The sequence below is a fragment of the Novipirellula rosea genome (genome assembly GCF_039541335.1).
Taxonomy (GTDB): domain Bacteria; phylum Planctomycetota; class Planctomycetia; order Pirellulales; family Pirellulaceae; genus Novipirellula; species Novipirellula rosea.
In genome coordinates this window covers 1-47,415 of sequence record NZ_BAABGA010000109.1, presented here as the reverse complement: position 1 = coordinate 47,415, position 47,415 = coordinate 1, and the positions used below count along the sequence as shown (strand labels likewise).

The 47,415-nt window shown below is 56.0% G+C and carries 25 protein-coding genes and 1 riboswitch; of the genes, 11 read left to right on the top strand and 14 right to left on the bottom strand.

Going from position 1 to position 47,415, the window contains the following annotated elements; genetic code table 11:
• Nucleotides 1-72: 72 nt before the first annotated feature.
• The 3 genes from ABD971_RS31620 to ABD971_RS31610 form a co-directional block, all read right to left on the bottom strand.
• Entirely contained in the window at nucleotides 73-279 is a 207-nt protein-coding gene (locus tag ABD971_RS31620; RefSeq protein WP_339936792.1) for a DUF1289 domain-containing protein, read from the bottom strand.
• A gap of 6 nt (nucleotides 280-285) precedes the next feature.
• A complete protein-coding gene (locus ABD971_RS31615) occupies nucleotides 286-6,324 on the bottom strand; it encodes a DUF4465 domain-containing protein (protein WP_345327720.1) in 6,039 nt (2,012 codons plus the stop codon).
• Between the two features lie 82 nt (nucleotides 6,325-6,406).
• Nucleotides 6,407-7,288, bottom strand: a complete 882-nt coding sequence (locus ABD971_RS31610) for a DUF1559 family PulG-like putative transporter (protein ID WP_345327719.1) — start codon at nucleotides 7,286-7,288, stop codon at nucleotides 6,407-6,409.
• 233 nt (nucleotides 7,289-7,521) lie between these two features.
• A riboswitch (cobalamin riboswitch) is annotated at nucleotides 7,522-7,809 on the bottom strand.
• A gap of 137 nt (nucleotides 7,810-7,946) precedes the next feature.
• Here ABD971_RS31610 and ABD971_RS31605 point away from each other — a divergent pair.
• From ABD971_RS31605 to ABD971_RS31595, 3 genes are all read left to right on the top strand, one after another.
• The gene (locus ABD971_RS31605; RefSeq protein ID WP_345327718.1) at nucleotides 7,947-8,783 is read left to right on the top strand and encodes a 3-deoxy-manno-octulosonate cytidylyltransferase; all 837 of its coding nucleotides are present in this window, start codon (nucleotides 7,947-7,949) and stop codon (nucleotides 8,781-8,783) included.
• A 62-nt stretch (nucleotides 8,784-8,845) separates the two neighbouring features.
• Nucleotides 8,846-10,486, top strand: a complete 1,641-nt coding sequence (gene pyrG, locus ABD971_RS31600; protein WP_339936787.1) for a CTP synthase — start codon at nucleotides 8,846-8,848, stop codon at nucleotides 10,484-10,486.
• A 51-nt stretch (nucleotides 10,487-10,537) separates the two neighbouring features.
• Nucleotides 10,538-11,044: a DUF1844 domain-containing protein gene (locus ABD971_RS31595; protein WP_345327717.1), complete on the top strand. Its 507-nt coding sequence runs from the start codon at nucleotides 10,538-10,540 to the stop codon at nucleotides 11,042-11,044.
• A gap of 300 nt (nucleotides 11,045-11,344) precedes the next feature.
• Here the strand turns inward: ABD971_RS31595 and ABD971_RS31590 are convergent, their stop codons facing one another.
• Nucleotides 11,345-12,463, bottom strand: coding sequence for a DUF1559 family PulG-like putative transporter (locus ABD971_RS31590; RefSeq protein WP_425571402.1), 1,119 nt, complete (start codon nucleotides 12,461-12,463; stop codon nucleotides 11,345-11,347).
• A 958-nt stretch (nucleotides 12,464-13,421) separates the two neighbouring features.
• Between ABD971_RS31590 and ABD971_RS31585 the strand changes: the two genes are divergently transcribed.
• Nucleotides 13,422-14,750: a tetratricopeptide repeat protein gene (locus tag ABD971_RS31585; RefSeq protein WP_345327716.1), complete on the top strand. Its 1,329-nt coding sequence runs from the start codon at nucleotides 13,422-13,424 to the stop codon at nucleotides 14,748-14,750.
• A gap of 31 nt (nucleotides 14,751-14,781) precedes the next feature.
• Nucleotides 14,782-16,587 (top strand): CRTAC1 family protein, encoded by a 1,806-nt coding sequence (locus ABD971_RS31580; RefSeq protein ID WP_345327715.1) that lies wholly within the window; start codon nucleotides 14,782-14,784, stop codon nucleotides 16,585-16,587.
• 182 nt (nucleotides 16,588-16,769) lie between these two features.
• On the opposite strand, the gene ABD971_RS31575 is transcribed toward ABD971_RS31580, so the two are convergent.
• The 6 genes from ABD971_RS31575 to ABD971_RS31550 all read right to left on the bottom strand — a co-directional run bounded on the left by ABD971_RS31575 (nucleotide 16,770) and on the right by ABD971_RS31550 (nucleotide 31,254).
• Nucleotides 16,770-17,879, bottom strand: a complete 1,110-nt coding sequence (locus ABD971_RS31575) for a DUF1559 family PulG-like putative transporter (RefSeq protein ID WP_345327714.1) — start codon at nucleotides 17,877-17,879, stop codon at nucleotides 16,770-16,772.
• Nucleotides 17,880-18,057: 178 nt separating this feature from the next.
• Nucleotides 18,058-18,273, bottom strand: a complete 216-nt coding sequence (locus ABD971_RS31570; protein WP_339936758.1) for a hypothetical protein — start codon at nucleotides 18,271-18,273, stop codon at nucleotides 18,058-18,060.
• A gap of 438 nt (nucleotides 18,274-18,711) precedes the next feature.
• Complete coding sequence (locus ABD971_RS31565; RefSeq protein WP_345327713.1) at nucleotides 18,712-21,738, bottom strand: FG-GAP-like repeat-containing protein; 3,027 nt, start codon at nucleotides 21,736-21,738, stop codon at nucleotides 18,712-18,714.
• A gap of 371 nt (nucleotides 21,739-22,109) precedes the next feature.
• Nucleotides 22,110-25,172, bottom strand: coding sequence for a CRTAC1 family protein (locus tag ABD971_RS31560; RefSeq protein WP_345327712.1), 3,063 nt, complete (start codon nucleotides 25,170-25,172; stop codon nucleotides 22,110-22,112).
• 166 nt (nucleotides 25,173-25,338) lie between these two features.
• Entirely contained in the window at nucleotides 25,339-30,114 is a 4,776-nt protein-coding gene (locus ABD971_RS31555) for a PVC-type heme-binding CxxCH protein (RefSeq protein WP_345327711.1), read from the bottom strand.
• Nucleotides 30,115-30,267: 153 nt separating this feature from the next.
• Nucleotides 30,268-31,254: an NAD-dependent epimerase/dehydratase family protein gene (locus tag ABD971_RS31550; protein ID WP_339936750.1), complete on the bottom strand. Its 987-nt coding sequence runs from the start codon at nucleotides 31,252-31,254 to the stop codon at nucleotides 30,268-30,270.
• 565 nt (nucleotides 31,255-31,819) lie between these two features.
• Here ABD971_RS31550 and ABD971_RS31545 point away from each other — a divergent pair.
• From ABD971_RS31545 to ABD971_RS31525, 5 genes are all read left to right on the top strand, one after another.
• Entirely contained in the window at nucleotides 31,820-35,149 is a 3,330-nt protein-coding gene (locus ABD971_RS31545) for a tetratricopeptide repeat protein (protein ID WP_345327710.1), read from the top strand.
• Nucleotides 35,149-36,099, top strand: coding sequence for a MotA/TolQ/ExbB proton channel family protein (locus tag ABD971_RS31540; protein WP_339936747.1), 951 nt, complete (start codon nucleotides 35,149-35,151; stop codon nucleotides 36,097-36,099). The genes ABD971_RS31545 and ABD971_RS31540 overlap by 1 nt, the downstream gene beginning before the upstream one ends.
• 8 nt (nucleotides 36,100-36,107) lie before the next feature.
• A complete protein-coding gene (locus ABD971_RS31535; RefSeq protein ID WP_339936745.1) occupies nucleotides 36,108-36,530 on the top strand; it encodes an ExbD/TolR family protein in 423 nt (140 codons plus the stop codon).
• 153 nt (nucleotides 36,531-36,683) lie between these two features.
• Nucleotides 36,684-39,365, top strand: coding sequence for a hypothetical protein (locus ABD971_RS31530; protein WP_425571403.1), 2,682 nt, complete (start codon nucleotides 36,684-36,686; stop codon nucleotides 39,363-39,365).
• A 71-nt stretch (nucleotides 39,366-39,436) separates the two neighbouring features.
• Nucleotides 39,437-40,639 carry an FG-GAP repeat domain-containing protein gene (locus ABD971_RS31525; RefSeq protein WP_345327708.1) on the top strand — a complete coding sequence of 401 codons (1,203 nt, stop codon included), beginning with the start codon at nucleotides 39,437-39,439 and terminating at the stop codon, nucleotides 40,637-40,639.
• Between the two features lie 135 nt (nucleotides 40,640-40,774).
• Here ABD971_RS31525 and ABD971_RS31520 read toward each other — a convergent pair whose 3' ends face one another.
• From ABD971_RS31520 to ABD971_RS31505, 4 genes are all read right to left on the bottom strand, one after another.
• The gene (locus tag ABD971_RS31520) at nucleotides 40,775-41,557 is read right to left on the bottom strand and encodes a carboxylesterase family protein (RefSeq protein WP_345327707.1); all 783 of its coding nucleotides are present in this window, start codon (nucleotides 41,555-41,557) and stop codon (nucleotides 40,775-40,777) included.
• 63 nt (nucleotides 41,558-41,620) lie between these two features.
• Nucleotides 41,621-43,327 (bottom strand): alpha/beta fold hydrolase, encoded by a 1,707-nt coding sequence (locus ABD971_RS31515; protein WP_345327706.1) that lies wholly within the window; start codon nucleotides 43,325-43,327, stop codon nucleotides 41,621-41,623.
• Nucleotides 43,328-43,522: 195 nt separating this feature from the next.
• Entirely contained in the window at nucleotides 43,523-44,287 is a 765-nt protein-coding gene (locus ABD971_RS31510) for a 3-keto-disaccharide hydrolase (RefSeq protein WP_345327705.1), read from the bottom strand.
• 206 nt (nucleotides 44,288-44,493) lie between these two features.
• Nucleotides 44,494-45,792, bottom strand: a complete 1,299-nt coding sequence (locus ABD971_RS31505) for a M14 family metallopeptidase (RefSeq protein WP_345327704.1) — start codon at nucleotides 45,790-45,792, stop codon at nucleotides 44,494-44,496.
• A gap of 257 nt (nucleotides 45,793-46,049) precedes the next feature.
• Here ABD971_RS31505 and ABD971_RS31500 point away from each other — a divergent pair, with 257 nt between their 5' ends.
• Nucleotides 46,050-47,219 (top strand): DUF1559 family PulG-like putative transporter, encoded by a 1,170-nt coding sequence (locus tag ABD971_RS31500; RefSeq protein ID WP_339936731.1) that lies wholly within the window; start codon nucleotides 46,050-46,052, stop codon nucleotides 47,217-47,219.
• Nucleotides 47,220-47,415 lie beyond the last annotated feature (196 nt).

Below are 47,415 nucleotides of genomic sequence, written 5' to 3'. Positions count from 1 at the left end.
CGAAGCTGCTAGGATTAACCTAGCAACATACCCTTACAGCCCTGGGCTGGAAGCCTATCCTACATTTGCACACTACTGTGCCGATTGATCGTGTGCTTGGCGACGTCGCAGACTCTGCTGCACAATCGCCTGCTGTTCTGCTGCGGAAGCACTCGACCAACGAGTGATCTCCATGCGACTGCGAAAACAGCCGACACAAAGATCACTTGAATCAAGCGAACACGTTCCGATGCATGGCGATGCCACACTATCACCGCCATTCGCAGTGGAATCACTCATCGCAAATTACCCTAGCAATTGCCAATCGAACGCGTCCAACGGCGAATCAGATTCGTCGTCGACCTCCGAAACATCACCGCTGAATTCTCGCATCACCTGATCGATGATCTCGGCGCTGTGCTGCGACGATGTCGCAGCGGACGAAAACGAAAGGCCATTAGGGGAATCGACCACCGACTCGCTCTCAGCCTGTATCCTCCGGCTTGTCGAGGTCGTCGCAGGCAAAGTTACCGCTGACGGTTCCACTTCAGACTGCGTTGCAGCGGGGAAGGGCAGGGCGGTCGCCATTTCGGGTTCTGCCGGCGGCGTGTCGATGGTGCTGTTCAGACGATTAATCACATTCAGTGCATCCAGCGCGGTGACCTTGCCGTCGCCCGAAACGTCATAATACATCCCGGTAAAATCAGCGAGCGATTCGATCACCGGCAGACGTGATTCTCCTTGCAGCGGCAATCGGTTGATGATCGTCAGCGCGTCCGACGCAGTCACCGACCCGCTATTATTAACGTCCCATCGGTCTCGCGAATTTCGCCACGGCGAATCGCTGACGACCAAGATCTCAACCCCTTCGAACCGAAGCACTTGGGCGAACACGCCGGAAACGAAGGTCGGGTCCGCGAGCGTCCAATCGGCATTCGCGGTCAGTTGCGACACGCCGATATGAAGCACCATCGAAGTCCCAGGACCGAACGCCTGAGCAATTGCGTTGGCATCCAAACTTAGTACTTTCGCTTCCGTCGTCGTGATCACGACCTCTTCGAAACCGCTGATCTGGTTGGCCAGAAACGCGGCAAGATCGATTTCACTTTCCGATAGCGTCACGGTCAAGCGATCAAACCCATCGCCGCCATTGATTTTCAAGGTCGACAAACCGGTCAACGTGACGGTGTCGTTTCCACCGGCCAAATCGAGCGTAACGGCTTGATCCCCCACGACGTCAGCATCCACACTCAGGTGCTGAGTACGATCGTCGCCGACCCACTGCAATCCGCCTTCCACATTCGTCAAGGCAAAGGTGTTTGCGGAATCGAGATCACGAATGGCCAACACGTCATCTTGGCTGACCAATTCGATATTCTCGATCGCGACTTCTTCGATTGACAAGGTCAGCGTAGCCGATTCGGCAGCGGCAAACCCAGCGTCGGATTCCTCGGGAACCACGGACACGACGATCGAGTGGGACTCGTTTTCTTCGACGACGAAATCGGCGACACCAGTCACGGTCACGGTTTGTGGAACATTCCAGTTTTCGCTCGTGAACACCAAACGCGTGTTATCGAGTGCGTAATCACCCGAGGCGGATTCGGCGACCGTAAGCACGACATCGGTCGTCGGTTGTGCCGTCAAGCGAACTTCAAACGTGTCGGTTGTCCCCGATTCACTGACTTGCGTCGCATCACCGCTGGGTACAACTTCGATCCCAGCGACCTCATCGTCACTGATTTGAATTGTCGCCACCCCGTCGGCGAAACCGTCGGCGGCAACCGTCACCTCTTCGTCACGGTCACCGTCAAGCCGCACGTTGTTGATCAAATCGATCGTGATCGATGCCGAACGTTCGTTTGCAGGAATGGTGATTGTGGAGGGCAGATCAAGACGCGAATCGACAACGCCGCTAAGCGAAACCAGCAGCGATTCCGAAACGTCCAACATATTTCGCGATACGGTCAATTCAACAGCGGCTTGACCGCCATCTTCGCTGACCGCTGCAGCCGAAAACTCGATCGACAAGCCCGGCTGGTCCACTTCGGTCAGCTCGATTGTGGCGGTCGAAGCCAAATAGCCAGCCGCCTGGACTGTGATCGTCACGGTTTGATCCTCTCCCACCAATCCGTCCGAAACGACGTCACCCGCGAAAGCGACCGAGCGGCTGCCCGCAGGAATCGTCACGGTCGTGGGCAACACGATCCCGCTGGCGGTACCGACATCGAGCGACACTTCGATAGCCGAGTCAAGATTGGCATCATTTCGTGAAATCACGCCCGTCACTGCACCGACGCCAGCGTCTTCGGCGAAGGTCAATTGATCAAGCCACAATCCGACCTGTTTTTCGTCGTCATCGACCACACTGATTTGCCCTGGCACTGACGTGTAACCGTCTACCGCAGCGGAGACGGCAATCGTCCTATCGCCACCGGCGACGCCATCGTTAATCACATCAAACGAGAACGTCGCGACCGCACTGCCGGCAGGAATCGTCACCGTGGTGGGCAATAACAAATTGCCCGAGGGGTCGGCGTTGATCGTCACCACAAGCGGGCTCGACAAATCATCATCGTTGCGATGAACAATGCCTTGCCCGGCAAGCTCGGCCGCGGGTTGGACACGCACATCATCGACCGCAAAATACGCGGGAGTATTCATCCCAAACGCTCCGACGTCCGTCGAGGCGACAGACAGTTCGAGTCGATCCGCCGCGGCGATTCGCGTCAAATCGACCTGGGTCCAATCTTGGACGATGTAGTCCAGTGAATTATCGATAAAGCGATAATCGGCAAGATAGAATGTGACCGTTCCGATCGACTGGTCGCTCGCATCCAATCCTTCGATCGTCAACAACAAGTAATCGGGATCGTCGCCCGATTCGCCGCCAAACTTCTTGGCGAACGCGTCTCCTTGGGTCATCGACAACGCCGCATACGTTGTATTGGTGACCATCAACGATTCGAACAATCCGTCACTATTTTTCTGAATGACTGCCGCCGAGCTTCCGGTTGCCCCGGTGCCCACCGCGTAGGTTGACGATCCATTCGCTCCGCTTCCTGCAAACGCACTGAACTGGTTTGCGTAACCCGCCGTCGTTTGGTCGGTTGTGTTTGAGAACGCCCAACCGGACCATGCCCCCCAGGCCGGATTGTAATCATTGGCGAAGACGAGGTCTCCCGACTGGAAGCTTCCCGCACCGTCTTGGCCTTTGTAAAACGAATTGTCGACCAGTCGTTGTCCCGCGTCTTCAAAGTCCGCGTTGGCATTGCCAAGCGACTCATCCAGCTCGTTCGCCCCGAGCGTGACCGTGAGCGTCGACTGATCGTTGTCTTGGACGGTCACCGTCGTTTCACTTGATAGCGAATCGGCGGTAGCCGCGATCGTAACGACCGCATCGCCATCGACCACAATGTCATCAACGATGCTCAGCGGCACCTCGACGGAGGCTTGTCCGGCGGGAATCGTCACCCACATCGGAACTCGCAATTGGCTCGCATCACTGCTGGTCAATCTGACGTCGAGCGGCTCGGACAAGTCCATTTTTTGCCGCGACACGGTGATGGAAGGAACCGGGTTGGCGGGATCAATCGGCTGGGCGATCACGATATCGTCGACCGCAAAGTAGGCAGGCGTGTTCATCCCGAACGAGCCGACGTCGGACGAGCTCAACGCAAACTCGAGCTTCACGGCGCTGCCGAGTGACGACACATCGACCACCGTCCACTCGTCAACGATGTAATCGAGCGAGTGATCGTCGAACCGAAAGTCAGCCAAATAGAACTCGACCGTTCCTACCGAATCACCGGCTTCGTCCACCCCCTCGATGGTTAACAAGAACCAATCGGGATCAGAGCCATCGGCGCCACCGAACTGTTTGGCAAACGTGTCGCCGTTGGCCATCGACAACGCGGCATAAGTCGTGTTGGTGATCGACAACTGCTGGAACCCGACACCGTTATCGCTGTCGCGAGTGATGCTAGGCAAGTCGGCGGCGTAGCCCGACGACACGGCGTACGTCCGTGAACCGTACGCGCCGCCGCCCGCAATTGCACTGTACTGATTTAAATAGCCGGGCGTCGTTGTATCGGTCGTGTTAGAGATCGCCCAACCGGACCATGAACCGTAGGTGGCGTTATAGGCGTTGTTCAGCGTCAAACCATCGCTGACGAATTGTCCGTTTCCGGATGCACCATTGTCGAAGGATTCGGGGCCGAGCCCGACGCCTAAATCTTCAAATCGAGTGGTCGCAGCGGCATCGGATTCGCTGTAGGTGCTTGCGTTTGTGGTCACCCGAATCGCGGGTTGGTCGTTGTCAATCACCTCCGCCGAACTTGGCAGTGAAAGGAACCCAACCGCCGTCGCAGTGAACTGAACCGTGGTCGTTCCATGATCGATATCATCATCGATCGCCGCGATCGCGAAGGTCGCCGAGGCGGCACCCGCTGGAATCGTGACCGTCGAAGCAACCGAAGCGATCGTTGGCGAAGAACTCGATAGCTGGATCGTCAATGCTTGGGTTGTATCCGCATTGACTCGCGTCAGCGTTCCAGAGACCGTGGTTCCTTCATCGATCGTTTCGGCGGCCACCGACACTGTCAAGGTGGGAACCTCGTCGTCGATGATCGTGATCTCGCGAACCGCTTGCAAGTCGCCTGAGGTTGCCGTGATCGATGCCGCAATATCGCCATTGCCTTGGTCGTTGTCGGTCACCCCGATTGCGAAATCGACAAACGCTTGGCCTGCGGGAATCGTCACGGTCGCCGGAATGATCAATCCGGCCGTGTCGCTCGAAAGGGATACCGTCATCGCGGCGGACAAGTCATCTTCGCCACGTGTCACTCGTCCGGTCGTCGCAGCGGCACCGGCGTTTTCGACAATCGCATGGTCCAACACATCGACTGCGATTCCTGGGGTCAAAAAGGACAGTTCGTCCATCGCGAAATAAGCGGGGGTATTCATCCCGAACGCGCCCACGTCGGACGAGGTCACCCAAAACTCGAGCGAGTTCGCATTGGACAACGAACTTAAATCGACTTCGGTCCAAGCATCCACGATGTAATCCAGCGACGAATCGTCACTGCGATAATCGGCCAGATAAAAATCGACAGTTCCAACACTCGCACCCGAGTCGTCTTTTCCTTGGATCGTCAACAGGAACCAATCAGGATCCGTCCCCGACGCACCGCCGAACTTCTTCGCAAACGAGTCGCCGTTCTGCATCGACAAGGCGGCGTACGTCGTATTGGTGATCTGGATCGACCGCAACGCCCCCGCATCCTCGGGCAACGTAACCTTCGCAACATCGTCACCGGTCGATGAGGCAAAGGAGACGCCGTAGGTGGCTGAATCATTCGCACCGCTGCCGGTGATAGCACTGAATTGGTTAGTGAACCCCGCGGTCGAAGTGTTGGTTTCGTTGGAGTACGCCCAACCCGACCAGGAACCATAATCAAGCGAGTATGCGTTATTCAGCTGAGCCTCGTCGCTCGTGAATTCCCCCTTGGTGACTTGGTCACCAAAAGGGCCCTCGCTGGTTGTGCCACCGGAAACGGGCCCGTTCCAGTGCGACTCGGGTGTCAGCGACTGACCTACATCCTCAAATCCAACCGACGAAACCACATAAGGTGCTTGGTTGATCACGCCGATGGCATCGAGATCAAACCCGGCGCTGCCAACCGTCGGATAAGGATCGTAAACGGTATCGCCACTGGAATCGGTTTGCGATCCGTCGCCAACGATATCAATCAGCCGAACATGGCTGATTGCACTGACGTCCAAATCCGCACTGACGCCCGCAAGGTCATTCAAATCGAAGGGGGTTCCAAATCCTTGCCGATACTTTCCAGCAAAACCATCGATGTTCGTTGGGTCAACGCTGCCAAAACCACCAACGGACGACGCTGTCAACGAATCGGTATCAAAACGAAAGAAGTCGGTACCGTTCGAGGAAACTTCGACGAAAGCGAGTTCGAGAAACGTGTCGGTCACACTGTTTTCGAAGACGGCAAAATCGGGTCCAAGCCCATCGCGAATCGGAATATCAAACTGCAACGTGATTTCGCCGCCACGGCCGAGCGAGACAATATCGAAACTGGTTCCCACCGCGGGCCCCAACGCCTTTTCGGGGGTCTGGAACGTCGCGCTAACTTCGGTACCGGGGGTGTATTGCTTCCAATCGGTTGCCCAGGCGATGATCGCGGGATCGTCCATCGCGATCGCCGTACTGCCGAATTGGCCCGCCGCAGGTGCGTACGGCCCGGCGGCCAGCAAACGTCGATCCTCGAGTAGTTCGGTAGTGAGTCGGCGGCGACGGCGAAGTTGGTTTGTACGTTGACGCATATTAGGTGTTTATCGTGTGGAGTTTATCCGTGTGCGGAAGCTCAATCTCGAGCGACACAGGACGTTACAAACAGTATGAAAATCAAAAATCGGAGACCACTTCGTGACCCGCACGCGTGCAAATTGCCGCTAACACAGTCAGATCCATGCTCTCGTTGAGGAAACGAACCGATCCATCGGCAAAGGCAGCATTGACACCCTGCGGATGAAAACTTCGCATGTCGTTTTCAAAACTGGGTGCCTTGTTGATCGGGAAGGCTTGATCAAACAAGTTCTTTCCGTTGATCCATTGGCCATCCGGAAAATCAGCGTCCTCGGATACCACGACCGTCGTCGACGTGCCGTCCAAGATGTCACGAAAACGCATCGCTCGGTCGTAAATCATCACGCCCGAGGGTGGATTGTTGGTGGTCAGAATTCGTTCACCGTAGATGCCGCCGTAATCGGTCACGCCGCGACCTTTTTTCAAATTGTCACTGCGAGGTGTCGAGGGACAAATGAATGTCGAAATGACCGATGCTGCGGCCGCGGCGTTTTTCGGATCGTCGTAGGGAACGTCGAAATTAATCTGCTGCCAAACGGCGGTCTGTTCGATCTGCGGCAACATCATTGCCGACCAAGCGAACTCTTTGCCGTTAAGCCACAGCGGGCGAGGCTGGATTACGCCGATGGGAAACTGGTTGAACGCGGCGTGATAGTTCTGCAGCCCCAGCCCGATCTGATGCAAACGACTGTGACACTGCATCCGACGTGCGGCCTCGCGAGCCGCCTGAACCGCCGGCAATAGCAATCCGACGAGGGTTCCGATGATCGCAATCACGACCAACAACTCGATCAGCGTGAAGCCGCGTTGCTGACCGCAGGTTCGTGATCGATGGAGGTGTGAGCGCGAAACCGACTGCGGATGACAGACTGGAAGCCTATCCCACAGCGGGTTTGTTCGTTCACAATCGAGGAACCTCATCGACGTACCGCCAACGATTTAAAGGGGAAAGACCGAGTGGATGTTGCCGGATGTCCACCGCTGGGTTCGCAAACGCGAAGGGCAGGGGAGGGTAGCCGACAGCATTCATGCCTAGGAAAATCAACAACAACGGCTCACTGCAAAACGCCTTTTGCACAGCGAGACGGTCCGATCGTGACGCTAACCTCACCCAAGAAGGTTTTTCGAGAATCGCGGCGTGGGCAGCGAGTTCCAAAGCATCCGGTGACGCGGTAGGTCTTCTGACTTAGGATGCATGCCAGCTTCTTCCGCCTTCTCATTCCCAAATTGGCCGACGCCCGATGGCGACAAACGCGATTTGAAGAACAATGGCACGAAAGAGTGAGAAGTTGGCGGTTCGCGAAAACGTCACTAGAAGCGACATTCCTCTGCGAACAACATCCGTTACAGCGGCCGGGCCGTCTCGGAATTTCACCGAAGTTCCCTGTTTCCGCAAAATCCAAGATCCGTTGACTTTGCGGCACCGCTCACCGTTAATTGACGACTCTATCGGCTTGCCAAATCATTGTCAAACGCCCAAGTTGCAAGGTCGCCCCCGTTTTACCTTGACCCACTTTTGACGGAATCATGAGGGGCGTGAGCATGAATTTTCTCAAAACACGAGGACTTCGGAATCCTGATGAACAATCGCTGCATGATCGTCATTCCCGCTCGCTTGGCTTCGACTCGGCTCCCCGAAAAACTGCTTCGCAGCGCAGGGGGCAAGTCGATACTCCGTCATACCTGGGAAGCCGCATCGAAAGCCAGCGTTGCCGACGCCGTGGTGGTTGCGGTCGACGATCCTAAACTTGCGGACGAAGTGAACTCGTTCGGCGGCCGATGCGTGATGACCCGCGTCGACTGCCCCAGTGGGACCGATCGGATTGCCGAAGTCGCCGCCCAATTCCCTGATTTTGATGTGTTCATCAACGTCCAAGGGGACGAGCCTGAAATTGACCCCGCGACGGTGGACCTTGTCGGGACAGTGCTGATCAACGATGACCAGGCCGATATCGCCACGATCGGAACCCCCATCCGAAGCGAGTCACTGCTGCACGACCCGGCCTGCGTCAAAATTGTCGTCGCGGCGAGTGGGTGTGAAACGGGGGGTGGGTGCGAAACGGGGCAGAGCAGGGCAGGGCAGGCCAGCGGATCGCCCGCCCACCCACAATTCGCTGGTAACGCGATTTATTTCAGCCGCGAGGCGGTGCCACATTGTCGCGGCGGAATTACCCCCAAAACGCTGGCGATGGAACCGCCGCTGTTTTGGCACCACGTCGGCTTGTACGCTTATCGCCGCGATTTTCTAGAGTGGTTTTCCAAGCAACCGCCCAGCCCGCTGGAGCAATCCGAGCGTCTCGAGCAACTGCGAGCGATCGAAGCGGGCAAGCGAATCGTCGTCGCACGCGTCCAATCGGCCGCACCGGGCATCGATACCGAAGCCGATTTCCAAGCGTTTGCCGAGCGGATTCGCTAAAAGCAATTACGCAGCTTTGCGACGACTTCCGTCTTTTTCCCATTTGGGTATGATTTCGTTCCATGACGAAACACATTTTTGTAACCGGTGGCGTTGTTAGTTCGCTTGGCAAAGGCTTAACCAGCGCCTCGATGGGGATGCTGCTCGAGCAGCGAGGGTTGCGGGTCCGCATGCAAAAGCTGGATCCCTACATCAACGTCGACCCAGGGACGATGAGTCCCTACCAGCATGGCGAGGTCTACGTCCTGGATGACGGTAGCGAAACCGACCTCGACCTGGGGCATTACGAGCGGTTCACCTCGGGCCGACTCTCCCGCGACTGCAACTACACGACGGGCCAGATCTATCTGTCGGTCATCGAAAAAGAACGCAAAGGCCAATTCTTAGGCAAAACCGTTCAGGTCATCCCGCACATCACCAACGAGATCAAGTCGGTGATCAAGCGGATGGGTGGCGACGACGTCGACGTGGTGATCACCGAAATCGGTGGCACCGTTGGGGATATCGAAAGTCTGCCATTCCTCGAAGCGATCCGTCAATTTTCGCTCGACGTGGGACGCGAAAACTGCCTGTACATGCACCTGACGTTGGTGCCGTACCTAAAGGCCGCCGACGAACTGAAAACGAAACCGACCCAGCACTCGGTTGGCCAATTGCGTGAAATTGGGATCCAGCCAGACGTGCTCGTTTGCCGCTGTGAACATTCGATCAGTCGCGATGATCGCGAAAAAATCGCGTTGTTCTGCAACGTCCCGGTCGAAGCCGTGATCGAAGAAAAAGACAAAGATTTTTCGATCTACGAGGTTCCACTGTCGCTGGTCGACAACAAACTCGATGAATTGGTCGTCAAGAAACTCGGACTGCCGGCATCGACTCTCGACATCTCGCCTTGGACCGACCTGCTACACCGACTTCGCAACCCTCATCACGAAGTCTCGATCGCCGTGGTCGGCAAATACGCCGAGCACAAAGATGCCTACAAATCGATCTATGAAGCGATCGATCACGCGGGCATCCACAACCACGCACAGATCCGCGTGGGACGAATCCAAAGTGCCGACATTGAACGCGAGGGCGCCGAGCGACTACTAAGCGGCTATCACGGCATCCTGGTTCCCGGCGGATTCGGCGAACGCGGTGTCGAAGGCAAAGTCCAAGCGATCCAATTTGCTCGCCAGCGCGGCATTCCATTCTTGGGCATCTGTCTTGGCATGCAGTGCGCCGTAATCGAATACGGCCGCAACGTGGTCGGACTCGAAGCCGCGCACTCCAGCGAATTCGACAAAGACACACCGTACCCCGTAATCTGCTTGCTCGACGAACAGCAAAACGTCACACAAATGGGCGGCACGATGCGACTGGGCAGCCAACCCACCAAATTGGACCGGCACAGCATCTCGGGCAAAGCCTATGAAAGCGACCAAGTCGACGAACGCCATCGCCACCGCTACGAATTCAACAACCAATATCGCCAGCAGTTTGAAGCCAGCGGAATGCGTTTTGCGGGAACAAGCCCCGATGGCGGATTGGTCGAAGTCGTCGAACTGCCTGATCACCCATGGTTTGTGGCCGTTCAGTACCACCCTGAATTCAAGAGCAAACCACTGAAGGCACATCCGTTGTTCGCAGGATTCGTCCAAGCCGCAGTCGACCGACGTCTGCAGCGTGAAAACAAAGAAGCGCCCAGCGTCAGCCAACGATAGAAACAACTGGAATCAACGTCCCGACACGTCACCGATTTCAAAGGTATTGCCATGAGCGACCCCAACGACGAAAACCAATCCGAAGAACCCAAAATCATTGTCGACAGCGACTGGAAAGAGCAGGTCGCTAAAGAAAAAGAGGCCGCCAGTGCGAAAGCGGCGGCCGAGTCCGACAGCGACAACAGCGAACCGTCAAAGCAGAACACCGACGACAAACCGGTGACGGCCGAGAAAACCGCACCTCCCGCCGACGCCCCCGCAATCAATGAAGCGGAACAGGGGGGTGAAAACGCGGCGATGCAAGCACCGCCTCCGGCGTCGTTCGAAGTGCTGATCTCGATGCTGTTCACTCAAGCAATGGCGACGCTGGGCCAGATCCCTGACCCCGCCAGCGGCGAAGCCAAGGTCAACAAACCGTTTGCCAAACATTACATCGATACGATCGACATGCTTGGCGAAAAGACCAAAGGCAATCTCAGCGACGACGAATCCAAAATGCTCTCCGAAGCCCTTCACGCATTGCGGATGATGTACGTCAACACCAAAGCGTCGTCGTAATCGGACTCGCCCCCAGACGCCTCGTGAAAACCATCCGTCTGCTTTAAGTAACGCTCGCGGCGCCAGCCCATTGCCATCAACTTTAGTAGCGGCGCGGGGCCCGCCCGGTTGCGGCGAGCAAAACGTTCGATATTTACCGGGCGAGTCCCTGCGCCGCTCCGCTACAAAACATCACGCGTTTGGCGTCAACGTGGATGACGGCTTAACTTTCGCTGCATCACCATTTAATCACGCAATAAAAAAAGCGGGTCGACTCATCGGAGCCGCCCCGCTTCTTGCTTGAACGAAAAACCAGCACGGCTACTCGAGCGTTTGTGTTTCCTTGCCCATCGCCGTGCCTAGCGCTCCCCACAAACCATAGGGACTCGCCATTCCGGGAACGGTGATCCCTACCGTCTGATTCCCGGCTTCAATCGAATCGGTGATGAACTTCACCGCGCCGTCTCCCATCAACACATGGGCTCCGCCTTGGTGCCGGCTGGACACCGTATAGGTTCCTTCGCGGCCATCGCTATTCCAAGACATACAACTTTCTTTGTTCGGAGGCCGAATGGTGTTGATCGCGGTATACATCGGCAACCCGCACATCCAGCGATGCCCCTTTCTCCATTCATCAGCCTTGCTGTACTGAAGCTCTGCCGACGCGACATAGAACTGAGGACGAGCCGGATCAATCGCATTGGTCGTACACTTCGGGTGCGTCGGATTGAAATGGTTATCACCGTTGTCGATATAGACCGGCTGAGCGATGATCTCGCGGCGACCTGCATCACACACAATCTCGCCACCCATGATCGTGTTGGACAATCCGTCGAGCGTGTCGCGGAAACCGGTCACGCGGCGCGTCTTGAACATCCCTCGCAAATGCATGTCAGCAGCCGCGTTGACCGAGGTATTGGCATCATCCACACCGCCACGATCGGTCCACGGGATACCGTCGCCGATACAGCAGGCGTAGTTGTTGCTGCCAAACTGACCTGGCGCCGAAACATAGGGATCACTCGGGCAACGATAGGTCCCGATGGTGGTTCGCCATGGGTCATAACCTGTATTCCATGTCTCCGGCCCCATCGCGGGCCAATTCCCGTTTACCGTTGACGGGTTGCTGATCTGTTCCCACATCGATTGCTGCTCGACAAAGGGCAAGATCCCCACCAAGAAGCTAAGAAAATTGACATTCGAGCGTGTCCCCGGCGGCGTTGTCCCTCCAGCCTGCTTGGGCAATTGGTTGTACGCAGCATGGTAATTGTGCAGCCCTAGACCGATCTGCTTGACGTTGTTACTGCACTGCATGCGGCGAGCCGCCTCGCGAGCCGCCTGCACCGCAGGCAATAAGAGCCCAACCAAAACGCCGATAATGGCGATCACGACCAGCAATTCAACCAAGGTAAATCCTTGGCGTTTGACGCACATTCTCATAAGAACCCTCAATAAAAAAGTGAAAGGCAGAAGCACTCCACAAATCCACCTGAAAACCTGCGACTGGACAAGGAGCCACCAGAATAACACATCTTGTCACCCCCAAAACACCGCATCACGCCAGCTTCGACACACACCAACGCGTGAAATACGCCACAGAACACGAACAACACGGGTTCCAAACAGGAAAACGCTTAAAGGATACCGAATTCGCGATCAAAAACAAATGAGTTTTCACGCATAACCTCTGATACATTTTACCACCCAAAATCCTTCGCCCAAGCAGGATGAGGGGCAGAGAGGCACAACGCAGGGCTGACTTAGATTCGCCAAACTCCCTTTCGCGTCGCAGCATGCAGGAGACGAAAGAAACTCACTAAGCAGTGACAATCAAAAGCCAAAGAGAGAAACCATTTACTGATGCCGCCGATCCAGTCCTCGAACTGAACCCGAAAGTCAGATCTCGAACGCCAGATATCAAGCGCCAAGGCGAATCGCAATCACTCACACTGAAACCAGCGGATCGATTGACCATGGCGACAAAAACGTCCGCATGCGATGCGAACATGCACACGCCTTATCGACGATCCTGCGCAGAGGGAGCGGCATAGTGCTCAGCCTGAGCCTTGAGTTCTTCGGGGGTCGGCGGCGGTGGAGGAGCGGTCGTCATATTCGGTGTCTCCTGGTTACACCCGACCACACACATTGAAAATAACATCACACCTACGGGCAACAAAAACGCTCTTTTTTTCATCGATTCCTACACCAGAAAAGGGACATAAGGGCATAATGAGAGAGATCACGACAAACTTCATTGAAATTGTTTGCGCACAAAACTCCCACAGCAATGAGTGTCTGCGCAAAACAGATGAGATATTTTACCACACGAACCCGTTTCCCCCTCTTTCGTAATAGCGGTTGCCCTTCTTCTCGCTCGCCGTTTTAGGAAACCGAATTCATGGCCCGCAACGAACGCAAACCGAGGATTGCGGCCCTTGCCCAACGACAGCCTGCTGCGCCCCAAGCCAACCGCAAAGAAACCGTTGCAATCGGATTAAAACCCACGTCAAAACACAACCGGCTGAAGATCGCTGCACTTCTCGCAATCTTCGTCGTGGTCATCGTTGCCGCCATGCTCGTTCGCCAGTACCAGCTATTCCAGTTTCATACGATGGCACAATCGGCTCGCGCGGTCCAAGACTGGGATCGAGTCGCCACGGTGACCCATCTTTGGCTCGACCGAGACCCCGACTCGCCCGCCGCTAACCTGTTCGCGGCGGAAGCGGCCCAGCACCGCGGCTCATTCGAGCAAGCCGCCGAACTTTACTCTCGCATTACGGCTACTGACCCCGCCGCAGCACACGCCAAGACGCAGCAAGCGCTGCTATACCTGGGCCCACTGAACCGACCCGCGCTCGGGGAAGCGGCGCTCGAGCAAGCGATTCGCATCAATCCGCAATCCATCGAAGCGCAGCGCGAACTGCTTCGCCACTACGGGATCACCGCCCAGCGAGCCAAAGCCTTCGCGCAAGCACGCGAAGCGGTCAAAAACGGAAGCGATTCGCCCGCGACTTACATCTACTTGATCAGCTTTGATTCGATCGTGTTCAGCAATGGAAAAGACACCAATGCGCGGTGGCTGCAAAGCGGCACCAACAACGAACGATTCGAAGTCGCGATGCTAATCAACGCTGCTCGCGCCGCCGGGCTCGGCGAATCTTCGGACGCCCTCGTCGACACGAGCCAGCGGCGAGCAGAACTAGCACAACAAGAATCCACACTCCTCACTGCACTCGAGAAATACCCCGAGAACCTCGAACTGCTTGCGATATTACTTAACACCTACTCGGATCGCGGAGACGTCGAACGTGTCACCCAGCTGCTTTCGCAAGTCCCGGCAACCGCCGCAAATGACGCACGCTTCTTTCGCTACAAGGGCTGGTTACACTGGATGCGAGATGAATTCGCAGCCGCAGAAGAGGCGTTTCGACAGGCGATCGCCAAGGATCCTTATGACTGGAAAAGCCAAACACAACTTGCCGAGACGCTGCGACTGCAACACCGCACGAGTGAAGCAGAAATCGCGTTAAATTCGGCATCTATCGGAACCCAGCTGCGAAAATCGATTCTCGGACTCTCTACGATCGAAACCATACCGATCGATGTGCTCGAGCAATTGCACCGTTATGCAACGACGATGGGCGACGAAGTGGTGGCGAAGCGATTGGTAATCCGAATGGACCAAATTCGAGATTCGGCGACAGCCATCACCTCCAATGCCGAGTAACCCTTTTCACCTTTTTATCGAGGCCCCTCGATTGATCCGCCCATCTCTTCTGCTATTGCTTACTGCGACAATCGCCACACTCGGGTGCAAGAACGAACACACCGACATCTCCCTTGAAAAACCACACCACTCGAACACCGCGGCGGCGGATCGCCCTACTGTCAACAGCAAGCTTTTCGGCGAAGAATTGAAACCGGCCGAAGCCGATCTCAAAACAAAACATTCTCTCGAGTCAACGACTGCTTCTCTGTCAAATCGCATCCATTTCACCGATGTCGCAAAGCCTTTAGGCCTGAACTTCATTTACCAAAATGGCGAAGTGGGAGAATCCTTGATGGTCGAAGCGGTCGGCGGCGGTGTGGGGGCACTGGACTTTGACCGCGACGGGCACCCCGACCTGATATTCAGCCAAGGCGGGGACCCGACGGCGGCAACCAGCCCACGCCAACCAGCGGTTTCGCTGTTTCGCAATACATTCCATTCAGGCGGTTCCAACGACAGCTTTCGCGACGTCGCCCAAGCCGCTCGCCTTGGCCGATACGGCTACGGACAAGGCGTTTCGATCGGCGATTTCAATGCGGATGGATTCGAAGACGTCTACCTCACATGCGTCGGAAAAAACACGCTGCTTGCCAACCAAGGCGATGGCACGTTTCGCGACATCACACCAATGAGCGAGACCGACGATGGCAATCGCTGGAGCACCTCGGCAGCCTTTGCGGACCTTGACCGCGACGGATTGCTCGATTTGTACGTTTGCAATTACGTAACCTACGATCCGAAACACCCGCTGAATTGCCGCAATTCCAAGGGCGAAAATCGCATCTGCCACCCACGCGAAATTCCACCGTGGTCAAACGCCTGCTACATCAACCAAGGCGACGGCAGTTTTGCAGAGCAAACGGACGTTCGCGGGCTCGCTGCAGCAGGCGGCAAATCTCTGGGCGTTGCGGTCGCCGATTTCAATGTCGATGGCGACCCCGACATCTACGTCGCCAACGACACCACCGCCAATTTCCTGTTCGACAACCGAGGCGATGGACATTTTGATGAACGCGGTTTACTGCTTGGATGCGCGTCGAACTACGAAGGACTACTGCAAGCCAGCATGGGATTGGCGGTCGCCGATTTTGATCGCAATGGCTTCCTCGATATCTACTCAACCCACTACTACGAAGAATCCAATACGCTCTACCGCAACCTGGGCGGCGCAGGATTCCAGGACATCACCGGACGCGTGGGACTACACACACCGACGCTACAATCGCTTGCATTCGGGACGGTAATGCAAGATTTTGATAGTGATGGATGGCAAGACTTGTTTGTGACCAACGGGCATGTCGAAAACTACGTCGACAACCCGATTCTAAAGATGCGACCTCAGTTTTTTCAGTACAACGGATCGCGTTGGATTGAAACGAGCGAGAACGCTGGCGAGTTTTTTGCTGGCAAGTATGTGGGACGAGGGGTCGCCACGCTCGACTACGACAGCGACGGAGACTTGGATATCGCCGCCGTGCACCAGAACGCCTCTGCGGCGCTTCTGCGAAACGATTCACAGCGAGGACACTGGCTAAAACTTGACTTCGTCGGCCACACATCCCCCCGCCAAGGAATCGGATGTCGCGTGACAGTCACTGCCGGAGACGTCCGGTACGTACAAGAACTGGTTGGCGGTGGCAGCTATCTTTCCACCCACCAGCCAACGCTTGTCTTTGGCTTCGGCGAATTTGACACCCCATGTCAAATCGAAGTCCGCTGGCCCAGCGGCCACGTCCAGCAACTCGACAATATCCCTTTGGATCAAGTGATCACAATCGAAGAAGCAAATATTTAATCAGGGGTACACGATGCCATTGACAACCAAGCCCTGAACCGCCGTCATAAATGCCCCGTTCAAATTCATGACCACGTAAAAAAACCAGGGTGCACAGTGGTATGCGACCCTGGTTTTTCAGAAGAACTCACAACGATCAATCGCTGACTCATCGCCCAGGCGAAGGCCAGATCGATTGCCGATTATTGATCAAGCTGCTTGGTTTCTTTTCCGTCCTTGGTTCCGAGGGCTCCCCACAAACCATAGGGGCTCTCTTGTCCTGGGACCGAACCGGCGCGAGGGATGTTGCCCTTAGTTTGGTCGCCCGATTCGATGCTTTCGGTGATGAACTTGACCGCACCATCGGCAAACAACACATGACATCCACCTTGGTGACGACTTGCCATCGTGTAACTGCCGTCCGATCCGTCGCCGCCCCATAAACAACTCTCCTTGTTGGGCGGACGCACGGTATTCACGCTGGTAAACATCGGACGACCATCGGCCCAACGCTTTCCACGTCGTTGATCGCCGGCACCTGTGTTGCTGGCATCCTTGTAGAACTGAGGACGCTGCGGATCGACGTTATCGACGTAGCACTGCTGAGGATTGTCAAAGAACGGATCACGCTGATCCATCTTGGGTTGGCCAATGATTTCCAACCGGCCAGCGTCGGTGACGATTTCACCCGCCATAATCGTGTTACTGGTTCCGTCCAAAATGTCTCGGAACCCGGTAAAGTAACGGGTTTCAAAAACACCTCGCAAACGCTGCTTGGCACCTTGATCCCCCACGGTCCCATCCGCGTTCACACCGCCGGTGTGAGTGGTCTGAAAACAATCTCCGATACAAGCGGAGTAATTATTGAGTCCTGTCTCGCCAGGAACTCCCACGGTTGGATCACTGGGGCAACGATACGATCCGACGGTGGTTCGCCAGGGATCGTAACCTTTATCCCAAGGCACAGGGCCCATCGCGGGATAGGTCCCCAGCGGATTGGCGATCTGCTCATACAGAGCTTGCTGCTCGATAAACGGCAGCACTGGAATCAACCAGCTGAGGATCTTGGCATTGTTGACGGGACCACCATGGGTGCCTCCCGATTGCATCGGCAGCTTGTTGTAAGCGGCGTGGTAATTATGCAGCCCCAAGCCAATTTGCTTGACATTGTTACTGCACTGCATGCGACGAGCCGCCTCGCGAGCTGCCTGTACTGCTGGCAAAAGCAATCCCACTAATACGCCGATAATCGCGATCACGACTAACAGCTCGACTAACGTGAAGCCGCGATGGCTTCGCTTGAAACGAAACATTTTAAATACTCCGAAAGAGAAAAGAACAAAACTTGAACACCACGCTCGTCGCAACGCCAGACGCATCCCAGCTAGCGAACAACAGCTAGCGAACGGCAGACGGCTAGCGAACGGCGGGTGGCGAATGAACAAAGATCAAATCGAGCGGGCCCGCATGCGACCGACAGATCCGCAGCGACTATCGATACTGCTTGTCTCTCTGCTGCATCTCCTGCTGCGATTCCATATACGACTTTTTCAACGCCTCCATCTCCTCGGGCGTCTGAACATTTTCCGGTGGCGCGGTCACCGTATTGGGAGAGGTCCCTCCGCAACCGACGAACAAAGGGGCAACCAAAATCAAGGCCAGCAAGGCAATTGATTTTTCACGCATCTCAATTGAGATATTTTTCACAATAGAATTCCGAATAAAAGTTTAGAGAGTCGCGCAGCTGTGAATTGATTGAACCACAGGGGATGCACGTTCGCCGAAAACCAGCGATCAGAAAAGGTCCGCAGCAACCAGCTAACGGAAAATGCAACCGCACAAATTGGAGTCTACTCGATTCATCGGCTCGTCCCACCAGAAAAACGGGGGCAACCAAACTTTTTGCATGAAATTTTTTCCCGCTAGAAAACGGGGTGTTTCAAATCTTCTGGAAGCAGAAGAAATCCGTCTCAAGAATACGAAATGGCGGCAAACACGCACGAAAACACGGTCACCAGCACGCGACCATCAAACAATGCGATGGATCTCCGCTGGCGAAGCAGGCCCGAAGAAGAGAGAAACAGCCTTTCAGATGAGTTTTTTCACCGACCAGCTGCACTATTTCACCGCGTCTTGACCGTGCCGCTAGCGCTGCGACAACGGGAATGCCTCACCGCTTCCTTCGCGAAGCAAGTACTCGCCGCCGCCGCTAAGGGATCCAAACGTTTCCCGATTTCCGCTGGGCCACTGGACGCGAACTTGCTCTGCCCCAGCAGCCTCGGCCAACCCAAATCGGACACATCGCTCACTAGAACATTGATATCCATTGCCAGCGACCAATTGGCCAACACATTGCTTTCCTGCGATTTCGACGGACACGATGGCTCCGATCGCATCGCGATGCCCCTCGGTACCTTTCAGATAGAACGCAATCGATCGCGGTGACGTCGACGAATCTGGTTGTGCGGAGGACGACGCCCCCACCGATTGGTTCACTAGCAGCGATACGGGATCAAACAGATGTGTGACCAAGGCATCTTGGCGTCCATCACGATCGACATCCAAATTGATCAAGCTACGGGCCAACCGTTTTGTGCGGAAATATTCGCCGAGTTGAGCGGGATCCAAAAGTGCCCACTTCCCATCGGATTGGCGATGAAACAATTGCATGGGCATACGGTAGGCGTCCCCTTTGTAACGAAAGTCATTCAGGTGCCCGTTGGCCACCATCAACTCAAGAGCACCGTCGTTATCCGCATCAAACCACTGAGTACCAAACGCGAGCAGCGGCATCGTGGGCTCGGCGAGCCCCACACGCGAGGTCAAATCGGCCCACATTCCAGGACGGATCTGTTCGTAGTAGGTGTTGTATTCAGCGGCGAAGTGGGTCAAGTAAAAATCAAAATCGCCATCCCGGTCAGGGTCCCCCACGGCAATTCCCATCGAGGCCTGAGATAGCGAGCGGCGATCGACCGCCAACCCCCGAACGACCGCCTGCTCACTAAGACCAAACGAACCATCGCGATCCGAGGTTGCCGACCAAAAGTGGTTTGCCGCCATATCGTTGGCGACATAGACATCCACACCGGGAATCTCGTCGAATTGCCCTACGACGATCCCAAGACCATGAGCCGAATCATGTTTTTCAAGCCACGTGTCGGTCACCTCGACAAATCGCCCATCGGGCTGTCCTTGCCACACACGATCGGGCTGGGCTGGAAAGGATTTGGGCAGACACGCCATGATTTTGCCCTCTTCTTTGCAAGGCACTTCGAACGGATCACGACCACTGCAGTAGCCGACATCAAACAAATCGGCGTAGCCATCCTGGTTGATGTCAGCGATCGCAACCGACGTGGTCCAGTCAGCTCCCCTTAATCCCGATGCGTCCGTGACATCGGTAAACGTGCCGTCGCCGTTGTTTTGATACAGACGATTGCGTCCATAATTCGCAACGTAGATGTCATCAAAGCCGTCACTGTTCACATCGCCCACGGCGAGCCCCTGAGCGAACCCTGCATCCCCCAGTGCGGTCTGCGGCGTCACGTCTAAAAATTGCCCTGCCAAGTTTCGAAAGCATCGATTGGGCGACGAGTTGTCCTTCTGGGGCATGCCATCCATCGCGGTGAGATAAACATCCACCCAGCCGTCCAAATCGAAATCGATTGCCGCCGCCCCGCCGGCTCCGGATTGATAGATCCACAATCCTGCTTCGCCACGATCGGGCGTTTGAACCGCACAGACATGATTTAGATTCCGCGATGCAGCTTGGTCTTCAAAACGGATCCCCTGGCCCCCGCTGCCCGAGGGAGACGCTTTGACAATGTTGTTCCGTGTGCCACTCGTCCAACTGACTGCAGGGAAATGAGATAAATCGAACTCATTCGCGATCTTGCTGTCGGGTAATTGCCAAGGTGTTTCCGCAGTCAGCGTCGCGCGAACCGAAGCATACACCTGACGTAGCGAAGGGTCGATCGCTTGGTCCATCATCGCGCCGGCGCGAAGCCATCCGGCGGCTTCCCAGGGTCGGCCAAGTTCTTGCATCGCCTTTGCAATGCGAACGGCAACCTGCTGAGAATTGTCTTGGCGCGAATGCAGCAAATCAACGGCATCTCGCATCTGTGCAAGCTGTCCGGCACGTTCGGAGATCGCACGCGAAGCGGCATCCATCTGTAATTCCGCCAGCACAATCCCGAGCCGACTGAGCGCCTCGGCATTGTCATCCTCGCGTATTGCTGCTTCCCAATAGCCACGCGCAGCGTGCTTGACGTCTCCTTGACGCTCGGCCCAGACTCCGGCAGCCATCCAATACTGAGACTCGTCTTCGATTCCCTCGGGCAGTGACGCGGCCCATTTTTGCACTGCGTCGTCGTCGCCCAACTCGGCAATCGCGCGTCCATAATAAGCGTGTGCAATCGTGAACTCGGGATATTTCGCGACAACCGGCCGCAGTCGCTCACGCACCTTTGACCAGTCGTCTTTGTATGCATCGGCGACCGACAGCGAGAATTGCGGGCGCAGATCCGACGGATAATGCTTGAGCGAATACTCGCTCATCGCCACATTATTTTGCGGACGGGCCAGATCCGACAACATAATCAACTCGCTCACGCCGGCGTGACCGCGCATGGCAAGCCACTGCAGATGCGGCCCGGCCTGATGTTGCATCCCCAGTGCCGCCAGCAGCCCTGCCAAGTCGGTGCGAACGGCGGGCTGGTTCGGGTACAGCTGCACTGCGGACTCGAGCGTCCGCACCGCTTCAAAGGGACGCCCCAGGTTCATCCATCCCTTACCGACCTTGTCCAGCAACGCCAGCGATGGCTTTGGCGTGTTTTCGACTGCGGATTGATACAACTCGACGGCTTCACTGAATCGCCGTGACGCCGCCGCGATATCACCCGCAAGCTCGAGGACGACTGGATCATTGGGGCGGACCAGCAACGCTTCTTGAATCCTCGTCTGAGCCGTCTCCCAATCCCCTCGCTGCATCGCGAGACGGGCCGCTTCGTCCGCTGCCACGACGGGCTGCTCCGCTGTCGTCTCTGTCGCCCTCGGCGAATCCGTCGTCTCGCGTCCGCAGCCCACCGACAACACTGCCGCTAGATAAAGCAGCACAAGCCTCTGCGGCAGACCGGACCGGAATCTCGCTCCGAAGACAGATTCGCTTGGCATAGCACGTAAAAAATTCATAGTCAAAAATAAGGGCGACTCGCCCCCGCCTTCGAGAATTGATCGATAAAACACGGTCGTTCCGCAGCATCAACCGGCGCCGCGACAACCGTCATCGCCGAGAATTCGGGAAAGAATAAAGCAAGCACGATCCCCACGCGACGACCCGGCAATGTCTACCATAGCGAAGTAGGACGCCGACGAGAGGGTCCCCGCCGATGTCTGCCTAATGCCATCTACCTTGATAGCGTGCTCGGCGCGAGCCGTCCGGTGGCAGCGAACAAAACGTTCGATTTTGACCGGGCGAGCCCCTCGCCGCACCGCTACAAAAACGACCCGGTTAGTGCAAAAGTAGGTGGCGTTGGACGACCGGCCTAGCGGGGAACCAGACGGTCATCATTTTCGACCACCAGATAGCTGTGGTTCGTCTCGACATCAGCAAAGATCTGCCGAGTTCCCGACGGCCACTCAATCGTGAGCTCGGCGATTTGCGAATGGTCCCCGACCCCAAAATCGACGGTCGATTCATTGGTACACAGGTAGCCATCACCTCCGATCACCCAGTCGTGCCACACGTCGTCGGCCTGCCGCACCGTCACATGAGCTCCGATGGCATCCCGCTCGCTAGCGACGCCGACCAGATCCAGCCGCAACCAATGCCCGCCGGCGGTCTTGTTTTCCAACAAGGCAGCGGGAGCATCGAGATGGTTCGCTACCAAATCGGGGCGTCCATCGCGGTTGTAGTCAAGTTTGGCGAGCGTCCGCCCCAAGGTGGGCGTGGACCAAAACGAGTCCGACTCGATGGCGGGCACGTCCAAAGTAAAACCGCCACGAGCACCACGAAACAGCTGCGGCGGCATGCGAAAGGGAACCTCGGGAGTATTGTTTTCCACCGGATCAAAAACGTGACCGTTCAAAATCGCAAGATCCAACCAACCATCGCGATCAAAGTCCGACGCTTGCGTCCCAAAGGCCACCGTCGCGCGACTCGGATCGGCAATCCCGTACTGAGCGGCATAGTCGGTAAAGAACCCGCCCTTGCGCTGCAAGTACAGATTGGCAGGTTGCTGCCAATAGTTCGTCACATGCAAGTCCAGCAACCCGTTTCGATCAAAATCCCCCGCGGCGATCCCCATGCACCCCTGTTCTTCGCCGCTTGCGCCGGAGGCACAGCCGCGCAAGGCCGCTTGATTGACCATCCCAAACCTTGATGTGCCACCCCCATCGCGGCTGACCCAAAAATGGTTCTCCTTGGTATCGTTGACGACAAACAGATCGTTGCCTGCGGATTGATCGAAATTTGCGATCACACCAGCGAAGCCGTAATTTGGCGTTTCAGCAAAACGATTATCCATTTCCCAAGGACGCCAATTTTCTTCCGCATCACTCCGCAAAATGCGATCGTTTGCTTGCCGAAAGATTCGCGGAGTGCAATCGAAACCCTGCCCCCAACATTCAGCAGTCAGCGCCGCCGGATCATCGATGTAATTGATCTCGACGATTTCAGGCAAGGCGTCCCCATCCAGATCGCCCACCGCGATGCTGGTGGTCCAGCCATCGGATCCTGCGATCGGTGATTCGGTAAACGTGCCGTCGCCGTTGTTGAGATAAATCAAGTTAGCGCCGATGTTGGCAACGACAAGATCGAGAAACCCATCTTGATTCAAGTCGGCTGCGGCCACGCCCTGACCATACGATCGATCATCCACGCCAGCGAGACTGCCCAGTTCGACAAACTGATCGCCGGCATGGTTTCGGTACAGCCGGTTGGGCTGCGAACCGTCGGACACATTCGGCAATCCTCCGGCTTGGCAAAAGTAGAGATCGGTCCACCCATCCAAATCAAAGTCAAACGCCGCGACACCGCCACCAGCGGTTTGGTACATCACAATATGGGCGTCATTGGCCGATTGATTATTGAGATACTGAAAATCGATACCTCGCTTCGCTGCGACATCCACTAATTGGATAGGAGCGGCTGGACCGGACGGCGTGCCAAGTGGCGAACTTGCCGACGAGCTTGCCGACGAGGCGGGATCGAGCTGAAAGCGATTCGAGCCGGAGGCGGTCGAGGCGAGTGACGGCAGATCGGGCAGCGGATACTGCGACGGATCGACACCACAGGTCAAGAAAAGGGGGTCGTCGGCCGCAGGGTCACTCGCGGCCAATTCCTCGCGTCTGTCACGAAGTTCGGGCAGTTTTTGATCAAGTTCGTTGCGATCATGTGCTGCGATAAACTCCCATGCCACCGCCTCCCAAGGACGATTCACTTCGTTCAATTTCGCTGCCAACCGCTGCATATCATCGCGTCGCGTTTCTCGGCCAAAACCAATATTGATGGCCCATTGCCAACACTGCTGCAAAACCTGCTGCCGAGCGGCAACGCGTTCTGCCGCCGCCGACTCGCCAGCCGCCGCCAACGCTTCGGCTAATCGCAAATAAGCTACCCGGTCGGTCGGATCACGCACGACCGCTTCGCTTAAACAGCGAACCGCCACCTTGGGCTGGCCACGACGCAGCATCCACTGGCCCATTGTGGCCCAATACTCTTGTTCCGCTTCGATGCCCCCAGGTAGCGTCGCCACCCAACGCTCAAGCAATTCGTCGGCCTGCATCACGTTATAGACTCGGCCCACAAAGGCCGCGATTGCGGTCGACTCAGGAAATTCGGCATACAGCTGCTCTGCTAACTGACGCGACTCGGGCACTTCGTCCTGCACCAACAACCGCTTGGCTCGAGCCAATTGATGCAGCGGTGAACCTGAGGCAAAGTCACTCTGTTCATCATGAAACGGCACACTGAGTGTCGTCAAACTCAGCAATTCTTTCTCGGTGACGTCGCCCAAACGAATCAGCTGGCGGACATGCTCGGCAGCTTCCAAACGTCGACCTTGCGAATTCAAAAGCGAGGCCAAACGGCGATGCAGCGGGGGCAAGTCGCCGTAGCGCTCGATCATCTCTTCAAAACGAGCTTCCGCTTCGGGCAACCTTCCCGCTTGCATCAACCAATCCGCTGCCTGTCCCTGGGCCGCCAATCCAGCCTGCGGATGATCTGCGGGAATCAGCGACAGATACTCCAGCGCGTCATCCAATGCTCCGCGTCCGTGACTGCACCGCGCCGCAAGAAACAACATCGGCGGATCGGTGGGGTCGAGGGCCAGACGGCGACGGAGTCCTTGTTCCGCTTTGTCAAACTGGCCCGCATCGATCCATTGCTTGATTTCGTTAATGCTGACGTTCGAATCGACGCCGGATGCGACGTCCGCTTGCGATTGGGGGATCGTCGCGGGAATTTCGGCCTCGGCCGCTGGCGTTTCCGATTGCGGAGGAGGACTTGCGGGTCGCTCACAACCGATCGAAACGAGCATTAGAGCGACCCCACCCGACAAAACAGAGAGGATCGCCCATCGATCAGCGAGGCCAAAGAATTGAATCACGTTAAAGAGACATCTTCATGATTAGGAACGAAACGGAAATTAAAACCTATCCGAAAACCGGCAGCGGAAGTCTTCAAGACTTTCGAGCAAGTCTTGTTGGGGACGAAATTCTTGACGAACTCCGCTACGACAGGATCGACAAGCGATCCCTCATTATACCGTAGCTTTACTTCAAGTAGATGTAATCGAGTCCGAACATGAACGCTTGGGTGGCGGCGGGGTTCGCTCCGGTCAGTTCGACCTGGATTTGGTTGCCCCCTTTATTCAGCGGGTGTGTTCCCAGCGATACCGGTCCTGTCGCCACGACGTCGGCTTTGTGGAACAGATCGATCGGCGAGGACGCTTGCGCATCATTGATGGAAAACTGAACGATGCCGTAATCGTGAGCCTTGGTCATCGCCACAAAAACTTCGTACGTCCCCGCTTTCTCGACGTCAATCGACAACGTTAACTTGTCTCCGGGCTTGCCACCGGTCCACCACAGATGCGTCCCATCGCTCCATTTACCCGCCTTGAATCCACGCATATCTTGTGGCTGCACTCTGCCACGTGACACACTCAGAGACGTCACGGTTTCGGCTTCGACGGCTCCCGCCACGCGGTTCGTTTTGGGGTCGATCCCCGGCACCGATCCTGGCAGCGGAACCTGAACGGGACTGGCCAGATAGGCGATCAAATCTCGTACCTGGTCTGCTGACATTGGGTCCAATTGGCCTTCGGGCATCATCGACGTTTTCGCGAGCGTACGCTCTTCGACCTCTTCTTTGTCGACAATCACTTTTTCGTTCGCGGTTTGGATGACGAGCGCCGTCTGCGTTTCATCCTTCAGTAGTCCCGTGATCACGCGGCCGTCATCGGTCAGCACTTGGGTCGCTTGATAATCGCGTCCAATCAGGGCATTGGGATCAAGGATATTTTGCAACGAGTAATCGATATCGGCTCGATTGGAACCGGTGATATCGGGGCCAATGTCGCTGCCGCTGCCAAACAATCGATGGCACTTACCACAGGTCTCGTCAAACAGGACACGACCGTGAGCAAGATCGGCTTTGCTGAGCACCTCGGCGGTGAGCTGCTGCTTTAATTGTGCAATTCGCTCGAGTTTTTCGGCAGGCGATGTTCGTGCCGTTCCCCACACGTCGTTCACTCGCTGAGTCAGCGAATCATCACCGAGCGATTGAATTTGCCGGATCGTAAACGCCGACAAGTCACTTCGTGGGATCTTGCCATTCGAAACCGCGGTAAGCAGTTCGGCGGCAAACGTGGCTCGCGAAGCTAGGGTGGCGATCGCATCGGACTTTTCGTCTTTGGAAAAACGATCGTAATGAGTGATGATCGCTGCAGCCCCCTCGATCTCGCTGTAATTGGCCAAGGCACGAATCGCTTGACGCCGCAGTCGCGAGTCAACTAACAACGAAACGAGCACGGGCAGCAGTTCCTTGTCCTTTCCGCTGACCAGTGCCGCCAGGGCGCTGGAGCGTGAGTTTGCATCGAGCTGAGCGTTGGCGACGATCCCACGCAGCTGAGGAAAAATCGAGGCGTCACCAAATTTGACCGTGATCGATTGGACCTGCGTGGCAATTTGTGGATCCTCGCTGGCGGCAAGTTTTTCGTAGACCGCCGGCCACTGCTTGGGCATTTTCAAACGAGCTTGATTGGCGATCGCCGCCGAGATTTCCGTCAGCACCACTTTCTGCGTTTCGATGTCCTCGAGCGTACCGAGCTCGGCCAAGAGATGATTGATCGCGTCGGGATCGGCCGCGGCACGGCGATAGATAAATTGCCGCACGCCCGGCAAACGCGACTGTTTCGCCAACGCGAGTGCACGGGGCGTGTCCTCGACGACCAACGGCTGCGCCGCGTACCAAACCATCAACGGCAAATTCGCATCGGCGGCGTCATCCGCGTGCCGTACCAACCCCGACAAAATCGACCAACGATCATCGATCGGCAATCGCTGCAGCGAACTCGCCAACGCCAAGCGGACATGTGCCGAAGAATCGGTCGCCGCCATGTCGGCCAATTTCGGTAGCAGCGAGGTGCTTGAATCTTCCATTTCCAACTGGATCGCCCAAGCCCGCAGGTACTCGGATTTGTGGCTCTGATCGTCAAGCAGTCGCTCGATGTGCTGCGTCGTTAACAGCCCACATGCGTGCAGCGTCCAAATGGCACGCAGTCGCACCGGCACCTCGTACGAACCAAACGCCAGCTGCTCGAGCGACGCGGTGAGCTGCTCTTTCTGTTGTGAGTCCAGCGTTGTTTGCGATCCAGCATCTAAACATCGCGATTGCAAGATACGTCTGGCCATTCGCGAATACCACTCGTTTTCGTGCGTGTGGTAGGCAACCAAGGCATCATTGTCTTCGATCGACAAATGGACCGCGTTGGATTCGGTGCTGCCAAAGCGGATTCGAAAAACCCGCCCGTTGGTACGATCCCAAACTTCGCGATCGGTACGGTGGCAAGCATTCTTGTCGTACCAATCGATTAGATAAACACTGCCGTCGGGTCCGTACTTCATATTGATCGCTCGAAACCATCGATCATTGGCAAACAGAAAATCGGGGCCGTGCGAGGCGACATAGCCACTTCCCGAGCGGCGAAGCAGATCATTATTGATGCGGTTGCCATGAATATTGGCCATCAACATTGATCCACGATATTGGATTGGCCAATTGTCACCCTGATAAATCATCGCGCCACAATGAGCATGCCCGCCCCCGGCGGCGCTGGTGTCATTAAGTGCACTCGCTTCGTTACGGCCACCCCACCATGCGTGATCGCCAATGCTGCCGACGTAATGAGCATGGTCGGCGATCGTTTTAAGATCGTCGTAAACGTAGGGGTCAAAATGGCGGCCCGCTTGCCGTTGGTATCGCCCCCCTTGGATGATGTGATACATATGCGGGATCACACATGCCGTGACAAACGACTGTCCGTACTCGTTAAAATCGACGCCCCATGGATTGCTGGTTCCGTGTGCAAAGACTTCGAATTGGTGACGAATCGGATGGTATCGCCATACGCCGGCGTTTAGCGGTGTGCGATCGGCATCGGCGGTTCCTGGCGCCCCGACCTTCGAATGCGTGAACACGCCGTGGCATCCGTACAACCAACCATCGGGGCCCCAGATGAATGCGTTCAGCGTCTCGTGCGTGTCGTGATACCCAAAACCATCCAATAGGATCTCGGGTTCACCGTCGGGAACGTCATCGCCATCGCGGTCGGGGATGAACATTAAATAGGGAGCCGCGCCGACCCAAACGCCACCGAAGCCGACTTCTAAACCGCTGACCAGATTCAGCCCTTCGGTAAATACCGTTCGCGAATCAAACACTCCGTCATGATTCTCATCTTCGAGGATGATGATTTTATCTTTCCCCTCGCCTTGCGGAGCTCGGGTGGGATAGGTGTGAGCTTCGGCGATCCACAACCGACCGCGATCATCAAACGTCATGGCGATCGGTTGATGCACCATCGGCTCACCCGCGGCCAATTGAACGCGAAAGCCCTCGGGAACGGTGATCGCGTCGGCAGCCTGCTGTGGCGAAAGACCCTCGTTTTCAGGCAACCCGTCGGTAGCAGGACGAGCGTCGAGACCGCGGGGTCGCGGCGACAACCTGGACGTATCAACGTTGGCTGCAGAACGACGTTGTTGCCAATGCACAAACGTCCCTTTCTTGTTACCGACGAAGACATCGAGATTTCCGTCCGCATCGAGATCGGCGAAGTTCACCTCGGTTCCGACGCCCGAATCATCATCGATCAAATGCGGAATCCACTGTACCTTTGCTGCTTCGCCCGCGTTCTCGCCCACGGTTAAACCCGCGTCTTGAGCTCCGGCTTCGGCGACGCGAGACAATTCGAACCAATACACGACCGCCGGATCGCCCGGATTTGAATCTCCTCGCGGTCCATGTGCCCAATGCCGCTTGCCAGTCAGAATGTCATCCAATCCGTCGCCGTTGATATCAACGAGCTCGATTGCATGAAGTTGCGAAAAGCAGACGCCGAACGGATTTTCGGCTGCGGTCGCCCCCATGATCTGGTGCGACTTGAACGTGATCGCTCCATCAGTTTTGACTTGCTCGTACCACACCAGACCAAATCCATGAGCGTTGATCGAGGTGATGACGTCGTTGTCCCCGTCACCATCGACATCCGATGCAAACATCTGTGCTCCGCCATTGCCAGGCGAAAAGGCAAACGGATGTTGCTGCCACAGCGGATTACCGTCGAGCGAGTCGGGCTGTTTCCACCAACCATTTTTTTCGATCAGGTCCAAGCGGCCGTCGCCATCGATATCGCCAACGCCAAGCCCGTGAGTAAATCGTCCGCCGGCGACTTGGGTTGAGATGCGGCGGAAATGCCACGGAGCTTCGGCAGTTTCCGAATTGATTTCGGCAAACCCGAAATAGCCATCTTGGCTGCAAACGATCTCGCGTTTGCCGTCGCCGGTGATATCCACAAACGTCGGCGACTCATTATCCATTCGGTCGAGCACTTGGTGCCGAGGCCAAAAGCGATCAGCCCCCTTGGGGTTCTCAAACCACGACGCATCCTGGCCCGGGAACCCAAACACCAACACGTCATCCCAGCCATCGCCGTTAAAGTCGTCGGTGTAGGCAAAGAAGTGATTCGAATAGCCGTGAGGGTCGAAGACGTCTTGGGCGTAGAATCGCTGCGAAGTTTTGAAGTCCGGGCCTGCATACCAGAACGGCCCCGAGGCGATATCGGGCACTCCGTCGTGATTGAAGTCACCCGAGGTGGCTCCCTCGCTATAGAACTCGCCTGAAAGTTGCTGGGTTTTCCAGCCCACCGTTTTCCAGCCCGCAGTTTTCGAGCCCGCAGTTTTCGAGCCCACAACGGCCGGGTCGGCGGCGAGAACCGTCCCTGCAACCAAAATCAACGTGGCAATGAAAAAGTGACGCACGACAACCATTCACTCACTCTCCGATCCAGCGGTTTTGAGCCGGCGAAGTCACGCCAGCCTTACTCGCGAAAGACGTTTTCGCGACGGGGGGGACCGATGAGTATAGCTGGAAGCGAGAGTGGGGGTGCAGCGATGAGGTGGCAGTGAGAAGTTCGGAGACTTTTAGAGCGAGGATTGGTATTTCGCGACCGCGTCAATGATCCCGTCAAGATCTTTGGTCGGTGCGTAACCGATCGCTTCGCGAATCCGGGTCAGATCGGGAACGCGGCGACGGATGTCCTCGAACGAATCATCATAGGCGTCGGCGTAGGTTTGGAACTCGATCGTTGCTTTCGGATTGACACGCTCGACAACTCGTTGGGCCAACTGCAAAATCGAGACGGGAACATCACTGCCGATGTTATAGACGCGGCCAGCGGTATCCGGCTTGTTGACCAAATCCGAAACGGCTCGGACGACATCGTCCACGTGGGCAAAACATCGCACTTGATGGCCATCGTCATGAACCACCAGCGGCCCCCCACGCAGCGCCGCTTCGACAAACCGCGGCAATACCATCCCATAGGCTCCGGTTTGACGTGGGCCGACGACATTAAAGAAGCGACCGACGACGACGGGCAACTGTTTTTCTTTGTAGAAAGCGAGGCCCAAAAATTCATCGATCGCTTTGGAAACGCCGTAACTCCATCGCGGCTTGGTCGTCGCACCAAACACCAGATCGTCTTCTTCGGACCAAACCTCTTTTGGGTTTTTGCCATACACTTCGCTGGTGCTGGCGATGAAACAAGGAACAAATTTGCCGTTGCTCGCTCGTTCACCCAAGCGATTCAAAATCAATTGAGTGGGATAGACGTTGCGTTCGATGGTTTGAATCGGCTGTTTTGCAATCAACGCGACGCCGACGGCTGCCGCCAAGTGATACACCCGGTCCGCGCGATCGACGACCTCGTTGACCAATGACTCTTCGGTGACCGAACCTTCGATGTACTCGACGTTGGGATTATCCAGCAGCCCTTCGATATTGTTCTTGCGTCCGGTCGACAGGTCATCGACCACGATCACGCGGTGTCCTTGCGAAAGCAGCGATTCCGTCAAATGCGAACCAATAAACCCCGCACCACCCGTGATTACCGAAGTCAGTTCACTCACCGTTGATCCGATCATTAAAAAGAGAAGAAAAAGTTCGCAAGAAGAAAGTCACGCAGCGGCCGTTCAGTGTATCCGAAGCTTCGCTTGGCGTATCGGGGTGAACAGCCCACTGCCCCTATCCACCCCCAACTACCCAGCCAAAACGCGACCTACCGCTAACAAGCCGCACGGGCAGTTAAACCGCCAGCAGAGCAAAGCAGCCTCATTGCCATCGTCACCGAGAGCCTCCGTTTGCTCTAACTTCCACAGCATCGAGCCACCGCGATCGGTGGATCGAGCCGATTTGGCTGACACCTTATCCTTTCGGCAAGTTATTGCACGGAGCATGGGAATCAGCACAAAAGTGACGAGTAGGAAGGGTTTCCAGATTGAACGGATGCTACCAAATCGGGCCTCTTGTTAAACTGTAGTGGGCTTGATCGTGAAACTATCGCCTGTGACGCCATCTCGTTAGAATTAGTCGTTTACGGGATCGCACGGTTCTCGTTTTAATAACAGGCTCGCACCGTTCGACAAATTGCTGAATCACCGTTTGCTGAAACACCTACGCTCATCCGGGGGGGTCATGTTCGTGTTGAAAACGCAGGTCCGCTTAAGCCTGTTCCGAATCGATTTTTCTAGGATTGATTCTTATCGCCAACCCATCTTGGGTTGGTTTGCCTGCATTGCACTGTTGGGCTCAAGCTGTTTGGGTGCACGTGTTTGGGCGGAAGAATCCCCCGAAGAATCGATTGCAGCCTACGCGGACGCCGCGAATTTCCAAACCAACGGCGCTCTTGAGCTAGCGATCGAGTATTGGCAACGTTTTCTGAAGGAGTACCCGCAGGACCCGATGGTGTCCAAGGCGGCTCACTTTTTGGGCGTTTGTTACATGCAGCAAGAGAATCCGGATTACGTCGCCGCTTCGGACGCGTTTGCTCGTGCCCTGAAGGACTCGGATTACGAACTACGCGAAGAGAGCCTGGTGAATCGCGGATGGTGCCTCTATTCGGCCGCTGGCGAGGCCCCCAATCGCGACAAAGATCGGCTGCGAGAATCGATTCAAGCATTTGAAACACTGCGAAAAGAATTTCCCAAAAGTGCATTCCTCGATCGTGCCTTGTTCTACAGTGGCGAAGCGGCTTATGGGTTGGGGGATGCCAAAAAGGCGATCGCAAACTACGACCAATTGTTGGCACTGCCCACCGCGAAAGAATCTCCGCTGCGATGCGACGCGTTGTATGCACGAGGCGTTGCCTATGAAGAGCTTGACCAATTTGACAACGCCGTGGCATCGTTTCGTCAACTCTTGGGCAGCTGCGAAAAGAGCGATTTAGTCACCGACGTGCATTTGCGGATCGGCGACACCGCCATCATGAAGAAGAATTACAGCGAGGCGATCGAATCGTTTGATGCTGCAATCAAAGCGACCGACAATGCCGAAGATCTGTCGTATGCGATATTCCGGCAAGCATTCGCATTGGTACAGGCGAACAAGCCAGGCGAAGCAGCCAAGAAGTACGAACAACTGCTAAACGATTTCCCCGATTCGCCGTACACCGCGTCAGCAACGCTTGCCTCGGCGCAGAGCACCTATCGAAGTGGCGATACCGACGAAGCGGCGAAGCGGTTCGAGCGTGTTTTAGAACAGAACAATCCGGAAGCATCGACCGAAGCGGCACATTGGTTGGCGCGAATCCATCTTGGCAAAGGGGATGCGGCCACTGCGTTAGCGATCGCGAAAAAACAACTCGACAAGGCGGCCGAAGGCAAGTTTGTCGCGTCGTTGAAATTGGATTTGGCGGAAGCGTTGGCGATGAACCCGGACACGCTGAAGGAGTCACTCGATGCGTTCGAGCAAGCGTATCGTGACGCGCCGGACGACGAGCTTGCCCCACGCGCTCTCTACAACGCGGCATTCTCGGCTCTGCAGTTGAACGAATCCCAACACGCGATTGAGTTGGCGACGGAGTTTCTGAAAAAATTCCCCAGCGACACACTCGCTCCGGATGTTCGCTTTGTGAAAGCCGAGAGCCAGTTACTGTTGGGGGATGCGGCTGGGGCCGCAGGTCTGTTCAAGGAATTGGTTGAAAATTCGGACCCAGGGGACATGCAGCAGCGTCCAATCTGGATTGTACGCGCCGCCACGGCACTCAATACGGCCGGGCGAACGAACGAGACGATTGCGATGCTCAAGAAAGAAGCGGACCAATTGCCTGAGAAATCACAGCGTGCCGAAGCTCAATTGCTACTCGGCCAGGCTTATTTGATGGCAGGCAACGCCGCGGATTCCGCGAAGGCGTTCCGCGCCAGTCACGAAGCGGATCCGAGTTGGCCTCGCGCGTCCGAAGCGCTGCTGATGTCGGGCCAAGCCTTGTTTGCCTCTGGTGACAGCCGCTCGGCTCAAGCCGCTTGGAGCACGATTATCGAAGAAGATCCGAATAGCCGGATGGCGGATCAGGCACGCTTCAAATTGGCTCAACTCGCCAGCACGCAACAGAATGCAAAGCAGGCGATCGAGTATTACAACGAGATCATTGCTTCGGGTGCCGATCCCGGCTTGATGCCGTATGCGTATTACAGTCTCGCTCAACTGTTGATGGAAAACGGCAAATACAACGATGCCATGAAGTCGCTTGACACGCTGCTCAGCGATTACGCGGGCCACGCGATCCGCGGCGAAGCGTTGTTGGCACGAGGCATCGCGGAACGCAATTTGAATCAAATGGATGCCGCGCGTCGGGATCTCGAAGCCTATCTGGCACTCGAGCCCAAAGGGATGAACCTCGGTCACGTGCTCTACGAATTAGCGCTCATTGACCAGAAAGAGAAGCAGCCCGAAGAAGCGGCCAAACGGCTCGAACGACTGGTGGCCGAAGTCCCCAACTATCCCGATTTGGACAAAGTCTTGTACGAGTTAGGGTGGTCGTATCGCGAGTCAGGAAAACAGCAGGCGGCGGTGGATTCGTTTACGAAACTCATTGCCAAGTCCCCGAACACCTCGTTGACGGGTGAGGCGGCCTACTTCGTCGGCCAAAATTATTACGAGAAGAAAGATTGGCCCGAAGCGGCGAAGTACTTTCTGGCCTCCGCAAAAAACACCACCGATTCGGAACTGTCCGAGAAAGCATTCTATCGACTCGGTTGGTCGCACTTTAAAGCTGGCAACATTGACAAAGCCGAGGATGCGTTCAAGCAGCAAGCGGAAAAGCATCCCGACGGCTCACTCGGATTCGACGCCTTGATGATGGTGGGCGAGTGCCGCTTTAACGAACGGAATTACGAGAAAGCACTTCGCGGATTTGAGGTCGCACGCAAGCAAATCCAAGCGAATGATGATACCGCGAAAACGGTGCGGGATACGGCGGACCGCCAAGCCAGAGAACTGGTGCTGCTGCACGGAGGCCAGAGCGCCGCTCAACTAAAAAAATGGGACGAAGCGATCCAGTGGTACGATGAACTTCGCGGTCGCTTTCCCTCGACTCAGTATCTGGCTCAGGTCTTTTATGAAACCGGATTTGCTTATCAACAGACCGGTGACAACGAAAAGGCGCTGCAATGGTTCGCTGAAGTCGCTGACAATTACCGCAACGAAATCGCGGCACGAGCAAGATTCATGATCGGCGAGATCCATTTCGCAGACCGACGTTTCGACCTCGCTATCCCCGAATTCCAAAAAGTCATGTACGGCTTTGGTGCCGAACAGGCTCCCGAATCGATCAAAAACTGGCAAGCCAAAAGCGGCTTCGAAGCTGGCCGATGCAGCGAACTGTTAATGCAGCAAGCTCGCACAGCGGCAGCCAAACAGAAATCAAAAAACTTCGCGGTTAACTTCTTTCAGTATGTTGTCGCAAAACATCCGAAGCACGAACTGGCGGGAAAAGCACAAACGCAATTAGAGGCTTTGAAAAAGTAGTGAATTTTACGAATCACAATCCGAATCGACTGCACCGAATCGCGTTAGCCGCGGTGGTTGCCATGTTCGTGATGCTCTCGCTTGACACTCTTGTCCTGCACAGCCAAGACGCGGGGGAGATGCGTTTCGACGCAGCGGAGATTCAGTCGGTGATGCAGGACGAAAACCCTGCTGCGGATACCGCGGTCGCGGAACCGTCGTCGATTGACTTGCTGTCGCTGATCAGTCGCGGGGGCCGGTTTATGATCCCGATTGGGATCATGAGTCTGTTGGTCGTCGCGCTGGCAACCGAGCGGCTGTTGACGTTGCGGCAGAGCAAGATTATCCCCCGCACGTTGGTCGACGAACTGTACGCGATCTCCGAGCCAGCGGAAAACTTTAGTCCCAACATTGCCTTTCACACTTGCAACGATTTTCCCTCCCCTGCAGCGACCGCAATCCGCACGATGTTGCTGCGAACCGGGCAACCGATTGGCGAGATCGAAGATGCCGTCAAAGAAACGATTCAGCGTGAAGCTGATGGTCACGCCGCCCCGATCCGATGGCTCAACCTGGCTGCCGCAGCGACGCCCCTGATGGGACTGCTGGGTACCGTGTGGGGCATGATTGTCGCCTTTCATGAATCGACCACGTTGACGGCCGATCGCAGCCGCAGCGAACAATTATCCGAGGGGATCTACACGGCACTGGTCACCACCTTGGCGGGCTTGATCGTGGCGATCCCGGCCGCGATTTTTGCTCAATACCTCGAAAACCGACTGGCGAAATTGTTCAATCAGATTGAAAAAGTCGCCTTTGATCTTACCCCGCGGATGGCTCATTTTGTCGGTCGCCGAAGACTCGACAATCAAGGGATGCTGCACAACATCGAGCGAGCCAAGATGAACTCGGAACCGACGCGTCCGCCTGCGCCTCCGGTGCCACCGAAGGTGCGAAGTGAGGCAAATTAGAACGAGCCATGGCTGTTGAAATCAAAAAATCGACTGTCGCCGGAACGCTTAGCTTGACGCCCTTGATCGACGTCGTGTTTCTGCTGCTGATCTTCTTTCTCGTCACCAGCGAGTTTGAAGAACAAGAGCGACGGATCGACATCTCGTTGCCGACTGCGACCAGCGCGGTGCCGATGACGAGCAAACCTCGTGAAATTGTGATCGATATCAACCCGGCAGGCACGATCTATGTCGGCGGCCAGGAAACGACGTTGGATGCGTTACAAGAACTATTAAAAAATGCCGTCGCAGCGAACCCAATCAGCCAAACGGTGGTGATCCGGGCCGATCGTGCGACCGCGTTCCAGCCGGTCGTCAGCGTGATGGATGCATGCAACCGAACCGGAATCAGTGACTACTCGGTCACGACCACCGATGGACCTGATCAATAGCGGCAAAGCGTCATCCACGGATGCCCATGTGGTACTGCACTTTCGAAAAACCATTTTCCCTCGGACCCTTGCAGCAAAGTGAACCGTCCTAAACCTCTGCCGAAGCACCGACCGGTTCCCCCACCGAATCGGTCTGTAGAGTCCGGCGATGCGATGTGGCCACTGGATGTGTGGTTGGTCGCGTTGTCGTCGGTGGTGTTGTATTTGATCGCGACGCGGCTTCGCTTTGACGATCCACGATGGATCTTTAATGCCTACACCTATGTCGTTGCCGTCCCGTTAATTGCCCTGGGGATGTCGTTCGCGCTGCGTGGATTGGTTTCGCATTATGTTCGCAAATCGATTCAGGTTGGATTTCTATTTAGTGTCTTCATCCACTTGATGCTGCTGATTTTGGCAGTGCACGTGGTCATCTTTAGCCAATTTTTTCCTGAGCCCGTTGCGGGGGTCAAACCCGAGCGGTCGCCGATTCGCAAAACGGTCCCCGAGTATTTGTTTCAAACGCCTAAGGAAGACGCGGTCACCCCGGATTGGTCCGAACCGGTCGAGGTCGAAACGGCATCCCGCGTGGTACCGAAAGAGATGCGGCAATTGCCGCCGGTTACTCATTCGGCACCCCAACTGGAGATGCCTAAGCCCAAAGAAATCGAACCGCGTCCGATGCAAAAGTTCTTGATGAAGCGTCAAGAGCCATCGCCGTCGCAACCGCGCCCGGCCAATTCTCCCTCGAAGCTGGCTCGACGCGAAAAATCGAGCGAAAAACTGAGCTCACCCAAAACGACGCAGCCCGATGTGCCGAAGGTAGACAGCGAAGCCATGAAGCAGCCCGAAGCCAATGCGGCGGAACGCAAAATCGCCGAAGCGACCCCACGAAAAACGACGCGTTCGTCCGCTCCGCAGTTGAGCGTAACACCGGATCCGACGAAGATGCAGCCAACGCCGCCAGCGCAACGCGTTGCCTCGGCCGCCCGAAATCGTTCCGAAGCGATGCCGACGGTAGGTGATCTTGGTTTAACCAGCCGCAGTCGTCCGCGGACGACGCCCACGGCATCCGCACCGCCCGCCGGCGCGGCGCCGGCACCTCAATCGGTCGCAGTGGCATCGATCAGCAAGTCGGCCGATCAAATGCTTTCGCCGGTGGATGTTCCCTTCCAACGTAGCGGCAACACTGCGGGGGCTCAGCTTTCACCGCTCGACAGTGCCGACGCAATGAGCACGCCGTCGCCCACGTCCGCCTCGGCAAGCCAAAGCAACGTGATGCGGCGAGATTTGTCCGCGATGATGGGAGTTCCCGATGTGGGCGAGGGCGGTTCGTCGCAAGCGCGACCGGACCGCTCGAGCCGAGGCGATCGCAACGAGTTTGCTCCGGTTGGCGTGCCGACAATTCCGGGCGAAATGGCATCGCTTGCGGCCGCAAACGACTCGGTCCCCAGCGACGCGATGAGCGACCGCAGCGAGAATGACAGCGTCAGCCGGTCACGTAGCGAAGCGTCCTCGAGCATTCCGTCCCCGATCACGTCTCCGAACACCGAATTTGGTCCGAGTCTGGATGTGATGATGCGGGAATCGATTGCCGGACTCGCGGATCGCCCCGATTCCTTTGCCGGCATTGTGCCGTCCAACGATTTGCCTGAAATCGGGGAACTTGAGATTGCAGATCAGCCAAGAAAGCGTCGTGAAGTCGGTGGCCCCGTGACCCCCGAGGGGACCGAGATTGCTGCGGTCGAATCGTTCAACCGTCGCGTGATGCGAACCCAAGGCGGTGCCGCCCCGACGCCCGCCGGGATGGTCGGTCCAGCGACCGAAGAAGCCATCGAACTCGGATTGGCGTATCTCGCCGATAACCAAAACGATGACGGCAGTTGGTCTCTTTCTGGACATGGCGAGCCTGTCCTGCTGGAAAGCGACACGGCAGCCACGGGATTGTCGCTGCTCGCGTTTCAAGGCGCCGGCTACACTCACAAGCGGCATCAATACGCTGACACCGTCGCCCGCGGCATCGCGTTCTTGGTCAAGAATCAAAAAACCAATGGCGACCTGTATCGCAGCGAGAACGCGCTTAGCGACCGCAACGTGGGGTTCTACAGCCATGGCATCGCGGCCTTGGCTTTGTGTGAAGCGTATGGGATGACTCAAGACGAAGAACTCAAAGAACCCGCCCAACGATGCATCGATTACATTGCCAACACCCAACATGCTCGCTATGGCGGGTGGCGTTATGCCGCCCAGGTCAGCAGCGACACGAGCGTTTCAGGATGGATGATGATGGCGCTTAAAAGCGGCGAATTATCGGGACTAGAGATCCCCGATAATGTCTACAAAGGCATCGATCGCTGGCTTGACTTCGCTCAGCAAAGTGAATCGCGTCCTGATCGCTATCGTTACAACCCATTTGCCTCGAACACTCCGTCGCAACGCCATGGTCGAACACCGACGCATACAATGACCGCGGTGGGGATGCTGATGCGAATGTACTCGGGTTGGAAACGCGAAAACGAGGCGATGCAATCGGCGGCCGAATACCTGTTGGAAGCACCGCCGGAAATGGGAACCCGTGACCGGCCTTTGCGTGACGGTTATTACTGGTACTACGCAACCCAAGTGATGTTCCACATGGGTGGCAAATATTGGGACCAATGGAATGACTATCTGAACCCGCTGTTGTTAGAGAGCCAAATCAAAGAAGGATCCAAGGCGGGCAGTTGGCACCCGATGTTGCCGGTCGAAGATCGCTGGAGTCCCCATGGAGGACGGCTGTACGTGACGACGATGAACCTATTGAACCTCGAAGTCTATTACCGCCATTTGCCGATCTACGACGACGCCGCCGAATAGACACGCGACAGGTTATGATAGGCATACAACTTTCCCCCCTCCTGCCATCGCCCCGTCTCCCCGAGATCCTCATGATCAACCGATTTCTGATGCCGTTTGCGGCTGCAGCCTTGGTGACGACTTCCATCCACGCCGAAGCTCCCTCGTTCGAAAAAGTGGTGCTCGATGCAAAAATCGGCAACGTCTGCTACGCCGTGATCGCGGCGGATGTCAACGATGACGGGGAACCCGATGCGGTCGCGATCAGTGAAAACGAAGCGGTGTGGTACCAAAATCCAAACTGGACACGCCACTCGATGATCAAAGATGCGGTGCCCAAAGATCACGTCTGTATCGCGGCTCACGACATCGATGGCGACGGACTGGTCGATTTTGCCTTGGGCGCAGGGTGGCCCAAAAATGGGGGCACCCTCCACTGGCTGCGTCGTGGCGATACGCTGAACGAACCTTGGCAAGTGTTCGATATCTCATCCGAACCATGGACGCACCGCATGCGGTGGGCCGACGTCTTAGGCCGTGGCAGCAAACAGCTTGTCGTCTCGCCACTCAATGCAAGCTCAGGTTCGGGTATCCGGTTGATGGCGTTTCCGATCCCCAGCGATCCTGAATCGGGTCCATGGAAACCGATCGTCATCGACGGCAGCTTGAACCGCGCTCACAACCACTGGCACTTGCCGCCGACCGAGGATGAGGGTGCGGAGCAAACGTTGACCGCCAGCGAAGAAGGCATCACGTGGATTCGCAAGAATGAAGCAAACGGATTTCAAGTCACACGGATTGCATCAGGCGCCGCAGGCAATTCACCGGCAGAGCAGGGCAGTGGCGAAGTAAAAACCGGACGACTGTCTCCGTCCACCTCGTTGATCGCCACGATCGAACCGATGCACGGCAACCAAGTGGTGGTTTACATCGGCAACGACGTCACCGATGAAAAACAGCAACGCATCGTCTTGGACGATACCTTTTCGCAAGGCCATGCGATTTGGTGTGCCGATTTAGACGGCGACGGGGCGGACGAAATCATCGCGGCGTACCGCAATCCAGGGACCGGACCGGTCAAAGGCCCAGGGATTTTCATCTATCAAGCCGATGACGATCGCGGCCAACATTGGTCTCGCACGACGCTCGACCCGATGATGGCATGCGAGGATCTGTGGTGCGAAGATTTTAACGGCGATGGCAAAATCGATATCTTGGCGGGCGGTCGTGCCACGCACGATGTCAATCTGTACCTGAACCAATCCGGCACTGCATCGACGACTCCGAAGGACTAGCAGAAGTTGAACCATTCCCGTAGTGGATCTTGCTAAAGATCCCGCGTCAGGGATCCCGCATGAAGGATCTTTAGCACGATCCACTACCGGAGATGTGAAGGATCTTTAGCAAGATCCACTACGGGGGAGTTTGAATTACTTGGCTTTCGCCTGCTCAAACATCCACTTGATCGCGCCGGCATCTTGCGAATAGGCATGGTCCCAACTGTTGTGGTCTACGCCTGGCAATTCAGTGTATTTGATCTTCTTGCCTCCGGCGTCTTTGATCGCCGCAACCATCTTGCGAGACCGTTGGACCGGTACCGCACTATCAGCATCGCCGTGGAAAACCCAAATCGGCAGACCAACAAGCTTTGACGCTTGCGTGTCATCTCCGCCGCCACAAACAATGATCGCCGCAGCGAACCACTCGGGATGCCGTGCGGTCAAATCCCACGAACCGTAACCGCCCATCGACAACCCCGTCAGGTAGACACGCGATGTGTCGATCGGTTTTTCGGCGATCGTCCGCTCGAGCATTCGAATCGCCGCTTGCATTTGATCCGATGGCGACTCGGGCATCGCGGTCGCCTCATGATCGCTCCAATCGACATCAACCCATTTTTTTTCATTGCGGCACTGAGGTGCCAAAACAAAACAGGGAAACGCTTTGCGATTCGCTTCGCCGGCCATCTCCGTCGGGAAATACTTCAGTTGCGACGTGTTGTCGTCGCCTCGTTCGCCCGCACCATGTAGAAACAATACCAGCGGATATTTCTTTCCCGGTTCGATCGTTTCAGGTTTCATCAAGCGGTACTCGAACGTCTCGTTGTCATACGATCCGCCGGTGTACTGGATGCTCAATTCATCGAAAGGTTGATCGGCCATCAGGAAATTACAAGCAAGAGAAAGAAACAGGAAACAGACAATTCGGTTCATCGATGGAACTCGGTGGGTGAAAGGAGAGGGTAGGGCAGGGCAGAGGGGGGCATGCAGCGGCGTCTACTTCATCGGGGGTCCGGCGATCGGCTGACCATTAGTGGTCAAGACCTGAATCTCGTGAGCGCGGTGCTTGCCATCGTAACTCCATACGATCTGCTTTGCCGGATTCACCTCGAGCACTTTAATTCCTTTTTTCGCACCGTAGCTTGCGATCACGGTATTACCGTTAGGTAGACGCTGGGCGCCACAGGGATCGACCAGCGGCGAACCGGGCAAGTCATCATTGTTGACCTCCCAAACCACTTCTCCGTCGAGACCGAATTCCACGACTTTGTTGCCGTGCGTTAACGTGACCACGGTGTTTCCATTTTTAAGCCGGATCGCCGTGAACGGCCAGTTCTCGGCTTTCCGTCCGCCCAGCGATTCAAGGTCCGTCTTGATTTCGTGGACCACCTTTCCCGCCGGGGTGTATTCCTTGACTTTGAATGCCAACAGGTGGGGAACGAGGTAGTTGCCACTAGGCAGTTTTCGAGCCATCCGCGTTTGCATATGCGCGTTATCGGTTTCTGGCTGCAGCGGGAACTCGACAACCAACGAGCCGTCACTTGCCACTTCCAATAGCCGTGGTTTCTTACCCAATTCGGTGATCAGCGTGTTGCCATTTTCGAGTCGCTCGACGGTGCCGATCTCTGCATTTTCGTTGGACTTGCGATACTGAAATACAACCTCGTGATCGCGAGTTAATTCTTTGACGACGTCTTTCCACGCGATCAACACATTGCCGTTGGGCAGAACGAAACCGTCACGCGCTGCCGGTTTCCCCGCGTTCCAGATCTCGTTGCCTTGCTCGTCCAAGATCCCGGTAAAACTCGGTCCGGCAATAAACAGCGAATGCTGCACTTCGTTAACGGCCGCGAGGGCAAAGGCCACGAGCGGTGCCGGATCTTTCAAGCTATGCGGATGATGCCCGAGTCCTGGCCGACGCATTTCTTCGATTTTACCGCCAAGCTTTCTGTACTCGGCGACCAACCGATCTCCGTTCTCGGATGGCGGAACAACATTGTCGGCTTCGTTGATTAACGCAAAGATCGGAACGCCCGCCTCCGCCAATGGCTTGAGCCGATCCAATGGCCCCGCTTCGAACGACGCCGACTGCTCGTCCGTCATCCCATATGCCTGTAAACAGCGTTCCCATTCGCGTGGGGCACCGATGCCGGTTCCTTTGCCGCCCGGCCATGATCGTATATCCATCACGGCATTGTCCGCATAAATGCCGCTCACTTGCTCTGGATGCACACTGGCCCATCGCATGATGATCAGCCCCCCGCGGCTCATGCCTTCGAGAAACGGTTTCGCATTCAGTCCAAGCTTTTGGCTCAGCGAATAAAAAGCATCCCAACGCTCGATTGCAGGATCAGCACCAAACAGTCCTCCGACGTCGCAGTAACAGACATGCCAACCACGCTCGAGCATCGCACGATCAAACTGGGGTTCGTGCCCCCAGAACCGGGCTCGCCAAACCCAAGGATTTCCGCTGGCCGCTTGCTTGGGGCTCACAATTTTGCAGTCCACTCCGTCCAGTTTGAAGTTGTACTGCGTATATCCCTGAAAGTCAGCCGTGGTCGGCTGGATGCCTTGCGACTGAAGACCTGTCGCCAAACGCCCCGCGGCGGACGAGACGTCATCCGCCGAGGACACGACGGCTGGAACCGCGGACATCGCAAACAAGGCGACCAGCAAGAACGGACTTAGGACCTTCGGAGTCATTTCTGACGTAGCGGAAGTCGTCAAGAGTTTCGACCAGCCTGGAAAACGAAAGTCTTGACGACTTCCGCTACGGGAAAACCCGTCACATATTATTCCGACGGTGCTTTGCTTCAATAGCGTCATGGTTGCAAGTGAATAGGTTTGAGTAGCGAGCAGAGAGAGTGCGTAAAGCTGAACTCGATTTGCGACGAGCGGTTAGGGCAACTCACGAATGCGGAGTTTGCGAAATTGGATTGGCGATCCTTCGCTTTCTAGACAAAGGTAACCTTCAGCGGGCTCGATCCCCGTGCCTCCGGAAACCTCTTCGCCGTTGACCCACAGTCGGACTTCGCCATTGATGCCGCGAATGTAATAGTGATTCCAATGGCCATGTCCTTTGGCAAGATGTTTGCGTGGGAAGCTGCGACTGCCATCAGGCGATAGCGGTGGAAACGGCGTCATTTTCACTCTGACCGGAAAGACATCTCCGTTGGTACCAAACCAATCATAGCTCTGGCCTCGCGATTTTCGCATCTCGGTATAACCGTGATCGAGAATCTGAACTTCGATCCCCGCGGGCAATCCGGGCTTCCCCGCCTCGGTGAGTTTTTCGATCGACGCCGGAGTGGTCCAAACAAAAACACCCGAGTTTCCGGCGGATCGTTCATGCATCCACTCGACCACCATTTCAAAATTCTTGACCGGCTTGGTCGTTCGCAGCACCGAGACGGGCCGCCCGGTGCAGTGCAAAACGCCATCCTTCCATGACCACGTGTCCGCCGCACTGTTGACGTGCGTAAAATCGGATTCGCTCAGCGATCGCCAGCCTGGTCCGTCATCGTCGATGAAGGCCCGCACGGCGGATGCGGATTCAGTGGACGCCGGCTTGGTTTCTTGTGCGTGGGCGTTTACCGCAATGCTGGAACAAACCAGACACAATGCGAAACAATGGGGGGTGATGGAACGCGAAAATCGAGGCATGGGCGTCACCGTAGCGGAGGGATTTTTGGGAGGCAGGTTCTTGGTAGCTTTCACAGAGCAATAGCATAACCACTGTGATGCCAAAAAGGGTCGCCCGCCTTCAAACTAGCTGTTTCACCGCGAATTCCGGCTGATTATTGACGCAGCAGTTGGGTGGTTTGCGATGGATCACTCATCAAAAGCCTGTCGTTATCGCCAAAAGATTGTTATTGCTTGATCGCGACCTTCGCCGCCGCCACCCGAGCTTCCGTCTCCGGTAGCGCCAACAACAACTTCATCATTTCTTCGGCCGAACCACTCGCGACGCGACGGATGGTTTCACGATCGGTTTCATCACCAAATTCATACGTGATCGCGGTCACGCCCAGTGTATCGGCAACCCAAGCTTTGCTGGTCGAACGATGGGCGTGATGATTGTCATCGCCGTTGACGTGGTAGTTGGGAAACCGTTTTTGAATCGCCGAGAGCCAATTGTCAGTGAATCCCGCGGGGTACAAATCAGCATCACGAGGTGGCGTGTAAAACACGTCGTCATAGGTGCTGTGGAAATCCATAAACAGACACAACTTTTGATCGGCAGCACTACGGCACTTCAGCATCTCGTTGCGTAACGCACGCGTTTCGGGCTGGGTAAAGTGCATCCAATCACGATTCAAATCGACTCCGTTTGCATTGCATCGCCAATTGCCCAGCGCCACGCCATCGGGATTCACCGTCGGCACGACGACGGCACAGTAGCGTTTGCGAAATGATGTCGCCAAATCATTGTCGGACGTTAATGCGTCGACGAAATGCATCATCCCAATCGCACCGGAGACTTCGGGTGGATGTTGACGCGCGATGATGAAAACAAAGTCGGGGTGATCGGTCTCCGTAATATCCAACCGGTACAGCGGACGTCCTTGCACCGATTTGCCAATCACCGATCGCTTGACGTGCGGTTGTTGGCTCAGATCCGAAGTCCACTTGGCAACCGTCCCGCTGCTTAGCAGTTCTTGACCTGCCACCCACAACGGCTTGCCATCCACCGGGATTTTTAGTCGCACTTCGGTTCCGGCAGGATGTCGATCGGCCATCAGATGCTGAGCACTCTCCCAAGTCTTTCCATCACGGCTGATCTTGGGATCGTAGCGATGCGATCCGCCAACATATTTTAGTCGTACCGAAATCGTCCGCTCTTCGGTCGAGTTGACTCGGAACGCGTACCAGGCACTGTCGTTGATCGGATCCGACTCGGGCTGGATCGTGACGGCAAAATCATCATCAGCGATTTGGACGCACTCGTTCATCCGTCCCCCAGGAAATTTACTGGTGAACGAAACCGAGCGATCTTCGCTGTGAAAGGTGATCCCGAGCGGATTGTCCAAGATCTCGGATTTCGCCGCAGGAGCGAATCCAAGCACGATCAGCAATGCAATCAATGCGTAGCAAACAGGACTTTGCCAACAAAAAATGGCTTTTGGCCTGGAAATAACGTCATTTGGCGAGATTGAGTGATTTGGCATCGGTGGGCTCCAAGCTGTTTAGCTGTGGTCAATATGGCGGGACCGCGAGCCTACTGGATTGACCGCCCGCAGAGCAATATCAGCAGCCACCCTCCAAACGAGGGGAGAAAGATTCCTAAGACGGAAACGTCATTTTCTTGGACTCGGCGTGGTTGATTTGCTAATCTCGTAGCTAGAGCTCTCGGACCGCTGCCGTTCTATCGACGGCAAAATCGTCTCTTTTCTGGCTCTTCTATTTACTAGCAAAAGGTGTTGTGATGCGAATTCGGCTCTCAGTTCACCGCGTCCGTCGAGACGCATTCACGCTGGTCGAAATTTTGGTCGTGATCGCGATCATCGGAATCCTGGTCTCGCTATCGTTGCCCGCGATTAGCGCTGCTAAAGAACGCATGAACCGAGCCAAATGTGCCGATCAGCTACGACAAATCGCGATGGCGACGATCAACCATCAAACCAGTCACGACACGTTGCCGGGATATGTTCAACAGTTTGGCGAGTTCGCTGGCGGCATGGATCCTGCGGATCCCGGCAGCTACGGCGGCAACGTTCCTCGTCACATGAAGATCGGCGGATGGCAGGTTGCGATTCTCGCCAAAATGGATCGTCAACCGCTGTATGATCGCTGGAGCTTGGATCGGTATCCGTTGTTGTCCGACGGGGCTGGCGAGCGACCTGCAACCGAAGAAGGCTACAGCACGATTGCAGCGTCGAATGTCGAATTCTATCAGTGTCCTAGCGCCAGCGGCACGATGGCCCGCCATGGAATCAATCACTACATCGCCAACACTGGGATGCATGTCGATTCGTTTCCCTTTACCTACACACGACCAAGCGACGGAACTCATACCGTCAACTTTGAACGATCCATCTCCAAGGCGAACGGCGCGTTCACCAATCGCTACGCCGGATTTGATCCTGGCAATCCCACGTCGCTTGTGCCGACGGGCAAGCGGATTCGCACCGATGATTTTCGCGACGGTGCGACCGGCACGATGCTGTACAGCGAAAATCATCAAGCCCAACCTTGGCACCTGACTCGATTGACCGGCAACACGGATCACTTGACCGCCATCTCGACGGTCGGCGGAAAAGAGGTCACGGTCTATCCGGTGGAATCACGTTACTTGCAAGGCAGTGTGTGGCACTTCGAAGACGAACAATTGTTCGCCGGTGCTCCGGCGCCGCAGCCTCTACACAAGATCAACGGCGGTGACACGTACAATCTAACCATGACCGCGAGTAACATGGCGGATGTCGCCCGTCCATCATCGCTGCACACAGGCGGAGTGAACATGGCGATGGCCGACGGCAGCGTCCGCTTTGTGTTTGAATCGATCGACTATCGCACCTATCAAGCCCTGATGACCCCAAGCGGCCACGCCAGCGACGTGCCGATGAACGAGTACATCCCCAGCGACGAGATTTGAGGATTCGCCAAGGCACGCACTCTGGCGACGATGGTCGCGTTGGAACTTACCAGTCGCAAGGGACGTGCGATGTATAAGTTGCGTGATTTGCAGTCTTAGGCCGGAGGCCGACACATCTCATGCCGGTGGCGTAAGCCGAGCCCTTTCAAGCTAGCACTCATGCGGCTCTCTTGGCGAGGATTCTTGCCGTCGATAT

Excerpts from the sequence above, each read along its gene's own strand:
- ABD971_RS31620 (WP_339936792.1), bottom strand. The coding sequence starts at position 279 with ATGAGTGATTCCACTGCGAATGGCGGTGATAGTGTGGCATCGCCATGC.
- ABD971_RS31615 (WP_345327720.1), bottom strand. The coding sequence starts at position 6,324 with ATGCGTCAACGTACAAACCAACTTCGCCGTCGCCGCCGACTCACTACC.
- ABD971_RS31610 (WP_345327719.1), bottom strand. The coding sequence starts at position 7,288 with ATGAGGTTCCTCGATTGTGAACGAACAAACCCGCTGTGGGATAGGCTT.
- ABD971_RS31605 (WP_345327718.1), top strand. The coding sequence starts at position 7,947 with ATGAACAATCGCTGCATGATCGTCATTCCCGCTCGCTTGGCTTCGACT.
- pyrG (WP_339936787.1), top strand. The coding sequence starts at position 8,846 with ATGACGAAACACATTTTTGTAACCGGTGGCGTTGTTAGTTCGCTTGGC.
- ABD971_RS31595 (WP_345327717.1), top strand. The coding sequence starts at position 10,538 with ATGAGCGACCCCAACGACGAAAACCAATCCGAAGAACCCAAAATCATT.
- ABD971_RS31590 (WP_425571402.1), bottom strand. The coding sequence starts at position 12,463 with ATGAGAATGTGCGTCAAACGCCAAGGATTTACCTTGGTTGAATTGCTG.
- ABD971_RS31585 (WP_345327716.1), top strand. The coding sequence starts at position 13,422 with ATGGCCCGCAACGAACGCAAACCGAGGATTGCGGCCCTTGCCCAACGA.
- ABD971_RS31575 (WP_345327714.1), bottom strand. The coding sequence starts at position 17,879 with ATGTTTCGTTTCAAGCGAAGCCATCGCGGCTTCACGTTAGTCGAGCTG.
- ABD971_RS31565 (WP_345327713.1), bottom strand. The coding sequence starts at position 21,738 with ATGCCAAGCGAATCTGTCTTCGGAGCGAGATTCCGGTCCGGTCTGCCG.
- ABD971_RS31555 (WP_345327711.1), bottom strand. The coding sequence starts at position 30,114 with ATGGTTGTCGTGCGTCACTTTTTCATTGCCACGTTGATTTTGGTTGCA.
- ABD971_RS31545 (WP_345327710.1), top strand. The coding sequence starts at position 31,820 with ATGTTCGTGTTGAAAACGCAGGTCCGCTTAAGCCTGTTCCGAATCGAT.
- ABD971_RS31535 (WP_339936745.1), top strand. The coding sequence starts at position 36,108 with ATGGCTGTTGAAATCAAAAAATCGACTGTCGCCGGAACGCTTAGCTTG.
- ABD971_RS31530 (WP_425571403.1), top strand. The coding sequence starts at position 36,684 with ATGTGGCCACTGGATGTGTGGTTGGTCGCGTTGTCGTCGGTGGTGTTG.
- ABD971_RS31525 (WP_345327708.1), top strand. The coding sequence starts at position 39,437 with ATGATCAACCGATTTCTGATGCCGTTTGCGGCTGCAGCCTTGGTGACG.
- ABD971_RS31520 (WP_345327707.1), bottom strand. The coding sequence starts at position 41,557 with ATGAACCGAATTGTCTGTTTCCTGTTTCTTTCTCTTGCTTGTAATTTC.
- ABD971_RS31515 (WP_345327706.1), bottom strand. The coding sequence starts at position 43,327 with ATGACTCCGAAGGTCCTAAGTCCGTTCTTGCTGGTCGCCTTGTTTGCG.
- ABD971_RS31510 (WP_345327705.1), bottom strand. The coding sequence starts at position 44,287 with ATGCCTCGATTTTCGCGTTCCATCACCCCCCATTGTTTCGCATTGTGT.
- ABD971_RS31505 (WP_345327704.1), bottom strand. The coding sequence starts at position 45,792 with ATGCCAAATCACTCAATCTCGCCAAATGACGTTATTTCCAGGCCAAAA.
- ABD971_RS31500 (WP_339936731.1), top strand. The coding sequence starts at position 46,050 with ATGCGAATTCGGCTCTCAGTTCACCGCGTCCGTCGAGACGCATTCACG.